Origin of the sequence: Streptomyces sp. NPDC005811 (genome assembly GCF_040630405.1) — a bacterium.
In the GTDB taxonomy this organism is placed as follows: Bacteria; Actinomycetota; Actinomycetes; order Streptomycetales; family Streptomycetaceae; genus Streptomyces.
This window is the reverse complement of record NZ_JBEXXK010000038.1, coordinates 1-57,671: the sequence shown is the minus strand read 5'-3', so window position 1 is coordinate 57,671 and position 57,671 is coordinate 1. Positions and strand designations below refer to the sequence as shown.

Annotated in this window: 45 protein-coding genes (1 of these 45 running past the window's edge); 13 read left to right on the top strand and 32 right to left on the bottom strand. The window is 73.3% G+C overall.

The window, feature by feature from the left end; translation table 11 throughout:
* The 3 genes in view from ABZ490_RS33885 to ABZ490_RS33875 are tightly spaced (at most 11 nt apart) and all read left to right on the top strand, a layout consistent with a single transcriptional unit that may run on beyond the window.
* Positions 1–1,280: the 3' portion of an aldehyde dehydrogenase gene (locus ABZ490_RS33885; RefSeq protein ID WP_358998836.1), read on the top strand. It extends 181 nt beyond the left edge of the window; the window shows 1,280 of its 1,461 coding nt (coding positions 182–1,461); its start codon lies off the left edge, out of view; it ends in the stop codon at positions 1,278–1,280.
* Complete coding sequence (locus ABZ490_RS33880) at positions 1,273–2,202, top strand: 3,4-dihydroxyphenylacetate 2,3-dioxygenase (protein ID WP_358998833.1); 930 nt, start codon at positions 1,273–1,275, stop codon at positions 2,200–2,202. The genes ABZ490_RS33885 and ABZ490_RS33880 overlap by 8 nt, the downstream gene beginning before the upstream one ends.
* 11 nt (positions 2,203–2,213) lie before the next feature.
* On the top strand, positions 2,214–3,059 hold the full coding sequence (locus ABZ490_RS33875) for a fumarylacetoacetate hydrolase family protein (protein ID WP_358998831.1): 846 nt from the start codon (positions 2,214–2,216) through the stop codon (positions 3,057–3,059).
* Positions 3,060–3,147: 88 nt separating this feature from the next.
* Here ABZ490_RS33875 and ABZ490_RS33870 read toward each other — a convergent pair whose 3' ends face one another.
* The 3 genes from ABZ490_RS33870 to ABZ490_RS33860 form a co-directional block, all read right to left on the bottom strand.
* Entirely contained in the window at positions 3,148–3,720 is a 573-nt protein-coding gene (locus tag ABZ490_RS33870; protein ID WP_358998828.1) for a MarR family transcriptional regulator, read from the bottom strand.
* Positions 3,721–3,805: 85 nt separating this feature from the next.
* A complete protein-coding gene (locus ABZ490_RS33865; protein WP_358998825.1) occupies positions 3,806–4,399 on the bottom strand; it encodes a helix-turn-helix domain-containing protein in 594 nt (197 codons plus the stop codon).
* Positions 4,400–4,983: 584 nt separating this feature from the next.
* Positions 4,984–5,172 carry a hypothetical protein gene (locus ABZ490_RS33860; RefSeq protein ID WP_358998823.1) on the bottom strand — a complete coding sequence of 63 codons (189 nt, stop codon included), beginning with the start codon at positions 5,170–5,172 and terminating at the stop codon, positions 4,984–4,986.
* A 146-nt stretch (positions 5,173–5,318) separates the two neighbouring features.
* Between ABZ490_RS33860 and ABZ490_RS33855 the strand changes: the two genes are divergently transcribed.
* Positions 5,319–6,095 carry a DUF1775 domain-containing protein gene (locus ABZ490_RS33855; RefSeq protein ID WP_358998820.1) on the top strand — a complete coding sequence of 259 codons (777 nt, stop codon included), beginning with the start codon at positions 5,319–5,321 and terminating at the stop codon, positions 6,093–6,095.
* A gap of 207 nt (positions 6,096–6,302) precedes the next feature.
* Positions 6,303–6,833, top strand: coding sequence for a DinB family protein (locus ABZ490_RS33850; protein WP_358998817.1), 531 nt, complete (start codon positions 6,303–6,305; stop codon positions 6,831–6,833).
* A 30-nt stretch (positions 6,834–6,863) separates the two neighbouring features.
* On the opposite strand, the gene ABZ490_RS33845 is transcribed toward ABZ490_RS33850, so the two are convergent.
* From ABZ490_RS33845 to ABZ490_RS33835, 3 genes are read right to left on the bottom strand one after another with little or no spacing between them, the layout of a single operon-like run.
* Positions 6,864–9,761, bottom strand: a complete 2,898-nt coding sequence (locus ABZ490_RS33845) for a CHAT domain-containing protein (RefSeq protein ID WP_358998814.1) — start codon at positions 9,759–9,761, stop codon at positions 6,864–6,866.
* Positions 9,762–9,764: 3 nt separating this feature from the next.
* Entirely contained in the window at positions 9,765–11,069 is a 1,305-nt protein-coding gene (locus tag ABZ490_RS33840; protein WP_358998811.1) for a hypothetical protein, read from the bottom strand.
* Positions 11,069–12,433, bottom strand: a complete 1,365-nt coding sequence (locus ABZ490_RS33835) for a hypothetical protein (protein ID WP_358998808.1) — start codon at positions 12,431–12,433, stop codon at positions 11,069–11,071. The genes ABZ490_RS33840 and ABZ490_RS33835 overlap by 1 nt, the downstream gene beginning before the upstream one ends.
* A 159-nt stretch (positions 12,434–12,592) precedes the next feature.
* On the opposite strand from ABZ490_RS33835, the gene ABZ490_RS33830 reads away from it, so the two are divergent.
* From ABZ490_RS33830 to ABZ490_RS33815, 4 genes are all read left to right on the top strand, one after another.
* Positions 12,593–12,874: a hypothetical protein gene (locus ABZ490_RS33830; RefSeq protein ID WP_358998805.1), complete on the top strand. Its 282-nt coding sequence runs from the start codon at positions 12,593–12,595 to the stop codon at positions 12,872–12,874.
* 1 nt (position 12,875) lies between these two features.
* Positions 12,876–13,337: a hypothetical protein gene (locus ABZ490_RS33825; protein WP_358998802.1), complete on the top strand. Its 462-nt coding sequence runs from the start codon at positions 12,876–12,878 to the stop codon at positions 13,335–13,337.
* Between the two features lie 54 nt (positions 13,338–13,391).
* A complete protein-coding gene (locus ABZ490_RS33820; RefSeq protein ID WP_358998799.1) occupies positions 13,392–14,786 on the top strand; it encodes a hypothetical protein in 1,395 nt (464 codons plus the stop codon).
* 201 nt (positions 14,787–14,987) lie between these two features.
* Positions 14,988–15,716: a phosphatase PAP2 family protein gene (locus tag ABZ490_RS33815; RefSeq protein WP_358998796.1), complete on the top strand. Its 729-nt coding sequence runs from the start codon at positions 14,988–14,990 to the stop codon at positions 15,714–15,716.
* Between the two features lie 7 nt (positions 15,717–15,723).
* On the opposite strand, the gene ABZ490_RS33810 is transcribed toward ABZ490_RS33815, so the two are convergent.
* The 22 genes from ABZ490_RS33810 to ABZ490_RS33705 form a co-directional block, all read right to left on the bottom strand.
* The gene (locus ABZ490_RS33810) at positions 15,724–17,058 is read right to left on the bottom strand and encodes a glutamate-1-semialdehyde 2,1-aminomutase (protein WP_358998793.1); all 1,335 of its coding nucleotides are present in this window, start codon (positions 17,056–17,058) and stop codon (positions 15,724–15,726) included.
* Positions 17,059–17,078: 20 nt separating this feature from the next.
* Positions 17,079–17,618, bottom strand: coding sequence for a dTDP-4-dehydrorhamnose 3,5-epimerase (gene rfbC, locus ABZ490_RS33805; RefSeq protein ID WP_358998790.1), 540 nt, complete (start codon positions 17,616–17,618; stop codon positions 17,079–17,081).
* Entirely contained in the window at positions 17,615–18,832 is a 1,218-nt protein-coding gene (locus ABZ490_RS33800; protein ID WP_358998787.1) for a polysaccharide pyruvyl transferase family protein, read from the bottom strand. Before ABZ490_RS33800 ends, rfbC begins: the two co-directional genes overlap by 4 nt.
* Positions 18,829–19,776: a glycosyltransferase family 2 protein gene (locus ABZ490_RS33795; RefSeq protein ID WP_358998784.1), complete on the bottom strand. Its 948-nt coding sequence runs from the start codon at positions 19,774–19,776 to the stop codon at positions 18,829–18,831. Before ABZ490_RS33795 ends, ABZ490_RS33800 begins: the two co-directional genes overlap by 4 nt.
* Positions 19,773–21,071 carry a hypothetical protein gene (locus ABZ490_RS33790; protein ID WP_358998781.1) on the bottom strand — a complete coding sequence of 433 codons (1,299 nt, stop codon included), beginning with the start codon at positions 21,069–21,071 and terminating at the stop codon, positions 19,773–19,775. Before ABZ490_RS33790 ends, ABZ490_RS33795 begins: the two co-directional genes overlap by 4 nt.
* Before the next feature lie 5 nt (positions 21,072–21,076).
* On the bottom strand, positions 21,077–22,360 hold the full coding sequence (locus ABZ490_RS33785) for a DUF4910 domain-containing protein (RefSeq protein WP_358998778.1): 1,284 nt from the start codon (positions 22,358–22,360) through the stop codon (positions 21,077–21,079).
* Positions 22,348–23,373, bottom strand: coding sequence for an NAD-dependent epimerase/dehydratase family protein (locus ABZ490_RS33780; RefSeq protein ID WP_358998775.1), 1,026 nt, complete (start codon positions 23,371–23,373; stop codon positions 22,348–22,350). The genes ABZ490_RS33785 and ABZ490_RS33780 overlap by 13 nt, the downstream gene beginning before the upstream one ends.
* 3 nt (positions 23,374–23,376) lie before the next feature.
* Positions 23,377–24,024, bottom strand: coding sequence for a PIG-L deacetylase family protein (locus ABZ490_RS33775; RefSeq protein WP_358998772.1), 648 nt, complete (start codon positions 24,022–24,024; stop codon positions 23,377–23,379).
* Positions 24,021–24,806, bottom strand: a complete 786-nt coding sequence (locus ABZ490_RS33770) for a glucose-1-phosphate cytidylyltransferase (protein ID WP_358998769.1) — start codon at positions 24,804–24,806, stop codon at positions 24,021–24,023. Before ABZ490_RS33770 ends, ABZ490_RS33775 begins: the two co-directional genes overlap by 4 nt.
* Complete coding sequence (locus ABZ490_RS33765) at positions 24,803–26,038, bottom strand: class I SAM-dependent methyltransferase (RefSeq protein ID WP_358998766.1); 1,236 nt, start codon at positions 26,036–26,038, stop codon at positions 24,803–24,805. Before ABZ490_RS33765 ends, ABZ490_RS33770 begins: the two co-directional genes overlap by 4 nt.
* Complete coding sequence (locus ABZ490_RS33760; RefSeq protein ID WP_358998763.1) at positions 26,035–27,243, bottom strand: glycosyltransferase; 1,209 nt, start codon at positions 27,241–27,243, stop codon at positions 26,035–26,037. The genes ABZ490_RS33765 and ABZ490_RS33760 overlap by 4 nt, the downstream gene beginning before the upstream one ends.
* Positions 27,244–27,245: 2 nt before the next feature.
* Positions 27,246–28,496: an O-antigen ligase domain-containing protein gene (locus tag ABZ490_RS33755; protein WP_358998761.1), complete on the bottom strand. Its 1,251-nt coding sequence runs from the start codon at positions 28,494–28,496 to the stop codon at positions 27,246–27,248.
* Between the two features lies 1 nt (position 28,497).
* Positions 28,498–29,997: a right-handed parallel beta-helix repeat-containing protein gene (locus ABZ490_RS33750; protein ID WP_358998947.1), complete on the bottom strand. Its 1,500-nt coding sequence runs from the start codon at positions 29,995–29,997 to the stop codon at positions 28,498–28,500.
* Positions 29,998–30,037: 40 nt separating this feature from the next.
* Entirely contained in the window at positions 30,038–31,969 is a 1,932-nt protein-coding gene (locus tag ABZ490_RS33745) for an alginate lyase family protein (RefSeq protein ID WP_358998758.1), read from the bottom strand.
* The gene (locus ABZ490_RS33740; protein WP_358998755.1) at positions 31,966–34,146 is read right to left on the bottom strand and encodes a bi-domain-containing oxidoreductase; all 2,181 of its coding nucleotides are present in this window, start codon (positions 34,144–34,146) and stop codon (positions 31,966–31,968) included. The genes ABZ490_RS33745 and ABZ490_RS33740 overlap by 4 nt, the downstream gene beginning before the upstream one ends.
* A 17-nt stretch (positions 34,147–34,163) precedes the next feature.
* A complete protein-coding gene (gene asnB, locus ABZ490_RS33735) occupies positions 34,164–36,098 on the bottom strand; it encodes an asparagine synthase (glutamine-hydrolyzing) (protein ID WP_358998752.1) in 1,935 nt (644 codons plus the stop codon).
* Positions 36,099–36,101: 3 nt separating this feature from the next.
* Positions 36,102–37,625 (bottom strand): Wzz/FepE/Etk N-terminal domain-containing protein, encoded by a 1,524-nt coding sequence (locus tag ABZ490_RS33730; protein WP_358998749.1) that lies wholly within the window; start codon positions 37,623–37,625, stop codon positions 36,102–36,104.
* Positions 37,622–38,995 carry a Wzz/FepE/Etk N-terminal domain-containing protein gene (locus tag ABZ490_RS33725; RefSeq protein WP_358998747.1) on the bottom strand — a complete coding sequence of 458 codons (1,374 nt, stop codon included), beginning with the start codon at positions 38,993–38,995 and terminating at the stop codon, positions 37,622–37,624. The genes ABZ490_RS33730 and ABZ490_RS33725 overlap by 4 nt, the downstream gene beginning before the upstream one ends.
* On the bottom strand, positions 38,985–40,289 hold the full coding sequence (locus ABZ490_RS33720) for a glycosyltransferase family 4 protein (RefSeq protein ID WP_358998744.1): 1,305 nt from the start codon (positions 40,287–40,289) through the stop codon (positions 38,985–38,987). The genes ABZ490_RS33725 and ABZ490_RS33720 overlap by 11 nt, the downstream gene beginning before the upstream one ends.
* The gene (locus ABZ490_RS33715; protein WP_358998741.1) at positions 40,246–41,562 is read right to left on the bottom strand and encodes a nucleotide sugar dehydrogenase; all 1,317 of its coding nucleotides are present in this window, start codon (positions 41,560–41,562) and stop codon (positions 40,246–40,248) included. The genes ABZ490_RS33720 and ABZ490_RS33715 overlap by 44 nt, the downstream gene beginning before the upstream one ends.
* 73 nt (positions 41,563–41,635) lie before the next feature.
* Entirely contained in the window at positions 41,636–43,114 is a 1,479-nt protein-coding gene (locus tag ABZ490_RS33710) for a sugar transferase (protein ID WP_358998738.1), read from the bottom strand.
* Positions 43,115–43,958: 844 nt separating this feature from the next.
* Complete coding sequence (locus ABZ490_RS33705; protein ID WP_358998735.1) at positions 43,959–45,098, bottom strand: magnesium and cobalt transport protein CorA; 1,140 nt, start codon at positions 45,096–45,098, stop codon at positions 43,959–43,961.
* A 169-nt stretch (positions 45,099–45,267) separates the two neighbouring features.
* Here ABZ490_RS33705 and ABZ490_RS33700 point away from each other — a divergent pair, with 169 nt between their 5' ends.
* Complete coding sequence (locus ABZ490_RS33700; RefSeq protein ID WP_358998733.1) at positions 45,268–46,377, top strand: winged helix DNA-binding domain-containing protein; 1,110 nt, start codon at positions 45,268–45,270, stop codon at positions 46,375–46,377.
* Positions 46,378–46,509: 132 nt separating this feature from the next.
* Here ABZ490_RS33700 and ABZ490_RS33695 read toward each other — a convergent pair whose 3' ends face one another.
* From ABZ490_RS33695 to ABZ490_RS33685, 3 genes are all read right to left on the bottom strand, one after another.
* Positions 46,510–47,301: a serine protease gene (locus ABZ490_RS33695; protein ID WP_358998730.1), complete on the bottom strand. Its 792-nt coding sequence runs from the start codon at positions 47,299–47,301 to the stop codon at positions 46,510–46,512.
* Positions 47,302–47,543: 242 nt separating this feature from the next.
* A complete protein-coding gene (locus ABZ490_RS33690) occupies positions 47,544–50,363 on the bottom strand; it encodes an AAA family ATPase (protein ID WP_358998728.1) in 2,820 nt (939 codons plus the stop codon).
* 268 nt (positions 50,364–50,631) lie between these two features.
* Positions 50,632–51,471: a helix-turn-helix transcriptional regulator gene (locus tag ABZ490_RS33685; RefSeq protein ID WP_358998725.1), complete on the bottom strand. Its 840-nt coding sequence runs from the start codon at positions 51,469–51,471 to the stop codon at positions 50,632–50,634.
* Positions 51,472–51,621: 150 nt separating this feature from the next.
* Here ABZ490_RS33685 and ABZ490_RS33680 point away from each other — a divergent pair, with 150 nt between their 5' ends.
* Together ABZ490_RS33680 and ABZ490_RS33675 are read left to right on the top strand one after the other, a co-directional pair.
* Complete coding sequence (locus tag ABZ490_RS33680; protein WP_358998722.1) at positions 51,622–53,292, top strand: AMP-binding protein; 1,671 nt, start codon at positions 51,622–51,624, stop codon at positions 53,290–53,292.
* Complete coding sequence (locus ABZ490_RS33675; protein WP_358998719.1) at positions 53,289–54,875, top strand: AMP-binding protein; 1,587 nt, start codon at positions 53,289–53,291, stop codon at positions 54,873–54,875. The genes ABZ490_RS33680 and ABZ490_RS33675 overlap by 4 nt, the downstream gene beginning before the upstream one ends.
* 18 nt (positions 54,876–54,893) lie before the next feature.
* Here the strand turns inward: ABZ490_RS33675 and ABZ490_RS33670 are convergent, their stop codons facing one another.
* Positions 54,894–55,607 (bottom strand): hypothetical protein, encoded by a 714-nt coding sequence (locus ABZ490_RS33670; RefSeq protein WP_358998716.1) that lies wholly within the window; start codon positions 55,605–55,607, stop codon positions 54,894–54,896.
* A 142-nt stretch (positions 55,608–55,749) separates the two neighbouring features.
* Here ABZ490_RS33670 and gcl point away from each other — a divergent pair, with 142 nt between their 5' ends.
* Positions 55,750–57,534: a glyoxylate carboligase gene (gcl, locus tag ABZ490_RS33665; RefSeq protein ID WP_358998712.1), complete on the top strand. Its 1,785-nt coding sequence runs from the start codon at positions 55,750–55,752 to the stop codon at positions 57,532–57,534.
* Positions 57,535–57,671 lie beyond the last annotated feature (137 nt).

The window sequence follows — 57,671 nt, the reverse complement described above, 5'->3', positions numbered from 1 at the left end:
CCTTTCCCGGCTGGGCCGCCACCCCGTGGGCCGAGCGGGCGCGGATCCTGCACGCCATCGCCGACGGGGTGGAGAAGCGGCTCGAAGAGCTCGCCATCGTCGAGACCACCGACAACGGGGCGCTGCTGCGGTCCCACCGGCGCGGTGTGATGCCGCGGGTGGCGCACAACTTCCGCTTCTTCGCCGACTGGCTGCTCACGCTCGGGCACGAGGACTTCGAGACCCGCGGGCACACCAACCACGTGTCCTGGGACCCGGCGGGCCCCTGTGTGCTGATCACCCCGTGGAACGCGCCGCTGATGCTGGCCACCTGGAAGGTCGCCCCGGCCCTCGCGGCCGGCGACACCGTGATCCTCAAGCCCGCCGAGTGGTCCCCGCTCACCGCCTCCCTGCTCGCGGACATCGCCGCCGAGGCGGGGCTGCCAGCCGGGGTGCTGAACGTCGTCCAGGGCTACGGCTCCGAGATCGGCGACGCGCTCACCTCGCACCCGGACGTGCGCCGGATCAGCTTCACCGGCTCGGTGCCCACGGCCAAGCGGATCTCGGAGTCGGCCGCGGCCCACCTCACCCCGCTGAGTCTCGAACTCGGCGGCAAGTCACCGCTGCTGGTGTTCGCCGACGCCGATCTCGACCTCGCCGTCGACCTCGCCGTCGAGCAGTACGACAACGCCGGGCAGGTCTGTCTGGCCGCGACCCGCTTCCTCGTCGAGGAGTCGGTGGCGGAGGAGTTCACCCGGCGGTTCGTGGAGAGGGCGGGCGCGCTCGTCCAGGGCGACCCCCGTGACGAGGCCACGGACATCGGGCCGAACATCCATCCGCGTCAGCTGGAGAAGATCGACGGATTCGTGCAGCGGGCCCTCGCCGGCGGGGCCAAGGCCGTGATCGGCGGGCGGCGGGGGGACGGCCAGTTCTACGCGCCGACCCTGCTCACCGACGTCCGCCAGGACAGCGAGATCGTCCAGGAGGAGGTCTTCGGGCCGGTCCTGACCCTCCAGACCTTCGCCGACGAGGAGGAGGCGGTCCGGCTCGCCAACGACACCCGGTTCGGGCTGGCCGCCACGCTCGCCACCGGTGACCGCGAGCGCGCCGAGCGCGTCGGCGCGCAGCTGGTCGCGGGCACCGTGTGGGTGAACTGCTTCTTCGTCCGCGATCTCCAGGCGCCCTTCGGCGGCTCCCGGCACTCCGGCGTCGGCCGGGAGGGCGGGACCTGGAGCTTCGACTTCTACTGCGACCTGAAGAACACCGTGACCGCGCCGAAGGGGTGGACCGACCGTGGGTGAGATCGTCGGGGCCGGGCTGCTCGCCCATGTGCCCACCATCGTGCTGCCGGAGGCGGACCGGCTGGAGCTCAACGAGGGCAAGGAGATCACCCTCGTCACCGGCCTGAACGAGCTGCGCCGGGAGGTCTTCGAGCGCGACGACTACGACACCGTCGTCGTCCTGGACTCCCACTGGGCGACCACCGTCGAGTTCGTCGTCACCGCCCAGCAGCGGCGGGCCGGACTGTTCACCTCCGAGGAACTGCCGCGGGGGATGTGCCGGATGCCGTACGACTTCCCCGGCGACCCCGAACTCGCCCGCAACGTGGAGAGGTTCGCCGACAAGCACGGCACCTGGATCACCGCGATCGACGACGACTACCTGCCGATCTACTACGCCACCACCAACCTCTGGAAGTTCCTGGGGGAGGGGCTGCCGGACAAGCGGTGGGTCACCATCGGCGTCTGCCAGACCGGTGACATGGAGGACCATCTGCGGCTCGGGCGGGCGCTCGCCGACGGGATCGCCGCCACGCCGGGGCGGCGCGTCCTGCTGATCGCCTCGGGTGCGCTCTCGCACACCTTCTGGCCACTGCGCGAACTGCGCGACCACGAGTCCAGCGACCCGGTCCACATCCGCACCCCCGAGGCCCGGGACGCGGACTACGAGCGCATCGCCTGGTTCAAGGAGGGCCGCCACGACAAGGTCCTCGACACCATGGACGCGTTCTGGAAGGTCAAGCCCGAGGCGAAGTTCTTCCACTACCTGATGATGGCCGGCGCCCTCGGCGAACAGGCCTGCACCGCGAAGGCCCGGCAGTACGGGGAGTACGAGAACTCCGTCGGCACGGGCCAGGTCCACCTGTGGTTCGACCGCCCCGCCGACGGCTGGACCGGCAGCGGAGTCCAGCAGACCCAGCGCACCCCTCACAGCCGTATCTAGGAGCCACCGTCATGCCCGAGTACCGCCGTATCCTCCTCGACGGCGCCGCCGTCCAGGTCACCGTCGACGGGGACGAGCTCGTCGCCGGGGACGGCCGCCGCGTCAAGACCGAGGAGGCGCAGCACCTGCCCCCGGTCGTCCCGTCCAAGGTGATCGCTGTCCACCTCAACCACCGCAGCCGCGTGGACGAGTTCGGTATCCAGCTGCCCGACACCCCCACCTACTTCCACAAGCCGACCTCCGCCCTCAACTCCCACCAGGGCGCGATCGTGCGCCCCGAGGGCTGCAAGTGGCTCAACTACGAGGGCGAGGTCGCCATCGTCATCGGCAGGACCGCGCGGAACATCTCCCCGGCCGAGGCGGGCGACCACATCGCCGGCTACACCGTCGCCAACGACTACGGGCTGCACGACTTCCGTGACACCGACGCCGGTTCCATGCTCCGGGTCAAGGGCTCGGACACGCTGTGCCCGCTCGGCCCGGGGCTGGTCACCGACTGGGACTTCCACGGCAAGTACCTGCGCACCTACGTCAACGGCGAGGTCGTCCAGGACGGCTCCACCGACGAGATGCAGTGGGACATGCACTACCTGGTCGCCGACATCGCCCGCACCATCACCCTGTACCCCGGCGACGTGCTGCTGTCCGGCACCCCGGCCAACTCCCGTCCCGTCCAGCCGGGCGACGTCGTCGAGGTCGAGGTCGAGGGCCTCGGCCGGCTCACCAACCACGTCGTCACCGGGCCCACCGCGATCCGCACCGACGTCGGCGCCCAGCCCACCGAGTCGGAGGAGGTCCTCTCCACGGCCCTCGGCGGCGACTGGGAGTTCCGCGGCATCCGCCCGCCGCGCCGCTGACCGCGCCCACGCGAAGGCGCCGCACCGCCACGACCCGCGAGGCCGGCGGCGCGGCGCCCCTATGCGTCGCTCAGTTCTTCCGCGTCGCTCAGCCCTTCGCCCGTCGGCCGCTGCGGCGCGGGGCGGGTTCGGCGCCGTCGAGGAGGGTCAGCCGGCGCTCCTCGCCGTGCTCCTCGACCTGCCGGACGACCTGGCGCAGCCCCTCGGCCACACCGCGGCACTCCTCGTCGCTGAGCCGGGAGGCGACGAACGCCTCCTCCTGGTTGAACTCCGGGAACAGACGGCGCATCAGCGTCTCGCCCTCCTCGGTGAGGCTCAGCAGCACCAGCCGGCCGTCCGAGGGGTGACCGGCCCGCCGGAGCAGCCCGCGCCCCTCCAGGGTCCGGGAGACCCCGGTGAGCGTGCCCTTGGAGATACCGGCCTCCTCCGCGACATGCCGGGTCTCGGACTCGCCCCAGACCCACACCACCCAGAGCACGACGAACGCCGTCCAGGTCAGATCGGCGCCGCGCAGCACGGAGTTCTCCAGGTGCTGGCGGACGGCCGACGCGGCGCGGTAGATGTTGGCGACCACCGCCATCTGCTCGCGATGGATCGGTATCCCGCCGAGCTTGGCCGCGGCCAGCTTCTCCGCTTCGGTGATGGACCGGTGCCCAGGCACTGGCACGCTCCCTTCGATGCGATCATCGGTCGATCGTTCGGAGTCAAATTATACGAGTGGGACACCCCGGCGCCGACCAGGGGCTTCAGGGGCGGGTCACCCGCCGTACCAGGTCCGCCCAGGCGGCCCGGAGACGGTCGGCCGGGATCCCGCAGGAGCCGCCCAGATAGTCCATCGTCTCGAAGTCGGTGAAGGCGAGCAGGGCCTGGGCGAGCATCTCGTGGTCACCCTCGACGCCCGCCTCGCGCAGGAGGTCCGCGACATGGGCGCGGAAGGCGAGGCCCGTCGCGGAGCCGCTGCGGTGCCGGGGCAGGAGCCGGCGTCCCAGGGCGGCGCCCAGGTCCGAGGTCGCCGCGACCCGGTCGATCAGCGCGCAGCCGAACGCCGCCAGCCGCTCCACCGGCGGTGCGCCCGGGCCCAGGGGCGGGGGACCCGAGGTGTACGCCGTCCGGAACCCGGCCTCGGCCTCGTCGATCAGGGCGAGCAGGAGACCGTCCCGGTCGCCGAACCGGCGGAACAGGGTGCCCTTGCCGACCCCGGCCTCCTCCGCGACCGCCTGCATGGTCACCTGCTCGACACCGCGCTCGCCGACCAGCCGCCGCGCGGCCTCCAGCAGCCGGGCACGATTGCGGACGGCATCGCTGCGCCCGGCCCCGGCGCCACCGCCCCGAGCCTCCATCGGCCCTCCCGTACTCCCGGTCCCGACCACGGCCGCGATCGACGGCCCAGGGTAGCGGCGTGCCCCGCCCCCGGGATGGGCCCACGGACGGACTCCGCCTCGGCGATCGGACCTAGGACGCGCCGCCGACCGGGCCTCTGAACACGGGTTTTCCTGAACGGCCCCGGTGTTTCCTCCGTATACGTCGAGGTGACCGCGAAGAAGCCGGACCGTGCCTCCGCGTGGGTGCGAGCCGGGCTGTTCGCGCTCGTCGGCAGTGTGCTCGCAGCCCTGGGGCATCACGCCGTCACCGAACAGGCGGTGCCGTGGCGGCTGGTGACCGTCTTCACGGTGGCTCAGTGCGCGCTGGCCAGGCCCTTCGTCCGGCGCTCTCTCTCCCTGCCGGTGGCCGTCGGCTGCACCCTCGTGGCGCAGACCGGGCTGCACCTCGCCCTGGCCCGGGCGGGTGGCGGGCACGGGGCGGGGATGGACCCCATGGGGCACACCGGCCGCACCGGTCATGTCGGTCATACCGGTCACGCCGTTCATGCCGCGCTGATGGACGGGCACGTCCCGCATCACGCGGGCACGGCCATGACGGTGGCTCACCTGCTGGCGGCGCTCGCCACGGCCTGGCTGCTCCACCGCGCCGACACCGCCGTGACGGTGGCCCTGGCGGCGGCCCGGACCGTGCGGTCGGCCGTGCGCGCCGTGCTGGCGCGGGTGCTGCCGCCGCTCGTCCGCGGAACGCTCCACGAGCCGTCGGCGGCCAGGGACCGGACCGGCCACTTCACCCCGCCCGTCGCGGCGGGGACACGCGATCTGGAACACGCGCTGGTGCGCAGGGGACCCCCGGGACGGTCGCACGTCCCGGTCCTTCCCTCACCCCGGCCGGCCGGCTTCGGCCCGCCGGGTCCCCGTACCAGCAAGGAGTCCTCCTGTGCGTCCGTTCCCCGCGTCCCCGTCCCCGTCCGTCCGCACCGCGCGGCGGGCCGGTGCCGTCGGCGTCCTCGCGCTGACCGCCGCCCTCGCCCTGGCCGGGCCCGCCTTCGCCCACGCGGAGGTCGAGGCCGACACCGCGCGGGCCCTGGCCGAGAACGTCACCCTCAGCTTCGTCTCCGAGGCGGAGTCCGCCGAGGCGGGCTTCACCGAGATGCGCGTCGTCCTTCCGGAGGGCATCGCACCGGGTGACGTCACGCTCGTCGAGGCCCCCAAGGGCTGGACGTTCAAGGCCACGGCCGACGGCTACACCCTCGGCGGTCCGAAGCTCGCCGTCGGCACCGACGCCGAGTACAAGGTCAAGGTCAGGCAGCTGCCGGACGCCGAGGAGATCGCCTTCAAGACCGTCGAGACGTACAGCGACGGCGAGATCTCCCGCTGGATCGAGCTGCCGGGCGGCGGGGCGGAGCCCGAACAGCCCGCGCCCGTGCTGAAGCTCAAGGCCGCCGCGGCGGGTGCCACACCGATCGGCCCCAGCCCCACGGCGACCGCCTCGCCCTCGGTGACCGCGACGGCGCCCGCCGCCGCCCCCTCGGCGTCGGCCGCCACGACCGCCGGGGAGAAGAAGGGCGAAGAGAAGAAGGACGAAGAGAAGAAGGGTGAGGACGGGGGCGGTTCGGCCGGGCTGATCGCCGGTGGTGCGATCGCGGCGCTCGCCGTGCTGGGCGGCGGCGCGTGGTGGCTGGTCCGGCGCCGCTCGACGGCGGCCGAGGACTGATCCGACGCCTCACCCGCGCGGCACGAAAGGTGCCCTCGCCCGGACCGGACGGGGGCACCTTCCCGTCTCCATAAGGGCTGCCTATGGCGCCATTTCCCATGATCCTCTACCGGAAAGGGCGCGGGACGTCCTACCGTGCGAGCGGAACCGGGCACTCCGGCGTCGGCCGAGGCGAGGACGCCCCCCGAGCACAGATGAGGCGACCGTATGCACGAGATAGCGGCACTGCTGCGCGAGTACGACCGTGCTCGCGCCTACACCGACGACCTCTGGAAGGACCTCACCCCCGACGAGGTGACCTGGCGCCCGCACGAGAACTCCAGCGCCATCGGCTGGCACCTGGGCCACCAGGCCCATGTCGCCCACTTCATGATCCGCAACCTCACCGCGGCCGAACCGAGCCCCGACCCGGAGCTGGACGCGCTGATGGACTCGGCGAACCCGGAGAGGTTCCGCGGCGCGCTGCCCACCGTCGAGCGGCTCACCGCCTTCCGCGACACCGTCGCCGAACGCGTCCACGCCCGGATGGGCGACATCGCCGCCGGCCGGGTCGGGGCGCCCGCCCAGCTCACCGTCGTCGCGACCCATCTGCTCACCACGCTCGTCAACCACGAGTACCAGCACGACCAGTGGATCGGCGAGGTCCGCGCCGACGCCCTCGGCCACGCACTCCCGCCGGACCCCGACGGCGGGAACACACGCCGTATCGACGGCTACCTCGTCCTCGACTGCCTCTAGCCCCGGACCGGTCGCCGGTTCCCCCGGGCCTCATACGACGATGCAGGTCAGCGCGGCCCAGAGGAGGGGCGCGTGCTCGATGCGGCCCTCCGCGCGCCAGCGGTCCAGGCACTCGCGCTGCCAGCGGCCGAGCCGTCGTACGGGGTCCTCGTCCTCGTGGGCGGCGTCGACGGCGACGATCGCGTCCGTCAAGGGGCGCACCCGCTCGGGCACTCCGGCCAGCCGGTGGAAGGCGAAACTGGTCGGCAGCGGCCAGCGGGTGGCGGTGACCAGGTCCGCGCCGTTGTGGAGCATCGCCGTGGCCAGGCCGAACGACTCGGCGAACCGCAGATCGCCGCCGCTCTCGCAGCCGATCAGGGCGACCCGCGGGGGCGCGGGCCAGATCCGCGCCCCGGGCTCGCCGTCGTCGCGCAGGGGCAGCGTGCCCAGCAGGAGGTCCTTGGCCGACAGCGGCCGATGGGTGCGGACCGGCTCCGTCAGGCCGGCGGTCCGCGGACCGCAGCACAGATGCAGGGCGCCGTCCTCGCTCTGCCCGCCCTCGACCGGCGCACCGCTGACATGACCGACGTACAGCAGTCTGCGGGCGCCCTTGCGCAGCACCTCGCCCAGCCAGTCCCGGTCGAGGTCGGTGCGGCGGAAGGCCTCCGCCGGGGTCGCCGCAGTGGGCTCCACGGCGCCCGTGCCGAGGTGGCGCGCGACCAGGGAGAGCAGGTCCGGGTCGGATCCGGGCGGCCCGAGGACCGAGCCGAGCGGGGAGTCGGCCCGGAAGCCGGGCACGCGGGGGTCGAGGAGGAGGACGACCGGGCCGTTGCCGGGCGCCGGACGCCCGGGGGTCCGCTGCCGCCGCAACGACGTCGGTGCCGTCGTCACCACGTCCGCCAGGTCGATGAGCCGGGTGTCTCCGTCGTCGACGGCGAGCAGTTCCCAGGGGACCTGGGCGACCCGGGGCGAGGGCTGGATGCGGACCAGTGGCCGGCCCGCGCGCTCCGCCACCTGCCGGAGCTGCGCCGTCAGCCTGTCCGGCCACAGCGCCTCGCCCAGCGTCCGCGCGAGCCGTCGCTCGGCGTCCCGGTCGGTCAGCGCACCGGACGCGAACGCGCGCCGCACCCCCGCCGCACCCTCGCCCGTCCCGGGCAGCGCCGCCATCAACTCCCTTACGGCGATGTCGACTTCAGCGGCCGGGCCGCGCCCGGTGCCGAACCCCCGGGCGCCCCCGGCCCAGGTCCAGGTCAGGAACAGGTCCCCCGCGTCCGCCAGCCGGACCTGGACCACCGGGCGGCTCGTCAGCTCCTCGGTGTTCCAGAACGGCACGTCCTCCTCGGCCACGATCGGCCGCCGGTAGCGGAACTCGGCCGCGGCGATGAACTCCTGGAGCGCGACCCGGCCGGACTCCGCCGACATCCGTACCTTCGGCGGCGGCGCGACCCGCAGTCCGGCGGACCCGGCGGCATCGGCGGCCACACCGCCGAGCGCCAGCGCCCCGCCCTCGCCGTCGCCGTACGTCTTCATGGCCGGGTCCGGGAAGACCGGCGTCCCGCCGTCCTCGGCGGCGCCCGGTGTGGCGTCCAGGGCCAGGCCCGCGCCCGCGCAGCGGTGTTCCACCAGCTCGAAGAGGAGCCCCTGGTCCCCGCGGCGTACGGCGAGCCGGAACACCAACCGCATGGCTTCGTCGGCCAGGTGCAGCCACTGACTGCGCGCGTGGGCGGTGACGAAGTCGTGGCGCGCCGCGGCCAGGGTCAGCGCGGCGGGGAGGGCCAGGGAGAGCGCGGTGTCGACGGAGGCCGTCCCGTGGCCGGGACGGCCGGCGTGGCCGGACCGGTCCAGGTCGTCCTCCAGGGTCCTCGCGAGCATGAGGTCGACCTGGGCGCACCGCTCATGGATCGCCCGCTCCTGGTAGACGTCACGGGCCTCCTGGGCGAGCCGCTTCATCTCCTCGATGTCGCCCCGCTCGTAGGCCTGTTGGGCGCCCAGCAGCATGGTGTCGGCGGCGGCGACCGTGGCGCCGAGCCGGGCGAAGCGCGCCAGGCTCGCCGTCATCAGGTCGTGCGCCCCCGTGGTGTCGCCGCGCAGACCGGCGAGATGACTGCGCGCCTGCTCGCAGGCCGCCAGATCCCCGAACTGCCGCCGGTGCTCGAAGACGGTGGACGCCTCGGCGAACATCCGCTCCGCCAGGTCGAGTTCACCCCGTTCCAGGGCGAGGAACGCCCGGTGCGCGAGCAGCGACTGCTCCTGACCGGTGTCGCCCAGCGCCCGGAAGCCGTCCTCCGCGCGGGCGAAGTGGTCCTCGGCCGCGTCGTACCGCCCGGTCGCGCAGCAGATCGAGCCGAGCGCGGTCAGCAGCCGCGGGAGGGTCTCCGCCGCGGTCGCCGGGGTCGTGGACAGCAGGAGCGTCGCGTGTTCCTCGGCGGTGCCCCACTCGCCCCGGTCGATCAGCAGGAGCACCCGGCCCAGGCCGAGTTCGGCGGCGCGCAGCCCGTCGGGGTCGTCGAACCCGGGCAGCAGGTCCGCCGCCTCGTCGAGACGGGCGAGGGCCTCGTCCGGGCGCCCCGTGCCGGCGAGTACGGCCGACCCGGCGACCAGCGTCCGCAGCAGGATCTCCCGCCACAGCTGACGGCCGCGCGGTCCCATCGGCGCCGACGCGATGCCGTCGAGCAGGGCGCGCGAGCGCCGGTTGGTGTCCTCGGCGCGGGGCAGGTCCGACGCGGAGAGGAGGACGCTGGTGAGGTCGGCCAGCAGATGCGCGCGCAGGAACCGGACGTCGGGGGAGTCCTCCAGGGACTCGGCCAGGCCGAGCAGTTCGTCGTAGGCGGCGCACGCGGCGCCGAACTCGGCGGCCAGGTGGTGCGCGTGGGCCCGCGCGTAGCCGCCGTCGAAGGGCTCCCCGTACAGCTGCGGCGGCGCGCCGCAGGCGTCTGTCGTGTCCGTCATCGGTCAGTGGTCCTCACGGGTGGCGGCGGCGAGGGTCTCGGCGAGGAACGGTTCCGGTACGCCCTCGTGGGCGCCGTACGCCGGGGGCCGGGCCGCGTCGGCCAGCCGCCGCCGGGCCAGGGCGCGGATCGCGTCACGGCGGGCGCGGGCCCCGGGACCGGCGCCCGGGTCGAAGCCGGGGAGCAGGACCTCGACGTCGATGCGCGGCGGCCCGGTGCCCGGGTCCAGCTCCGCCCGGCCGGTCCACACGTCGTCCCGCCGGGTGAGCGGCACCCGGCCGGGGCTGCCACCGCCGACCCGGACCTCCGCGACGAGGAGCACCCCGGTGGCGGGCGCCGCGACGTGCGCGAGGGCCTCGACCTCGATCTGCCGCCGCGCTCCGAGCGCACGCGCCGTCCAGGACACCGCGTCCTCGGCGGCGTCCACGAGCCCCGGCGGGTAGCGGCGCCAGTCGTTGGTCCCCCGGCCCCGGGCGATCACCCGGCCGCCGCCCCCGGTGGGCGGACCGTCCGCGGCGAGCGCGTAGCCGTCCTGCCGGGCGAACAGCGCGCCGAGGCCGGCCGTGGTGTCCGTGGTGTCCGAGGCGTCCGTACGTCCGTGGTCCCGTCCCCGGTCCAGGGCCGAGTGGAGCCGGCGCAACTCGGTCCCGTCGAGCCCGGCACCGTCCGCCGCGTCGTCGATCAGCCGCAGGACGTCGTCCACGTGGCGTGCGGTGTCCGCGGGTCGGGGCGCCGTCCGCCACCAGCGCAGCAGCGGGGCCAGGGCGGCCCGATGCTCCTCGATCAGTTCGGCCGCGCAGTCGTCGGGCTGGTCGTCGCCGTCGTCGAACAACTGCTGGCACCGGTGGGTGAGCGCGGCCGACTCCAGGCCGAGCACGTCCGGTTCGAGCGCCGGGACGCCGTCCGGGTAGGAGGCCGGCCACCACCGGGCCGCCCAGTGCGCGAGGCCGAGCCGGGCGGCGGCGCCCGCGAGGGCGGACGGCTCCGCCCCGACGGGCGTGCCCGCCGGGTCCCCCGCCCCCGCCCCCGCCTCGTGCACGGCGGCGGCGACGCGCTCGCCGTAGAGCGCCCACAGCCACTGCTGGGCCCGACCCGCGTCGTGGATCTCCGCCACCGGCAGGACCGGCTCCCCGAGGACGGGCCAGCACAGCACCGCCCCCGCGACGTCGAGCACGGACCGCGTGAAGTCCGCGCCGACGGCGCCCCTCTCGTCGTGGGCCCCCGTGGCCCCGGGGACGGGACCGGGCGTGACCCTGATCGTGCCGTCCTCGTCCCGGGCGACCCGGACGTCCGGTCCGGCCCCCGCCATCACGCGCTCCTCGGCTCGGCCGGTTCCGCGTCGGCCACCGGGCGGGTGCGCAGCGCCGACCGGACCTTGGCGCGGTGGTCCATCATCACCGAGCGGGCGACCCCGTCCAGCACCGCCCAGGCCGACGCGAGGTCCGCCAGCGGCGCCCCGTGCACGTCCCGCCCGTGCAGCCGTACCCAGAGCCGTCGCATGTAGGCCGCCCAGGGGGTGCGGAGGTCCCGGGCCAGGGCCTCCAGGGCGCCGCCGTCCGGGTCGGGGCGGGGGGAGACGGTCATCCGGCGGGCGCGCAGGACCGAAGCCTCCCTCCGCCAGCGGCCGTTGACGGCCCGGTGCGCCGCGGTGGGCTCCGGCCCGCTGCCGCCGGTGCCCAGCGGGTCGAGGCCGACGGCGAGCCGTCCGCCGAGGAGGACGGCGACGCGCAGGCTCTCGTCGTACAGGCCCAGCGGGGCACAGCTGCGGCCGGTCTCCCGCGCGACCAGCTCCGGGACCGCCGGCAGCTCCGCGCGCCGCGCGGACGACTGGAGCACCACGAAGAGCCGTTCGCAGAGGGTGCGGTCGAGCGGCGCGGGGAGCGTGGCGGTGGAGGCGCCGTGGCCGGCCGCCGGCCGGGGCGGCACCCGGTGCGCGGTCAGCCCCAGCGGGCCCGGCGGCCCCTCGGCGCCCCAGACCCCGCTCGCACGCGCCCACAGGGCCCGGCCGAACCGGGCGCCGTGCCCCGCCCCGACCAGGGCGACGTACGCCGGTGAGTCACCGGGCCCACCGCCGCACGCGTCCAGGGCCTCGGCGGCCAGCGCGAGCCCCGTGGCGACACCGCTCGACGGGACGGTCGTACGGCTCTCCCACGCGACGGCCAGTTCCGCGTCGATCCGGGCCCGCCGGCCGGCGTCCGCGAGGTGCTCCCGCAGCGCCTCGACGGTGCGTCCGCCGTCCGCGTCCGCCACCTCCCCGACCACCGCCCGGGCCACCGCGTCGGCACCGGCCGAGGGCGCCCCGTGCTCGGTGGCCAGCTCGAAGCAGCGCTGGAAGTACAGGTCCTGGGGGTTCCCGGCCACGACGCCCAGCGCCCGCCGGGCCTTCTTCAGCAGCGTGAACCAGCGGGCCGTCGCCGCCAGCCGCGCCCCGGACTCCCGGACCAGTGCCTCCAGTTGTGCGGCCTGCGCCGGGGCGAGGAAGTCCGCCGCGAGGCCGGGCCGCAGCGCGGGCCGGACGATCAGCGGCAGCACGATCAGCTTGACGGTCCGCGTCAACGGGGCACCGCCGGGGCCGCTCAGCGGCTCCAGGCCCGGCCCCAGACCCCGCCAGGCATGGTCGATGACCAGGGCACGGGGCCGGGACGCGGCGGCCGGCTGGCGCGGGGGCGGCATGGGGGGAGCGTACGTCGCCCCCGGACGGGCGGGCGAACCTGGGATCGGTAGACGCCCCGGTCCGCCTACCGTCCCCACCGTGCACCGCACCGGCCCACCACAAGGAGAGGCGGCCATGGGACAGATGAGGAAGGACCGCGCCGGGCCCGGGGTGACCCCGTGACGCCGGCCCCGCCGTACGAGGCACCGGCGAACGACCACGTCCTGCTCGCCTTCGACGGCCGGGTGCTGGAGGTGTTCGGCTACGTCGACGACGCCCGCTACCACGTCTGGGAAAGGCCCCGGCTGGAGTTCGGCACCGGCCGCAGGCGCCTCGCGCAGATCGTCACCCGGCACGGCAGACGGCACTCCATCCCGTACGACGCCCCGCTGCTCCCCGGCCTGCGGGCTCTGGCGGACCGGCTGGCGGAGAGCCTGCCGCCCCCGGCCCCGCGGCACTGACATGGGCGACGACACGGACGGGATCCGGTGGACGCAGGTGTCGCGGGTCGGCCCGTGGGACGCGGCCTCCCTGTACGGCAGCGCGGCGCTGACGGCCCTGTGCGGACCGGTGATGCTGGGCGCGCACTTCCTCGCGGGCGCGGACCTCCTCGGCATGGGCCTCGTCTTCACGGTGGTCTTCCTGCCGGTCGGCCTGGGGCTCTGGGCGCACACCGGCTTCGAGCGGGAGAGCAACCGGCGGCTCGACGCCGTCGGGGTACCGGCGACCGCGGAGATCACGGAGCTGACCGACTGGGACGACGGCGAGAGCGTCGGCGTCACGGTCGGACTGCGGGTCGTCGGGCCGGGGTTCACGACGTTCGAGACGGCCTGGCGGCGCTCGTCCCACGACGCCCTGCGCGTGGGACTGCGGCTCACGGCCGTCGTCGACCCGTCCCGCGGGGTCTTCCGCGTGGTCTTCTGAGCCGCCCCCGTGGCCGTACGCCGGCCGATCCGACCAGCAACGGAGGAAGAAGACGTGCGCGGTTTCGCCGGTACGTTCGTCGGTCATCTCGTGTTCGCCGCGGTCTGCTTCTCGGTGGCCCCGGCCTTTCTGGTCGTCGGGTACGCCGCCTGGCACGACGGCGCGCGCTGGGGCTGGGCGGTCTGCGCGCTGGGCGCGGCCGGCACCGCCCTGATCCCCGTCGTGGCCCTCACCAGCACACGGCAGGACTTCCCCCGGATCACGCGCGGGGACCTCGTGCGGGCCGGCGGCGGAGGGTACGGCGACGACACCTTCGTGGTGGGGGCGCCCCGGTCCGCACCGGGCCCGGCCGCCGCCCGGCTGGTGCGGGCGGACGTCGTGGAGGCGTCCCTCGTGAGCTACAGCCCCGAAGGGGGTGCGACGTTCACGACGTACGGGGGCGACTACGCTCCCGCGGAGTTCACCCCGGTGGTGAGGATGAGGCTGCGGGTGCATCCCGCCGAGGGGGCCGACGGGTTCGACGTCACGGACGAGTGGCGGGTGCCGTCCCTGTGCCTGTCGGCGATCACGGCGGGCCGGCTGGCCGTCCTCGTCCACCCGCCAGGTACCGGGGGCCCGGAGAAGGTCGACGTCCACTGGCCGCGCAGCCTCCTGCTGGCGGGCACGCGCACCTGCCGGGTCGTCGGCCTCGACGGCCGGACGGCCGACGTGACCCGGCAACCGCACCGCCAGCTCGCCCAGATGCGGATCTCACGGTCGGTCGGAGGGGTCGAGATGGTCGGCGACACGATCGACCTGCGCCGCCTCGACCCGGAGACGGCGGCCCGCTACGGCGCCGTCGCCGACCACGCCCGCGCCGTCCCCGAGGAGCGGGCGCCGGTGACCGAACCGGGGGAGGAGGCACGTCTGCCGGCCGACGGACTCCCGGGCGAGGAGGGCGGGTTCGGCACCGCCGGCCGGCGGTGGGCGCGGCACGGCGGACATCTCGTGCGGGCCAGGTTCCTGGAGATGCGCGGCAGGACCACCTTCCAGGACCACGGCCCCGTCCTGGACACGGTCCTGCGGATCCGGCCGGCGGACGGCACACCCCCGTTCGTCGCCGCCCGGCGGCTGACCGTGCCGATGAACTACCTCGCCGTCCTGCACCACACCCGGGAGGTGGTCCTCGTCGTCGGCCCGGGCGGCAGGTCGTACGACGTCGACTGGAGCCGCACCGTCCTCCTCGCGGGCGTCACCGCCGCCACGGTCGTCACCCCCGACGGCCGGGCCGTCCCGCTGCCCCGGCGCTCCGCCGCCCTCTGGCCCCTGATGAACCTGCTGGCGTCCCACGGTCTGTCGAACCCGGGCCCCGTCCTGGACCTCCGCGGGCACCGGACGAGCGCGGTGGCGGGGGCGGCTCTGGACGTCCTGCGGGCCGCGGGATCGACACCCACCGATCACCGGGCATAGCGTCACCCCATGGACTTCAAGGAGTGTTGACCCGCCCACAACCCGATCGCGGTGTGCCCCGAGGCCCGTGTTCGTTAGGGTGCCGGAGGGGGCCGGCGGCAGCCGGCGCCCGCAGACCGATTCCGAACCGGCCACGGGAGAAGTGCTGTTACGGATCCGGAACACCGTCCACCGGTCACGGCAGAGCCCCGCGGGCCGCGCGTGACCGGCCGGCCGGCGCCCGCGGTACTGCCCCCGTCGGTACGGGGGTGGCTCGGGCTGATGGCGTCCCTCGCCTCACTGCTGGTCGTCGTGCTCGGCGTCCGGTACGCCGACGACAGCCGCCCCGGCCCCGTCGACACACGGATCTCGGCGGTGGTGGACGGGGTGACACCGGCCTGGCGGCAGGTCGCCCTGGCCCTGGACTTCCTGGGGGAGCCGACGGGCGCCGTGACGGTGGTCGTCGCCACCGTCACGGGCTGTCTGCTGCTCCGCCGGCCCCGCGCGGCGGTGCTCGTCGTGGCCGGCGCAGGCGCCGCCGTGACCACGGCGACGCTGCTCAAGTCCCTCGTGGGACGCACCATCCACGACGGGAACCTGTCCTATCCGAGCGGGCACACCGCCTTCCTCACCTCGCTCGCCGTCGCCGTGGCCCTGCTCGCGGCGGACCGGCTCCGCCTCGGCAGGACGGCCGGCACCTCACTCGTCCTCGGCGCGGCGCTGGTGGCCGGTGCCGCCATGGGCTGGGCGCAGGTCGCCCTGGGCGCGCACTACCCGACCGACGTCCTCGGCGGCTGGTGCACCGCGCTGGCGCTGACACCGGCGACCGCGTGGCTGGTCGACCGGACGGCCGACCGGCTGACGGCCCGGCCCGACGATCGGACCGCTCAGGGGACCACCGAGCGGGCCACCGACCGGACGGTCGGGACCGGCCGACGGGAGCGACGCTGACATGAGGTCACGCCAGGCGCCGGAACACGGGCTTCACCGGCCGCCCGGCCAGCCACGGCGTGGGATCGGTGGCGTCCAGTGCCTTCCGGTACACCGCGCACGCCTGCGCCACCACCTCGACGGTGTGATCGATGTCGGCCTCGGTGAGCGCGCTGCTCACCACGAACGACGGGGCCAGCACCCCGCCCGCGAGGAGCCGGCGCAGGAACAGCGTGCGGTACCGCTGCGAGGGCTGCCCGTGCTCGTCGAGGGTGGCGAAGACCAGATTGCTGGCCCGCCCCCGGACGACGAGGTGGTCGCCGACGCCCAGGCCGGCCGCGACCTCCCGGACCCCGGCGGCCAGCCGCTCGCCGAGGGTGTGCAACCGTGCCGTGACGCCCTCCTCGACATAGGTGGCCTGCACGGCCATCGCCGCCGCCAGGGAGTGCGTCTCCGCGCCGTGCGTGGTGGACAGCAGGAACACCCGGTCGCCGGAGTGCCGCAGTCCGCCCAGTTCCATCAGATCGCGGCGCCCGGCCAGCGCGGAGACGGCGAACCCGTTGCCCAGCGCCTTGCCGAACGTGGAGAGGTCGGGGACCACGCCGTACAGGCCCTGGGCGCCCGCCTCGGACCAGCGGAAACCGGTGATCATCTCGTCGAAGATCAGGACGCAGCCGTGCCGGTCGGCCAGCGCGCGCAGACCGGCGAGGTACCCGGGCGGCGGCTCGGAGTGGGTGGCGGGTTCGAGGATCAGACACGCGACCTCGCCCTCGTACCGGGTGAGCAGTTCCTCGGTGGCGGCCAGGTCCCCGTACGGGAACGCCACGGTCAGCTCGTTGGTCGACGCCGGAATCCCGGCGGACATCGGCGTGGTGCCGATGAACCAGTCGTCGACGGAGAAGAACGGGTGGTCGGCGCAGAGCGCCACCCGCGGCCGCCCGGTGGCGGCGCGGGCGAGGCGCACCGCGGCGGTGGTGGCGTCGGAGCCGTTCTTGGCGAACTTCACCATCTCGGCGGTCGGCACGGTGGCCAGGAAGCGCTCCGCGGCCTCCACCTCCACGATGGAGGGCCGGACGAAGTTGCTGCCGCGGTCGAGTTCCCGCCGCACCGCCTCGATCACCCGGGGATGGGCGTGACCGAGGCTGACCGACCGCAGGCCGGAGCCGTACTCGACATAGCGGTTGCCGTCGACGTCCCACACATGGGCACCCTGGCCGTGGCTGATGACCGGGGCCAGGTTGTCGGGGTACTGGTCGTCGCCCTTGGCGTAGGTGTGCGCGCCCCCGGGGATCAGGGCGTGCAGCCGCTCGTTCGCCGTCCGCGACCGGGGCAGGGCGAGCACTTGGGTGTCTTCGGTGTCCACACCGACCTCAACTTTCTTTCTTACTTCAGGACCTCGGCGAGGCTCGGCGCCTCCCGGTCCCGCTGGGACATCGAGGTGACCGGCAGCGGCCAGGGAATGGCCAGCTCCGGGTCGTCGAAGGCGATCGTCACGTCCTCGGCCGGATCGTGCGGGCGGTCGATCCGGTACGAGGTGTCGGCGGTCTCGGTCAGCGCCTGGAAGCCGTGCGCGCACCCCGCCGGGATGTACAGGGTCACCTGCGTGTCGCCGGACAGCTCGAAGAACCCCCGGCCCAGGTAGGTCGGCGAGTCCGGCCGCAGGTCCACGACGACGTCGAAGATCCGCCCGTACGAGCACCGCACGAGCTTGGCCTCGCCGGCGCCGGAGCGCAGGTGCAGCCCGCGCAGCACGCCCCGGACCGAGCGGGAGAGGCTGTCCTGCACGAACGCGTCCGGGTCGAGGCCCACCGAGCGGACCACGTCGGCGTCGAAGGTGCGGCAGAAGAAGCCGCGTTCGTCGCTGTACGGCGTCGGCTCGAACAGGTACGCGCCGGCGATCTCGGGGACTTCGGTCGCTTTCATGAGGCCTTCCGTGGTGCGTGGGCGTGGTCGCGCGCCGGGAACAGGGTCGTGGTCAACGCGGCGAACTGCTCGGCGAGTTGCCGTACGGCGGTCCGGTTCCGCTCGGCGAGGGTCCGCCGTAGCTCCGCCGCGTGCTTCTCCAGGTCCCGGAACTGTTCGAGGAGCCGGTCGGCGTCGACCTCGCGGGCCGGGTGGCAGTACGCGCCGAGGCCCATCCGGTCCATGAGCGCGTCGCTCTTCGCCGCATAGCAGAGGGCGAGCACGGGGGTTCCGGTCTTCAGCGCGCAGATCAGGTTGTGGTAGCGGACGGCCACCACGGAGTCGGCGGCGGCCATCTCGTCCATCAGGTCGGCCAGGGAGGCCGGTCGGGCCGCGGTGACCAGCGGTGAGCGGACCGCGTCGAGGATCGCGGAAACCACCGCCTCGTCGCAGGTGTCGCCGGTGAGCAGCCGGACCGGCCTGCCCTCCTCGACCAGCGTACGGACGAACGTGATCGTCCCGTCGAGGTAGCGGCCGTAGATCTCGTCGGCCCGGGCGCGGTCGTCGTTGCCGCCGTGGAAGTCCATGACGCCGAGGCAGACGGTACCGGGCGTGCCGGTGGGCGCGCCGGACTCCGGTGCCGGCAGGGAGAACGCGAGGTCCGGGTAGACCTCGTCGCGCGCGGTGTCCACGCCCATCGCCCGCATCGCGTCGCGGGACTGTCCGTCACGGTACGAGCGGTACGCGGCGAGCCGTCCCGACCAGCGGACCAGGGCCCGGGTGGGGCGGCTCTTGATCTCGGCGGCGCCGACGCTGACCAGCGCGATCCGGGTGCGCGTCAGCCGGCCGCTCGCGCAGAGCAGGAACAGCGAGTACGGGAAGCCCCAGGGGCGCAGCGGCAGGGTGGCCTCCAGGACGCCCATGCCGGGCACGATCACCACGTCGTGCCGGCGCACCCAGGCGGCGGTGCGGAAGACGTCGACGAGTTTGCCGAGCCCCTTCGAGGCGACCGAGCCGACACGGGAGGCGGTCCGGTACTCCGCCCGGTTCCAGTGCAGCCGGGTCGCGGGGATCCCGAACCTGGCCGTCACCGCCTCGGGTCCGCCGCACAGCGCGTCCACCTCCGCGTCCGGGTGCTCGGTGCGGAGATAGCCGAGGAGGGCTTCCAGCGATCCGTCGTTGCCGAGGTTGCCGGAGCCGAGCAGGCCGAACAGGCCGACGCGGGCGGCGCTCACGGCCGCCTCCCCTCACGGCCGGCGACGAGGGCGTCGACGGAGACGGTCAGCTTGGCCGGGTCGACCGGGGCGCGGTCCTCGACCCGCTCACCGGCGCCCGGCCGGACCCGGCTGGTCATCCAGGCGGCCATGTGGCGGTAGCAGGCGCGCCGGTCGGCCGGGGAGAGCGGCGCCCGGTGGATCGCCGAGGCGAAGCCCCAGACGTACTCGGCGAGCAGCCGGGGCGTCGGGTGCAGCGGCCCGGCCCGGCGCGGGTCCAGGTTGACGCACCGGGAGCGCTTGGAGGGGTTCGCGCGTTCGGCGCGGGTGGGGTGGTCGCGGCGGAAGTACAGGAGTTCCGGCACCTGGTGGAAGCGGCCGTGCAGGGCGATCTCGGCGACGAAGGTGCGGTCGGCGTGGTGGTAGCTGTCCATCGGCTTCACCCGGCGCAACGCGTCGGCGCGGATCACCCCGTAGAAGTCGTCGCCGCCGGGCTCGAAGAGCATGCTGCGGAACCGCTCGGGGGCGTGCGGCGAGTCGGTCGCGAGGGTGTACTCGTAGGGGACCTTCACCTGCCCGTCGCCGTCGATGACCGCCTGGTCGGCGTGGGCGAGGATGACGTCCGGGCGCTCGTCCAGCGCCTCGATGCAGCGCCGCAGCAGATCGCGGGCGTAGAGGTCGTCGTGCGAGGCCCACTTGAACAGTTCACCGCGGCACTCGGCGAACACCCGGTTGTGGTTCGGGGTGGCGCCGATGTTCCTGGGCAGGCGGAGATACCGGATGCGTGCGTCCTGCGCGGCGTACTTGCGGCAGATGTCCTCGGTTCCGTCGGCGGAGGCGTTGTCGGAGATGACCAGCTCGAAGTCCGCGTAGGTCTGGCCGAGCAGGGCGTCGAGCGACTCGGCCAGGTACTCCTCGCCGTTGTAGACAGGCAGGCCGATGGTCAGCCTGGGTTGGGAGGTCATGAAGTCCTCACTTCGGGAACGGAGTTGGAGTGACGCTCACGCAGAGCGGACCGCAGGTGCAGCCACCACACGGCCGAGCTTCCGACGGTCGCGGCGGCGACGCCCCAGGCCGAGCCGACCGTGCCGGCGAGCGCCGCGCCGCCGAGGCCGCCGCCGACATAGCAGACGGAGGCGAACAGCTGGGAGCGCAGGCTGCGCCTGGCGGCGCCGAGCGCGCGCAGTCCGGCCGCCGCGCCGGTGCCGAGGCCGGCGCCCGCGACGCTGAAGGTGATCGCCACGATGAGCTGCGAGGCGGAGGGCCAGACGCTGCCGAGCGCCAGTTCGCCGAGCCGGTCCGGCAGCAGGAGCAGCGACCCGCCCCAGAGCAGCGCGGCGATGGCCTGTCCGCCGCCGAGGAGGAGACAGAACGTCCCGAGCCGCTGCGGGGCCTGCCGCAGCACCCGTGCCGCCTCCGGGACGGTGACCAGCGACAGTCCCATCAGTACGGCGAGGAAGGGGCCCATCAGGAGCTCGGCGCCGCGCACCGCGCCCACCGCGCCGATCCCGGCGATCGCGCCGAGCCCGTAGGCCCGCAGTTGGCTCGCGCCGCTGAGGCTGACGTTCTCGACCAGATACCGGTAGCCGAGATCGCGCTGCTCGCCCAGCCAGCCGCGCGCCTCGGTCAGCCGGGGCCGGATGCCGGACTGGAGGCAGCCGTACGCGGCGGCCACCGCGGCGGACGCGCCCCAGGCCAGCACGAAGGCGGCCACGGTGCCCGCGTGGGCCGCCGCCACCATGGCCGGGACGAGCGCCACACACCACACGACGTCGTTGACGAAGGCCTTGCGCCCGTTGCCCGCGGCGAAGAACGAGAACCGCCAGGCGTCCTGGAGCAGCAGCCCCGGCAACAGGACGCCCAGGCAGACGAACGCGGGCCCCAGCCGGCCGCCGAGCGCCAGTCCGACCACCAGGGACACCGCGCCGATGGCGGTACCGACGACGAGTGCCGTACCCGTCGACCTGGCCACGGCCGCGCGCCAGGACGCCTCCGGCACACCGCTGAAGCGCACCACGAGCGGGTCGGTGGCCAGCCCGCGGGAGACGTTGAGCACCACGCCGTAGGTCACCCAGGCCAGGCTGAACACCCCGAACGCGGTGACCCCCAGCGAGCGGGCCACGTAGATGCCCACCGCGAAGTTGGAGATGCTGGAGGCCGCCTGGTCGGCCAGTCCCCAGGACAGCCGGCCGACCAGGGCCCGCTTCGCGGATCCGGCCGGTGGCGCCGTGGGCTGCGGAGTCTCCTTCTCGGTGGTCATCGGCGTCACACCTTGATCAGTTCGGCGCCGCGCAGGGCGTCGGCCGCGGTGGCGACGGCGTCGAACGGCAGCCCGGACCGCTCGGCGACGTCGAGCAGACTGTGCTCGCCGTCGGAGAGACTGAGCACCCAGAGCATGGCCATCTGGGCCTGCTTGGTGTCGCTGCGGCCGCCGAGCGCGTCGTACAGCCCGCGCCGGCCCAGCTGGGGTTCGCCGTAGGGGCTGAGGTTGACGTACCGGCGGTTGCGGTCGAGGACGCCGAACGCCTCGCGGCAGACGGCCAGGGTGTCCTCCATGGCCTCAGGGGAGACGAAGTCCAGGTTGTCCGCCGAGGTGTGGTACTCGGGGTAGCCCGCGTACGGGGTCCGGGTGAGCGAGCCGACGCCGAGGTCGAAGCCGGGCGAGCAGTACTGCCGCTCGTCGTAGCCGTACGGGGTGAACTCGTTGATGCGGTGCGGGCGTTCGGAGACGGCCAGGACATGCCGCAGCACGCGGTCGATCTCCGCGTCGCCGCGCCTGCTCCGCTTGTACGTCAAGGAGCCCGGGTCGCCGGCGCAGGCCAGCACCAGCCCGTGCTTGACGCGCTCCACCCGCTCCGCGTTGCGGGCCAGCCAGGTGATCGCGCCGATGGTGCCGGGCGCGAAGATGAACCGGTAGGTGTAGTACGGGTTCTCCTCGGCCAGCGCCCGGGCCAGGAAGACCGCCACCGCGACGCCGGCCATGTTGTCGTTGGCCAGCGCCGGGTGGCAGACATGGCAGGAGACGATCACCTCGTCGGCGACCTGCCCCGGGACCACGTGCTCGGCGTAGGTGAGGTGGCCGTCGGCGAGCGTGGAGTCGATGCGGACCTCGTAGTCGCCGTCCGGCATGGCGTCCAGGGTGTCCTGGGCCAGGCAGAAGCCCCACTCCGGCTGGTAGTAGCTGGTGCGGTACGGCACCCAGGACGGCTGGTCCGGCAGGGTGTGCAGATGCGCGCGCAGCTCGGACAGCGGCAGGGTCGCCGACACCGGCACGCTGTAGCCGAGGACGTGCAGGCTGGACTCGGCGAGGTCGACGACCCGCCGGCCGGTGGAGTCGGCGATGTACGCGTCCCGGATGTTCCACTCCTGCGGCACCGTCCAGTCGAGCACCTGCGTCCCGGTCGGGACCTCGTGCACCTGGAGCGGGACGTACTCGCCGACGATGTCCAGGGTGGCGCGCACCCCGTCGCCGGTGATGCTCCGGCACAGCGGGTACAGCCGCGCCACCAGGGCGTGCATCTCCTCGCCGGCCGTCGTCATCGGCGCCACCGCAGGGTGTCGTCGACCGTGCCGGCCTCGGACGCCGCGCGCAGCACGGCGAGCCGGGTGAAACGCTGGTCGAAGGCCTCCCGGGTCAGGTCGAACTTTCGGTAGGCGTCGGCGAGTTCGAGCGCGCCCCGCTTCACCGTCCACTCGCAGTCGAAGCCGGGGATCGCGGCCCGGAACCGGGAGAAGTCCACCCGGTACGACCGCGGGTCGGCGCCGTTCTCCCCGGTGATGTTCACCCGCGAGCCGGGCACCGCCTCGGCGACCTGCTCGGCGATCTCGGCCACCGTGACGTTGTTGGTCTCGCTGCCGATGTTGAACGCCCGGTCGTGCACCGCTTCCCGGGGCGCGGTCAGCGCGGCCGTGAAGGCCCGGGCGATGTCGACGGCGTGCACCAGCGGGCGCCACGGGGTGCCGTCGGAGAGCACCAGCACCTCACCGGACAGCAGGGCGTGGCCCACCAGGTTGTTCAGCACGATGTCGGCGCGCAGCCGGGGCGAGTGGCCGAAGGCGGTGGCGTTGCGCATGAACACCGGGGTGAAGTCGCCGTCGGCCAGCTCGTGCAGGTCGTCCTCGACGCGCACCTTGGACTCCGCGTACGGCGTCACCGGCCGCAGCGGGGCGTCCTCGGCGACCAGCTCGTCGCCGCCGGCGGCGCCGTAGACCGAGCAGGTGGACGCGTACAGGAAGCGGCCCACTCCGGCGTCGCGGGCCAGCCGGGCCAGTCGTACGGACGCGTGGTGGTTGATGTCGTACGTGAGCTCCGGCGCCAGCGACCCCAGCGGGTCGTTGGAGAGCGCGGCCAGGTGGATCACCGCGTCGACCCCGGCCACCTGCTCGGCGGTGACGTCGCGCAGGTCCACGCGGTGCCCCTGCGGGTCCTCGGGCGCCGGGCCGAGGACGCAGTCGGCGAACAGGCCGGCGTCGAGACCGACGACCTCGTGCCCGGCGGCGGCGAGGACCGGGGCCATGACGGTTCCCAGATAGCCCTGGTGTCCGGTCAGCAGTACGCGCATGGTTCAACCCCCCAGGTTGAGCGTGAGTTTGGTGACGGCGAACGCTTCGGCGTATCGCTCGTGGCATTCGATGCCGCGGATCCGCGCGAGGCCGAGGAAGGCCTCCCGGTCGTACCAGGGCCGGTGGCGCTGCGAGGCGTAGTGCTCCTGGAGCAGCCGTACCTTCTCCTCGGCGAGCTCCGTCGACAGCGGCTGGTAGGCCGCCATGCGGCCGAGGTCGCCGTCCCACTTGACGATCTCGTAGCCGAGCACGAGGTGGTCGCGGAAGGCGGTGGGGATCAGCCGCGCCAGGCCGCGGTGGTCCTGGTGGGCGTCGTCGGTGCGCGGGGCCAGGATCAGATCCGGGTCGGTCCGCTCGCGCAGCTCCTCCACGGCGGCCTTGGCCTCGTCCCAGTGCACGGGCATCCGGCCGTCCGGCAGTTTGAGCACGGTCAGCCGCAGATCGGCGCCGGGGCAGAAGGCGGCGAGCGCGGCCCGCTCCTCCTGCTCGCGTTCGGTGCCGCCGCCGGAGAGCACCAGCGCGTCGACCCGGAGACCGGGCCGCGCCAGGCACAGGGCGAGCAGCGTGCCGCCGGCGCCGATCGCGATGTCGTCGCAGTGCGCGCCCACGGCGACGATCCGCTCCGGGGATCCGGCCCCGAGCCGGATCACGCGGGAACCCCCTGCTCCCACACGGCCCACGGGCGGTCGCCCCGCGCGTAGGCCTCGTCGAGCGCGGCCCGCTCCTTGACCGTGTCCGTCGGCTTCCAGAAGCCGCGGTGCTGGTGCGCCACCAGCCGGCCGCGCTTGGCCAGTTGGGCGCAGCCGTCGGCGACCAGGTCCCCGTTCTCCGGGATGTGGTCGAAGACCTCCTGGCGGAGCACGAAGTAGCCGCCGTTCTCCCACAGGGGCAGTTCGCTCACCGCTGTGATGCCGCCGACCAGGTTGTCCTCGCCCAACTCCACGCAGTGGAAGGAGGACTGGGGCGGTACGACCATCATCGACGCGCCGGCGTCGCGCCGGGAGAACTTCTCGATCATCTCCGGCAGCGGGGCGTCGGTGAGGACGTCGGCGTAGTTGGCGAGGAACATCTCGTCGCCGTCGAGGTGGTGGCGTACGCGGCGCAGCCGCTCGCCGATCGGGGACTCGATGCCGGTCTGCGCGAACGTGATGGTCCAGTCGGCGATGTCCGTGGACAGCAGCTCGGTCCGGCCCTTGCGCAGGACGAAGTCGTTGGACGTCGTCTCCTCGTAGTTGAGGAAGAAGTTCTTGATGTGGTCGGCCCCGTACCCGAGGCACAGGATGAACTCGGTGTGCCCGTAGTGCGCGTAGTAGCGCATGACGTGCCAGATCAGCGGCCGCGGGCCGACCATCGCCATCGGCTTGGGCACGTCGTCGGAGCTTCCGTTGCGCATCCGCATCCCGTAACCGCCGCAGAACAGGACGACCTTCATGACTTCACCTCGACGACGCTCAGTTCCGGGATGGGGAAGACCAGCCGGCCGCCCCACTCGTGCACGTAGGACAGCTGCTCGGTCAGCTCGGCCCGCAGGTTCCACGGGAGGACGAGCACGTAGTCGGGCTTGTCGACGGCGATCTGCTCGGGCGGCAGGATCGGGATACGGGTGCCCGGGGTGAACCTGCCGTGCTTGTAGGGGTTGCGGTCCACCGTGTACGCGAGCAGGTCGGGCCGGATGCCGCAGTGGTTGAGCAGGGTGTTGCCCTTGCCCGGCGCGCCGTAGCCGACGACCGTCTCGCCCCGCTCGGCCGCCTCGACGAGGAACCGCAGCAGGTCCCGGCGCACCTTGGCCACCCGGGCGGAGAACTCGGTGTACCCGGACAGCTCCTGGAGCCCGGCGGCCTTCTCCCGGTCCAGTACGTCGGTCACGCGCCCGCTCGGCTCGCCGGCCACCTCGGCCGGGCGGGCCCACAGCCGGATGGAACCGCCGTGCGTCGGCAGCAGCTCGACGTCCACCAGTGTGAGCCCGCCGCTCGCCAGCGCCCGGATCGCGGACGCGACCGTGTAGTACTGGAAGTGCTCGTGGTAGATCGTGTCGTACTGGTTCTCCTCGATCAGCGTCAGCAGGTGCTGCACCTCGATCGAGACCCAGCCGTCGTCGGCGACCAGGGCGCGCAGGCCCTGGGTGAACCCGACCACGTCCGGGATGTGCGCGTACACGTTGTTGGCCACGACCAGGTCGGCCGGGCCGTGCTCGGCGCGGACGGCCGCGCCGGTCTCCGGCGACAGGAACGCCGTGAGCGTGGGCACACCCGCCTCCCGCGCCGCGGCCCCCACGTTCACCGAGGGCTCGACGCCGAGGCAGCGGATCCCCCGGTCCACCACATGCCTCAGCAGATAGCCGTCGTTGCTCGCGACCTCGACCACGAACGCGTCGGGGCCGAGCCCCACCCGCTCCACGGCGCCGGCGACGAACGTGCGCGCGTGCTCCACCCAGGAGGTCGAGAAGGAGGAGAAGTACGCGTACTCGCTGAACGTCTCCTCCGGTGTGATCAGCGGGGGTATCTGCGCGAGCCAGCAGTCGGTGCAGACCCGCAGATGCAGCGGGTACGTCGGTTCCGGTCGGTCCAGTTGGTCGGCGGCGAGAAAACTCTCGCACGGTGGCGTCGCCCCGAGATCGACGACGCTCGCCAGCGTCGCCGAGCCGCAGAGTCGGCATCGTGTCATCTACTGCCCCCCATTGCTTCCGTCCGACCCGCGATCGCGGTGCGGTACTCCTCCACCAGGCGCTCCAGGCCGACGGCCGGGCTGAAGCCCTGCTCGTAACGGCTCCGGGCCGCCCGGCCCATCTCCTGGTTGCGGGCCCCGTCGCCCGCGATCCGGCGCAGACAGGACGCGAGCGAGGCGGCCTCGCCCGGCCGGTGCAGCAGCCCGGTCACCCCGTCCTCGACGAGCTCGACGAAGGCGCCGTGACCGGCGGCGACGGCCGGTACCCCGGCCGCCATCGCCTCCACGACCACCAGGCCGAACGCCTCCAGCCAGGTCGAGGGAGCCACCACGGCGACCGACCGCGCGATCGCCCGCCGGCACGCCGCCTGGTCGTACAGACCGACGTACCGGACGTCGTCCCGGCCCGCCGCCCAGGCGGTCACCTCCGGCTCCAGCGGACCCGAACCGGCGATCACCAGCGGCACGCCCACCCCGCCCCCGGCGGCGATCTCGTCCCAGGCGGCCATGAGCAGCCGGATGCCCTTGGCCTCCGCGAGCCGGCCGAGATAGAGCAGATGTTCCCCGGCGCCCTCTCTGCGGGCGCCGGGTTCGGGCACGAAGTTGTGCTTCACCGTGAGGCGCCCGGCCGGCAGACCGGCCCGCACCAGGACCTCGCGCTGCGCCGCGGAGATGCACAGGAACCGCTCCACGCCGGACCACCACCGCCGCCGGTTGACCGACAGGCTCACCGCGAGCGGCACCGTCGCCAGCCGGGAGCCCCGGTAGCAGCCGTGGCGCACGGCGGGCAGCGGCGTGGACCCGACGCACTCGGTGCACGGCCGGCCGTCCCGTTGCAGGGTGCCGGGCGGGCAGACCTGGGTGTAGTTGTGCAGCGTGGCGACGGCGGGCACCCCGGCGTCGGCGCAGGCGGCCAGCACCGCGGGCGACAGGAGCGGGAAGACGTTGTGGACGTGCACCACGTCCGGCCGTTCGGCGCGCAGCCGGGCGGCCAGCTCCGTGCGGACCGCCGGGTTCCACGGCACCAGCAGCGGTATGGCGACCTTGCCCGGCAGGGACCGGGCGGCGATGTCGTCACTGCGCCGCTCGAACACCTCGACCCGGTGGCCGGCCCCGCGCAGCAGCGCCACCTCCTGGTCGACGACCTTGTTCTCCCCACTGGGCTGCGCCGAGGCGTAGCGGTTGTGCACCACGAGAACGTGCATGCTCAGGTCACCTCCGATCTCTGGACCCCTCGCGGTACGCGTGGTCCGGGGACGCCGGGCTCCGCCCCGGGGGGAGCGGGCTCGACGGGGGCCGCCAGCAGCGAGGCGGCCAGGGCGAGATGCAGCAGATACGGCGAGGCGTCGCCCAGCCCGGCCTCGGTGTACGACGCGATCGCGCAGTAGCTGATCAGGAAGATCGCGCAGGCCCTCGACAGCGACGGCGGCCGCAGCAGCGCGACACCGCCCAGCACGACGATGATCGCCGCCACCAGGGCGATGCCGGTCACGCCCTGCTCGTTGTAGACGGCCAGCCAGCTGTTGTCGATCGGGAGCCCGCCGAACGACTTGTCGCCCAGGCCCGTGCCGAACAGGTACTGCGTGGTCGTCCGGGGCGCCGCCAGCAGGGCGTGCCAGACCTTGGCCCGGCCGGTCAGGCTGGCGAAGTTCTCCTGGCTCTGCCCGCGCAGGAACCACGCCTGGAGCGCGGAGCTGAACCCCACCGCGGCCACCGCGGCGCACACGACCGTCCAGGTGAAGAACCGGCGGGCGGCCGCGCTGGTCAGCACGAGCGAGCCGATCGCCAGCACCAGCCCGATGATCAGGCCGAGCGTCGCCGTCCGGGTGTGGGTCAGCGCGAGCAGGACGAGGGACGGCACGATCACCACCGCCGCACCGGTCCGGTCGGTCCGCCGGCCCAGCAGGAGCAGCACGGTCAGTCCGATGATCACCGCGGCGTACTGTCCGATCTGCGGCGGGGTGAGCGGCCACAACGCGCCGACCAGCCGCCCGCCGTAGAGATCGGGCAGGGCGGCGCCCGGGGAGACGACCAGGCCGGCGGCCACCGTCGTGAGCACCGCGAAGTACATCCGGATGTGGTGCCGGACGAACGTCGTGCCGCCGTCCCACCAGCGGCTGAGCAGCCACAGCGTGCCGATGAAGAGCGCCAGCCGGGTGCAGCGGAACAGCGCGCCGAACCCGGCCCCCTGGCTCACGCTGGAGATCAGGCTCGGCACCAGCAGCAGGGTGAGCAGGAGGACGTAGGCGCTGGCCCGGACCCGCACCCGGGGGTTGACCAGGAGCGCCAGCGCGAACGCGGCGACCAGCGAGCCCATGGTGACCATCTGGATGAGCGAGCGGGGCAGCGGGACGATGGTCCGCGCCCCGGCGGAGCCCAGGGTGTTGAGGACGAGCAGCCCCCAGACCGCCCCGACGATCTTCGGCGTGTGATCCGTGCCGGTGTCCGGCGCCCTCATCTCACTCACCGTCCCCTGCGCGCAGGGTGCTGCCCGCGTCCTGCCGGTACGGCGCGCCCCGCCACTGCTTGAAGCCGACCGTCCGGCTCGCGTCGTGGACGACGAAGGTCCACGGGCCGACGTAGACGTTGTCGTGCCAGCGGTTGTCCTGCTGTTCGGTGATCGCCTCGGCCACCCGCTCGCCCTGGTACGGCGACCAGTCCGGATAGGTGCCGTAGTTGGACAGCACCGCCATCCGGTCGCACTTCACCGTGCAGTCGAGGACGGACTTGTCCAGCACGAAGCGGTTGTCGTGGATGTCCACCCGCTGGGTCTTCCACCGGCAGTCGGAGTAGAGCGGCGCCCTGGCGATCGCCGGCTGCACACAGCGGCCGGTGTTCTTCACCAGCAGCGTGCAGTCACCGGAGGAGGTGTTGGCGGGGCTGTTGCAGAACCGGTCGGCGTTCTCCCACAGGGTGATCCCGGACCAGTTGTCCTCCAGCACGTTCCGATAGATCTCGATCTTGTCCGTGCGGGCCCGGACCCGCGGTTCACCGCCGGACTCGGACACATAGACGGTCGCGAACGGGAAGGTGTCGCCGGCGGCGGCGTAGGCGCGGCCCTCCACCCAGTTGTTCCGCCGGATCGTGTTGTTCCGGACGACCGCGTTGTAGCTGATCTCGTAGATGAGCGCGGCACCGTCGTTGTTCTCGATCAGGTTGTTCTCGATCAGGAAGTCGTTGTTGTTGGTGTCCGCCCAGAGCCCGGTCCCGCGGTTGTCGTGCACCCAGTTGCCGCGTACGTCCGCGCCGTCGACGGCCCAGAACTTGACGCCTCCGGTGCAGCCGCAGTCCGGCCGCCGCTGCTCCCAGTCGTCCGTGTTGTTGCCCACGATCTCGTTGCCCTCGACCACCAGATCACGCAGGGCGCCGCCGCCCTTGTACGCGTTCATGCCGTACTGGCCGTTGTCGCGCAGACAACTGGCGCGGACCCGCTGGCCGGCACCCGCCATCAGCCCGGCGCCGGAGTTCTTCTGGATCCTCGTGTGCTCGATCACCCAGCCGTCGGCCGAGTCGTGGTTGACCACGCCCTCGTCCCGGGGCGCGGCGAACCCCTGCACCGTCAGATAGCGGATCGTGACGTCGGAGGCGTCGCCGCCGAACGCGTACTGGTTGCTCCTGCGGCCGTCGAGCACCGCGCCCGGCGCGCCGAGATAGACGTCCCCCTCCTTGGGGGTCACCTGGTCGTAGCGGTCCGACATCAGCGTGTGCTTGCCCGGCCGGAGCCAGAAGGTGGTGCGCGGGGGACTGCTCTCGGTCTTCGCGGCCAGGTCGCCGGGCACCGCCGGGTCGACCGTCACCGCGCCCGCCGGCGCCTTCGCCGGTCCGGCCGGGGCCTTGGCGCACACCCGGGCCACCGATCCGGAGGGCGCGGAGGTCGGCTTCGGCGCCGCGTCCGTCGTACCGCTGTCACAGCCGGTCGCCGCCAGCAGCGCCAGCACCAGCGGTGCGGCCGGCCACATCCGGTGCCGCCACGTGATCCCCACGCGTCCTCCCCCCTGCCTAACCGTGGAACCCGAGTACGGTGGTGAACCCCTGCGTGCCGGTCGTGACGCCGGTGCCGACCAGCGCGGTGGCGGGTTCCCTGCGTCCGAAGCCGGCGGAGTACCAGCCCAGCGGCGGCTCGCTCTCACCGCGGTGGGCCCGCCAGTCCAGCCCCTCGGGCAGGTCGAGCACCGCGGAGCGGTCCTCGCCGTCCCGGGTCCAGGTGAGCCGCGCCCGGTTCCCCGTCAGGTCCGCGGTGACCGCCGGGCCGAGGTGGAACGCCAGCCGCACGGCCCGGCGCGGGCCGCGCACCTCGTCGACGATCCTCAGCTCCCCGGTCTCGGACGTCAGTTCCACCTGGCGGCGGTGCACGGACGGCTCGTAGCCGTCGTGCTCGGCGCACCAGCGGGCCGGGTCCGCGACCAGGACACGGGTGCGGGCCTGCCGGGTCCACAGGAACGGGCCGCCGGAGACGGACTGGTCGGCGCCGTCCAGTTGCAGGGTGTTGTGGCCGAGCGTCGACCGGAAGTACCGCCGCCACTCGGGCTGCCCGTGGTAGCAGTACGTCCCCGGGTCGGCGAGCACGTCGACCCCGTCGTGCCGGACCTCCACGGACAGCGCGTCCGCGTGGGCGTGCGCGGCGATGGACAGGAAGCCGTGCGGACCGCCGTCGCAGCGGCACCAGATCCCGCCCGGGCCGCGCAGGATCGTCAGGCCCGCGTCGGCGAAGTGGGCCGGCCGGTCCGCCGGACGGGTCACCGACAGTTCCGTGGGTTTGATCAGCGAGGCCAGCAGCGGGGTGCGCACATCGGTGCCGGGCACCTCCGGCCACCAGGCGAGCCGGCCGAACACCGCGTCCCCGGTGGCCAGCAGCGAGCCCCAGCGGTCGGTGCCCGCGCCGTCCACGACCAGACCGTGCCCGTCGTCCGCGTCCCCCTGGCGCGGCGGCCGCAGCCGGCTGTCCACTACGGCCGCGAGCGCGTCGGTCATCCGCAGCAGCACCAGCCGGACCGTCGCGGGGACCGGCACACCGGCGGCGTCCGCCTCGGCCAGCGCGGCCAGGCCCAGCTCCAGCACCAGTCCGTGGTACTCGGTGGCCAGCTCGCGGTTGAGACCGGAGAGGAAGGTGTTGGCGCGCAGCTGCCGTTCCAGCGACCGCAGCGCGTCGGCCCGCCAGCGCGCCGAGGTGGGGAACCAGCCGAACGCGCAGGCCGCGGCGAACTGCCCCGCGTCCTCGGCGATGACGTGGTTGTTCGCCGAGGACCCCCGGCTGGGGAAGGCGGCCAGCCAGCGCTGGTGGTGCCAGATCTGGTCCAGCGCCACCGGGTTGTCCTCGAACAGGGCGGCCGCGCCCGGCCAGCCGTCGAGCAGCCGGCGGATCCACACCCAGGACAGCAGCCGGATCCCCAGCTCGATGCCGCTGGTCCAGTGCACCCCGTGCAGCGGCGGGTTGGCCGCCCACCACGACCGCAGGTGCGCGGCCACCCGCTCGGCGTACCGCTCGTCCCCGGTGACCGCGTAGGCGGCGGCGAGCCGGGTCAGGTACTGGTGCCGGGAGGGCTCCCAGATCTGCTTGATGTCCCCGACCGTGTCCTCGTCGCGGTACGGCACGTCGAAGGCGTACCCCGCCGGCGCCCGTCGCCCGGTCTTCGGGTCGTACCACCAGTCCGGGTCGGCCAGGTCGTCGCGGTCCACCCCGAAGAACCCGCCGTGCCCCTCCATCAGCCGGTCCGCCTCGGCGACGAGGCGTTTCGCGGCGTCCGGCGGCACCGCGGCGATCGCCCCCGCGGGCAGGACGGAGGTGAACAGGGCGTCGCCGGTCACGCCCGGGCCGGCCGGCGGCGCCGACCGCCACCGCCGCCTGCGCACCGCGTCGGTCACCCGGCCGCCGACCTCGCGCGGCCCCATCCGGGACAGCCGCCGCAGGTACCAGCCCGCGCTCATGGTCATCGCGCCCCCGCCAGCGTCACCGGCACACCGGCGGCCAGAGCGGCCTGCACGGCGAGGGTGGCCGCCGTGGTGGCGACCAGCGACTCCAGCGGCACCGGCATCGGCCCGCCGGTCCGCACGGCCCTGACGAACGCGGCCAGTTCGGCGGACTGGCCCTTGTCCCGGGCCTTGGGCAGCCGCGAACTCACCCACCGCTTGCGGCTGTGGACCGAGGCACGGACGAAGTCGTCGAGCCGCAGCACCTTGCCGTCCGCCACGAGGTCCAGCGTCTCCTTGGGGAACCCGGGCGCGCCGGTGCTGACGTAGCTGACGGTGGCGGTGGACCCGTCCGGGTAGCGCAGCAGCACCTGGAGGTCCTCGGTGCCGGGCGTGGCGACCGCGTACACCGAGACCGGGTCGGCCTCCAGCAGCCAGCTCGCCGTGTCGATGAAGTGGCCGCCCTCGCCGGCGAACCGCGAGCCCTCGGTACCCTGCTGCAGATACCAGCTGCCGTGCTCCAGCCGTCCCGCGTTGACCAGGTACCGCAGGCTCGCCGGCCCGGACCGGGCGCCGAACTGCTCCCTGGCCTCCGTCAGGAGCGGCGCGAACCGGCGGTTGAAGCCCACCTGGAGCCGGTCGTTGCCGGACTCCTCCACCGCCGCGAGCACCCCGGCCAGCTCGTCCTCGGTCAGCGCCAGGGGCTTCTCCACGAAGACGGTCTTGCCCGCCAGCAGCGCCTTGCGGGTCAGGTCGGCGTGCGAGCTGTGCCGGGTGACCACGAACACCGCGTCGATCGACGGGTCGCCGAGGACGGCGTCGAGATCGGTGGTCGCGCCGGCGAAGCCGAACTTGCGCTGTGCGTTGGCCGCGGACAGCGCCGTCGTGGTGACCACCGTCGACAGCTCGACACCCTCGCGCCCCGCCAGGTGCGGCAGCAGCATCGACGTCGCGTAGTTCCCCGCGCCGACGAACGCGAGCCGCACCGGCTTCCCGGCGGCCCGGACCGGTGCCGGCTTCCCGGCCACCGCGGGCACGGCGGGCAGGGTCACCGCCGGGGCCTCGGCCTCGACCGTGTGCCCGGGGTACCGGAACAGCACGGCCACGGCCTTCAGTTCGCCCTCCTTCAGCCGCCCGTACGTCTCGACGGCGTCGTCGAAGTCGGCGACGTGGGAGATCAGGGGCTCCACGTCGACGCGGCCGAGGGCGAGGAGATCGAGGAAGCACGCCAGGTTGCGCCGCTCGGTCCAGCGCACATAGCCGATCGGGTAGTCCCGCCCCTCGAGTTCGTACGACGGGTCGTAGCGCCCGGGGCCGTACGAGCGGGAGAAGCGGACGTCGAGCTCCTTCTCGTAGTACGCGTTCCACGGCAGGTCCAGCCGGCACTTGCCGATGTCGACGACCCGGCCGCGGTCCCGGCTCAGCCGGGCGGCCAGCTCGACGGGCTGGTTGCTGCCGCCGCCGGCGGCCAGATAGACCTGGTCGACGCCGTGACCGCCGGTGAGTTCGGCGACGGCGTTCTCCACGGCCGAGGACGCGGGATCGCCGCAGGCCGCCGCGCCGAGGCGCTCGGCCAGCTCACAGCGCACCGGGTCGGGGTCGGCCCCGACGACGCGGACCCCCGAGGCGGACAGCAGCTGCACCACCAGCTGTCCGATCAGCCCGAGACCGATGACCAGCGCCACCTCGCCGAGCCGTGACTCGCCCTGGCGGACGCCCTGGAGCGCGATCGACCCGACGGTGCCGAAGGCCGCGTGCCGCGGATCGAGGCCGTCCGGCACCCGCGTGTAGAGGTTCTTCGGCACCCAGTTCAGCTCGGCGTGCAGCGCGTGCTCGTTGCCGGCGCAGGCCACCAGGTCGCCGACCTTCACCTCGTCGATCCCGGCGCCGACCTCCTCGACCACCCCGCACAGCGAGTAGCCCAGCGGCGTGTAGGAGTCCAGCTTGCCCATCACCTTGCGGTAGGTGGCGGGCACCCCGTTGGTGGCCACGCTCTGCACGACCTTGGCCACCTGGTCCGGCCGGGACCGGGCCTTGCCCAGCATCGACATGCCGGCCTCGGACACCTTCATCAGCTCGGTCCCGGTGGAGATCAGCGAGTAGGCGCTGCGGACCAGCACCCCGCCCGGCTTGCACCCCGGCACCGGCACGTCGAGCAGGGCCAGCTCGCCGCTCTTGTAGTTCTGTACGACCTGTTTCACCCGAAGTCCTCTTGTCTCTACGCCGTCACGGGAGAGTGCTGGCCGGCTCCGGAGGTCGCGCCGCGATACCAGTACTCGAGGGTCAGCACATGCCACAGATGTTTGGAGAAGTCCCGCTGCCCGGCGGCGTCCTCGGCGACCATGCGCGCCAGCGCCTCGCGGCGCAGCAGCCCGGACCGGACCAGCTCGCCGTCGTTGACCACCTCGCGCACCAGCGGGGCCAGATCCCGGCTCATCCAGGCCCGCAGCGGGGCGCTGAACAGGCCCTTGGGCCGGTACACGATCTCCCGCGGCAGGATCGAGCAGGCCGCCTCCTTCAGGACCGCCTTGCCCTGCCGTCCGACGATCTTGCGGTCGCCGGGCACGGCGAACGCCGCCCTGACCACCTCGACGTCCACGTACGGCACCCGCACCTCGGTCGACGCGGCCATGCTCGACCGGTCCGTGTAGGCGAGGTTCAGGCCCGGCAGGAACATCCGGGCGTCGCCCAGGCACATGCGGTTGACGAAGTCGTCGAGGTCGTTGTCCTCGTAGACGTCCGCGTGCTCGGTCAGGACGTCGTCGACCGTCCCGGCCAGGTCCGGATCGATCAGGGCGAGCAGCTCCTCCTGGTCGTACAGCGTGTAGCTGCGCCGGAACGCGGTCTCCTCCGGCAGATCGGCGAAGGAGAGGAACCGCTTGGCGAAGCGCACCGACCGGTACCCCCGGCGCGCCGAGGCCACCGGCAGCCGGTCCACGGCCGAGGACAGACCGCGCCGCAGGGGACGCGGGACCCGCTGGTAGCGCAGCGCGATCTTGTTGGCCAGGTGCTTGCGGTACCCGGCGAACAGCTCGTCGGCGCCCATCCCGGAGAGCATCACCTTCACCCCGGCCTCCCGGGCGGCCGAGCAGATCAGGAACGTGTTGATCGCGGCGGGGTCGCCGATCGGCTCGTCCAGGTAATGGGTCATCCGCGGCAGCAGATCGAGCACGTCCGGAGCGATCTCGATCTCGTGCAGGTCGACGCCGAACCGCTCGGCCACCTGCCGGGCGTAGCGCAGGTCGTCCGGCATCGCCTCGAACCGGGCGTCCTCGGCGCGGAACCCGATCGTGTAGGCGGAGATCCCGGGCCGGTCCCGGGCCGCCAGCGCGGTCAGATAGCTGGAGTCGAGACCGCCGGAGAGGAAGGTCGCCACGGGGACGTCGGAGAGCAGATGGCGCCGGGTCGACTCCTCGACGACGGCGGCGATGTCCGGCAGGTCACCGCTGCGGGCCCGCTCCCGGCCCTCGGCGGCGACGTCCCGGAGGTTCCAGTACCGGCCGCGCTCCACCCGGCCGTCGGGCCGCAGCCGCAGCCAGCTCCCCGGCGGCAGCTTCTCCGCCTCGCGGAACGCGCACCGCGAGTCCGGCACCCAGTAGTAGAGCAGCGACGCCACCAGCGCCGCCGGGTCCACCTGCAACGAGCCGCCCGTCACGGCGGCCAGCGCCTTCAGCTCGGAGGCGAACAGCAGACCGTCGCCCCGCCGGAGCAGGAACAGCGGCTTGATGCCGAGCTGGTCGCGGGCGAGCACCAGCTCACCGGTGCGCTCGTCGAAGACCCCGAACGCGAACATGCCGCGCAGCCGGGGCAGACAGTCCGTGCCCCAGCGCCGCCAGGCCTCCAGCAGCACCTCGGTGTCGGAGGTCCCGCGGAAGCGCACCCCGGTGCCCTCCAGCTCGGCCCGCAGCTCGGGCGCGTTGTACAGCTCGCCGTTGTACGTCAGGACGAGGCCGCCCGAGGCCATCGGCTGGGCGCCGGTCTCCGACAGGTCGATGATGGACAGCCGGCGGTGCCCGAGGTGCACCTCGCCGTCACCGACGGGGTGGCTGTAGCGGCCCGCCCCGTCCGGACCGCGGTGGGCGAGGGTGTCGGTGAGCCGGTCGGTCACCGCCTTCCCGTCCGGCCATCGGTAAGCTCCTGCGATGCCACACATGTCCTACTGAGCCTCCTGGTCGCTGTCCGGGACCCGCGCCGCCCACAGGGGCAGCCGTTCCGCCCGCCGGGGGAGCGTCCCCTTCGGCCGGGCCGGCCGCTCGCTCTGGCCGCGCAACGCGGTGTGCAGTCCGTCCCACAGCGTGCCGTCGGTCCGGTCACGCGGATCGGGGTCGATCAGCACCACACCGATCACCGGGATGCGCTGGTCCGCGAGCTGCCGCGCCACGGTGTGCAGCCATGCGGCGCTGCCGTGTCCGGCCCGCACGACGAGCACGGTCCGGGTGCCGAGGTACTGCAGGTCGGTCCACGCCGTGCCGGGCGCCACCGAGCCGACGCCGAGCCGGCGTTCCTGGGGCGACACGGCCTCGGCGCGCTCGCCGCCCACCACGGTGGGGTCGCCCGGCTTCGGGCGGCGGCGCGAGAGCTGCGGTCCGGGCAGACCGTCGACGACGACCACCGGCCGCCCGTCCGCCGCCAGCGCCCTCGCGAGGTCCAGGGCGATCACACAGGCGTTGCGCGCGCAGCCCAGCTCCAGCAGCGACACGGGTTCCGCGGCGCCGCGCACGGCACGGGCCAGTGAGGTGGTGAGCCGCTCGCGGGCCGCCCGGACCCGGCGGCGCTGCCACCGCCCCGCCGGCCGGTGGGGCAGTTCGGCGATGACCGAGGCGCCGAGGTTCCCGGCGATCTCCCGGCGCAGCACGGGACGGTCCGCCACCACCGCGCCGACCGCGGCCACCGCGAGCCCGAGGAAGAGCCCGAGGAAGAGCCCGATCCCGGCGTCGGTGGCCGCCGTCTTCGGCAGGGACTGCCGCACCAGCTGCGGGGAGTCCACGATCTGCGTGCCGGCGACGAGCCGCGGTGTGCCGATGCTCGCCTCCGCGGCACGCTGGCCGAAGTCGGTGATCTGCGAGGTGAGTTCGGCCCGGCGGGCGTAGAGCGACTCCAGGTCCGCCGAGGACTCCGGCCCGCTCTCCCCGCTGCCGTCCCCGATCGCCTTGTTGACCTGGGTCAGTTGGGCCTTGAGCTGGTCACGCTGGTCGAGCAGGGCCTTGGCCTCGGCGTGCGCGGACGCCTGGATCCGCCGTACATGGTCCGCCACGAACGCGTCGGCCAGCGCCTTGGCGCGGGCCACCGCCTGTGCGTCGCTGTCCCCGGTGACGGTGATCTGCAGGACGTTGTTGGTCAGTCCGAGACCGCTGTAGTCCTTCATGAAGTCCTCGGCCTTCTCCTGCGACCCGAGGGACTTCAGGGCCGTGCCCGCGATCCGCGTGGTCTGCAGCAGCGCGACATCGGTGCGGATCAGCGTTCCGGGGTCGTTCGGCTGGTCCTCCTCGTGCGCCACCAGCACCTTGGTCACCGCGGTCGGCGGCTGCGGCAGCAGGAACGCCACCGCCGCGCCGGCGAGCAGCCCCAGCAGCGCGAGGGAGCACCACAGACGGCGCCTTCTGCGCACCGCGGCCACCAGGACCTGCAGATCGATCAGCGGAGCGGCGGCCGACGACTCCGCGGCCGTACTCGTCGTCACCCTGTGACCCCCGTCGCTTCGTCCAGCTCACCGTCGAACTCCGCGAGCGCCGGTACCGCGGCCCGCCGGGGCCGGTCGGACGGCCGCGTCGCACGGACCGGACCGGCCAGGACGACGCCGACGACCGCGTGCTTGGCGTCGGCGCACGCCTCCGCGAGGCCGGCGAGCTCCCCCGCGGTCCAGCTGCCGGCGCTGACCACGACCAGGGCACCGGACTCGTGCTCGCGGTCCGGCACCATCGGCCGGGACACCGGGACCGCCACCGCGCGCAGCAGCGGATCGCCCCCGGCCTCGACGACGAGCTGCCCGGCGGCCCGGCGGGCGGTCTCGTCCCCCTCGGGGAACACGACCAGCAGCCGCCGCGGAGCCGGCTGCTGGTCCCGCAGCCGGGAGCACACCCGCCGGTAGCGGATCCGCCTGCTCGCCTCGTCGCCGGAGGACTGCGGTGCCGGGAGGTCCCACCGGACGTCGAGGCCCAGCAGCCGGCGGAGCCAGCGCGGACCCCGGCCGTCCGGCCGGTGCCCGGGCCGTTCGACGGGGACGTCGACCGTGCCCACCAGCGCCGAGCCCAGCGCGGCGGTGATCTCCGCCTCGCCGCGCAGCCGGCGGCTCATCCGCGCGGCGGTGAGATGCCCGATGACCGCGCACAGCAGGAACAGCAGCGTTCCGCCCGCGATCAGCTGCGTCCGCGTCGGCGGTGCCTCGCCGGTCGGCCGGGCCGCCGACCCCATGACGACCATGTTCTTCGCCTCGTCCTCGGCCGGGTCGGCCTGCTCCAGCGTGTTGATGGCCTCCCGCAGCGCGGTGCGCAGCTTCTCCAGCTCGGTGCGGGTCTGCACGCTCTCCACGGTCTGCCCCGGATCGGCCGCGTCGGCCAGCTGACTGATCCGGCGGCTGGTGGCCTCCACCGACTTCTGCAGCGCGGCGAGCTCCTGCGCCGCCTCGGGGTCGGCGCTCTCGCTCGCGATCCGGGTGGCGTAGGAGACGAACTCCTTGGCCACCTGGTCGGAGAGCCGCTGGGCGCGCTCCGGTGTCTCGGCCGTGCCCGTGATCTTGATGATGTTGCCGTCGGTGGCCTTGGCGCTGACCTGCTCCCGCAGGTCGTTGCCGCTCACCCCGGGCCAGCCGAGGGTGGCGGCCACGCGGTCGACCACGACCGAACTGGTCGCCACCTCCGTCTGCGTCAACAGCTCGCGCTCCTCCCACGTCCCCGGCAGCAGCACCGACGCCGAGGTCGTGTAGCGCGGCGGGAACAGCACGGAGGCGCCGTAGCCGACGAGCGCACCCACCAGGGCGAGGAGGGTGAGCAGCCGCCAGCGCCGACGGACGATCCGCCCGATCGTGACCAGGCGTATGGTGTCATCGCTCAAAGGTGCGGCCTTCCCCTGCCGGATCCGGGTCGCGTGCCGTCACCGGGGTCCGGTCCCGGCACGCGGCGGCGTAGGCGGCGAGCAGTGAGCGCTGGGAGTTGCGCCAGGACAGCGGTCCGCTGATCCGCTCCTGGCCGATCTTGCCCATCAGGGCCCGCTTCTCCGGATCGTCCAGCAGCCGCGCGATGAGCCCGGCGAACTCGCTCTCGTCGTTGGCGGGCGCGTAGACGGCGGCGTCACCGGCGGAGACCCGCGCCTCCCGGAGGTCGAAGGAGACGAGCGGCCGGCCCATCACCATGTACTCCAGGACCTTGTTCATGGTCGACACGTCGTTGAGCGGATTGTGCGGGTCGGGGGAGAGGCACACGTCCGCCGTGGACAGGTAGCGCACCAGGTCGGCGTCCGGGATGCGCCCGGTGAACTGCACCTGTTCCGCGAGCCCGAGCCGCCGGGACAGCTCCACCATCGCCTCGAAGGTGTCCCCGGCCCCGACGAACACCGCGTGCCAGTCGGTCCGCCCCTGCTCGTCGCGGAGCTTCGCCAGGGCCCGCAACGCGTAGTCGACGCCGTCCTGCGGGCCCATGACGCCGAGGTAGCACAGCAGATGGGGCTTGCCGCGCTTCAGTTCCGGCTCGGGCGGCACGGGGTGGAACCGGTCGATGTCGGGTGCGCTGCGCACCACGAAGACGTCCTCCGGCCGGCGTCCGCCGCGGCGCACCGCGACGTCCCGGTAGCTCTCGTTGGTGGCGAGCACGACGTCGGCGGCCCGGTAGGTCATCCGTTCCAGCGCGCACACCCCGCGGTAGAGCAGGTCCTGGCCGCGGTCGAACCGGGAGAGGTACAGCTCGGGCACCAGGTCGTGCTGGTCGAAGACGAACCGCGCGCCGCGCCGCTTCAGCCACAGGGCGGGCAGGAACAGCAGGTCGGGCGGGTTGCAGGCGTGCACCACGTCGACCGGGCCGACCTTGCGGGCCAGCCGGACGGTGTGCCACAACGCCGTGCCGTACTCCCGCAGATACCCGGCAGGCCCTCCGGTGGCGGCGCGCAACGGGTAGCGGTGGATCCGCACCCCGTCGATCTCCGCCTCCGCCTCGGTGTCCCGTTTCGTGCCCTGCGGGCAGATGACGTCCACCGTCCAGCCCGCGTCGCGCAGCGTCGTGCACTCCTGCCACACCCGCCGGTCGAAGGGCACCGACAGGTTCTCCACCAGGATCAGCGCGCGCCGGCCCGGCCGCCCGCCCCGGTTCGTGTCACCAAGCAAGGCCCATGTACCCCGGTTCGGCCCGGCGCACATCGGCGTCGGGGAGGCGGATGAGGTCGACGATCACCGGGCCGTCGCCGTGCGGCAGCGCCGACAGCACCTCCGGGTCCCTGGTGCCGACCAGGCACACCTCGGCGTGGTCGAGCACCTCCTCGACGGAGTCCGCGAGGAGCTGCGCCAGGTGCGGCAGCCGGGTCTCGATGTACTCGCGGTTCGCGCCGAGCAGCCGGGAGAGGCTCACGTTGGCGTCGTAGATCTTCAGGTCGTACCCCTTGCCGAAGAGCCGTTCCGCCAGCTCCACGAGCGGGCTCTCCCGCAGGTCGTCGGTGCCGGGTTTGAAGGACAGCCCGAACAGGCCCGCCCGGCGTTTGCCGGTGCGCTCGACCAGCTCCACCGCGCGTTGCAGATGGTCGGAGTTGGAGGGCAGCACATGGGACAGGATCGGCACCGAGACGTCGGCCCGCTGGGCCGCGTGGACCAGGCTGCGCAGGTCCTTGGGCAGGCAGGAGCCGCCGAAGGCGAAGCCGGGCCGCAGATAGGCGGGGCTGATGTTCAGCTTGCGGTCGGCCAGGAACACGTCCATCACCTGGTGCGAGTCGACCCCGAGCGCCTGGCACACCGCGCCCAGCTCGTTCGCGAACCCGATCTTGAGGCCGTGGAAGGCGTTGTCCGCGTACTTGATCGCCTCGGCCGTCGGGATCGGCACCCGGAACCGCTCGCCGGGCAGGCCGTCGTACAGCGCCAGCACCGTGTCGCCGCTGGCCGCGTCGAGTTCGCCGACGACGGTCTTGGGCGGGTCGAAGAAGTCCTTGACGCTGGTGCCCTCGCGCAGGAACTCCGGGTTGACCGCGACCCCGATGTCCACGCCGGCGGTGCCGCCGACGTATTTCTCCAGGATCGGCACCAGCAGGTTCAGACAGGTGCCCGGGAGCATGGTGCTGCGGAACACGACGGTGTGCCGTCCACCGCGCTCGGCCAGCGCCGCGCCGATCTCCTCGGTGACCCGCTCCAAGTACGTGGTGCACAGGCTGCCGTTGGGCTCCGACGGGGTGCCCACGCAGACCAGCGACACCTCGCTGTCCATGACCGCCTCGCGGACGTCGCGGGTGGCGCGCAGCGCGCCGGTCCGCACGACGTCGGCGATGAGTTCGCCGATCCGCTCCTCGACCACCGGGGCCTTGCCGTCGTTGACCAGGTCGACCTTCACCTGGTTGACGTCGACCCCGACGACCTCGTGCCCCATGCTGGCCAGGCACGCGGCCGACACGCAGCCCACGTAGCCGAGCCCGAAAACGCTGACCTTCATGACTCGTTCCTCCCCCAGGGCAGGCACTTCCGGCCTGCCGCCGGCCTGTCGGCCGGACGACGATTCGCGCGCATCAGTAGGCCCCCTGCCCGTAGAGCACCGCACGCAGCGTCTTCCACAAGATCACTGTGTCCAGGGCGAGCGACCAGTCCTCCACGTAGCGGAGGTCCAGCCGGACCGCCTCCTCCCACGACAGATCGCTGCGTCCGCTGATCTGCCACAGGCCGGTGAGTCCGGGCTTGACCAGCAGCCGCCGCCGGATGTCCGGGCCGTACGCGGCGGACTCCTCCGGCAGCGGGGGCCGCGGACCGACGAGCGACATCGATCCGGTGAGGACGTTGAACAGCTGCGGGAGCTCGTCGATCGAGTACCGGCGCAGCACCGCCCCCACCCGGGTCACCCGTGGGTCCCGGCGCAGCTTGAACAGCGGGCCGGCGCCCTCGTTGCGGTCGGCGAGCTGGGCGCGGGCCCCGTCGGCCCCGGCCACCATGGTGCGGAACTTGAGGATGGTGAACTCGCGGCCGTCCTTGCCGACCCGGCGCTGGCGGTAGAACGCCCCGCCCCGGCTGTCCAGCAGAACGAGCAGCCCGACGCACACCATCAGCGGCGCGAACAGCAGCAGCAGGATCGCCGCGCCCAGCCGGTCGACGACCATCTTGACGGCCCGGCGGCCCCCGGTGAACGTCGGCATGCTGACCCGCAGCAGCGGTATCCCGAGGACCGCGTCGACGTGCAGCCGCGGTCCGGCCACCTCCATCAGCACGGGGGCCACGACCATCTCGGTGTCGGTGCCCTCGAGGTTCCACGCCAGCCGCTGGAGCCGCTCCGGTGACCAGTGCGGGTCCGGGGTGACCGCGACGACACGGTAGCCGTCGCCGTGGACGTGCTTGGCGACGTCCCCCAACTGGCCGACCACCGGCACTCCGTCGATCAGGTCACCGTCGACCCCGGGCCCGTCCGTCGTGCACACCGCGTCCACCCGCCAGCCGAGGTGGGGGAACTTGCGGGTCCGGGTGATCAGGTCGTGCACGGTGTCCGGGCTCCCGGCGGCGAGCACCGGTCGCAGACACTGGCCGTCCTTGCGCTGTTTGTGCAGGGACAGCCGCAGCAGGTACCGCACGGTCATGGTGACGAGCGCGATCGCGGGGATCGCGACGAAGATCCAGAGTTTGATGTTGCGTGAGGTGAGAGCGATCCCGCCGAGCGCCAGGACGACGGTCGCCGCGAACAGCGAGCGTCCGAGCCGGCGGAACTCCTCGGCGCCCTGGCCGAGCACGGCCGGCGCCCACGAGCGGCTCACGGCGAGCGACCCCAGCACCAGAAGCTCGGTGCCGAAGGCGAGAATCCCCCATTTCTCATGCCAGTTGGCCGCGTCACGGGCCCCGAAGAAGTTGCCGATCCCCGCCACCACACAGGCGGTGGCCACGGTGTCGCTGGTGATCACGGTACGGCGGTACCGCTGCTCCCAGTCGGTCGCCGGCTGGCTGATTGTCCCGTTCGCCAGACGTCCGCGCGCAGACGTGAACGGGCTGACAAGTCCCCCTTGCCGCACAGAACCCCCCAGGTCCCCAGTGGTTCGACGTGTTCGTCCAACACTGTTGCTCCCGTTGCTCCCCCCGGGAGGCCCCCGCCTCCCGCACCGATCTCCCCTCCGGGGCCCCCGCCCCCCGCGCCGTGCCGTTGCTCCCCGCGAGAGGCCCCCGCCTCCCGCGCATGGCATCGCGGCTGTCTCAGAGCTGCTTGAACTCACCCCGGTGGCAGTGGACTCGCAGGTCCCGCCGAACGCTCGGGGTGTACCGGACCCGTCGGAACCCCGGATGCTCCCCGCATCCCAAGTCCCTTGCCGGGCTCACGAATTGATCATCCCCACGCCTGACGCCGGGGACGCGACTGCTGGTTTTCCGTAGCGCAGGACCTATAGATCATTCATGGTCGCCTCGTCTCCGAACAGCTGAAGCACGGTCAATCTAGACCATCAAGGCCGGTATGAAGAGAGGATGTGTGTATTTTGTGCTCAACCTTTGAGACTTGATCGCTTTACCGTTGCCAGGGCATGGTCGAGCGCTCCGGCGCCGGTCACCGGGGGTGGCGGTGGGTTTTGGGATGATCACTCAGAGTTGATCAAGGTGCCCGAAGATCATGTACAAACAGGCGCAAAACCACCCTGCCAGGGCTATGGTGAAGCGATGGTCGAATCTGCGATGCGGTTCCGACATATGGCCGAAGTCCGTCCCCCGCCTGACGGAGCGTCGGTCCCGGTGCCGTGATCAGCGGGTGATCGGTGACGTCGAGCGCGGTCAGGGTGATCACCCTCTGTGGGTGGGGGAGCACCCGGAGTCGGGTGCTCCTGGCTCGGCCCCCCGCCGTCGCCACCCGCCCCGACCCCCCCGCGCCGCTCAGAGCCAGTCCTTGCCCTTGAAAATGAAGTACAGGCTGGTGCAGACGACCGCCATCAGCACGAGCGCGAAGGGGTAGCCGAGGGCCCAGTGCAGCTCCGGCATCTCCCGGAAGTTCATGCCGTAGATCGTGCCGACCAGGGTGGGGGCGAACAGGATGGCCGCCCAGGACGAGATCTTCTTGATCTCCTCGTTCTGTTCGAACCCCGCCTCCGCCAACGCCCGCATCTCCGCGTTCTGCTGCTGGGTGACCAGCGTGGCGTTGACGGTGAGGATCTCGGTGAGGGCCTGGCGGAATCCGTCGACGCGTTCGCTGGTGTGGGTGACGTGGTCGGCGACGTCCCGGAGGTAGCGCTGGAGTTCGTCGTCGGTACCGTATTTGGAGAAGCCGGCCATCAGGCCGTGCAGCATGCCGACCAATGGGCGGGTCGCGCGCTGGAACTCGACCATCTCGCGGGAGAGTTCGTAGATCCGGCGGGAGACCTCCGGGTCGCCCCGGAAGACCTCCGTCTCGATCTCGTCGATGTCGTTCTGGACGCCCGACACGACCGGCGCGTAGCCGTCGACGACCGCGTCGAGTATGGCGTACAGGACCGCCTCGGGCCCGAGCTTCAGCAGGTCCGGGCTGTCCTCCATACGCCGGCGGACCGCCGAGAGGTCCGGCGCCGCGCCGTGCCGGACCGTGATGACGAAGTCGGGGCCGATGAAGATGTGCAGCTCGGCGAAGTCGATCTCCTCGGGCGCGTCCAGGTAGCGGGCGGCCCGCAGCACGACGAACAGGGTCTCGCCGTAGCGCTCCAGCTTCGGCCGCTGGTGCGCCTCCTTGGCGTCCTCCACCGCCAGCGGGTGGAGGCCGAACTCGGCGGCCAGCGAGTGCAGTTCGGCCTCGGTGGGGCGGGCCAGGCCGATCCACGCCATACCGGCCGGCCGTTCGCGCAGCGCCCGGTAGGTCTCCGCCAGTCCGGCCGGGGCGTACACCCGCACGCCGTCGCGGTACAGCACCGCCTGGACCACACTGGCGACCTCGCCGTTCTCCGGCTGCTGCGGCGGCGCGGGGGCCGGCGGGCCGGGGCGGGGCGGCTCGGGCGGCGGCGGGGTGCGGCGCCACACGGACCTGCGGGTACGGGGGCGCTCGGGCATCGCGGCTGCCTCTCGGTCGCGGGGGGTCGAGCCTACGTCCGCGTGATCACAGCGCAGGATATACCGGGCATACGACGTCCGGGGCGGCGGCCCCCGGGACGCGGGCCCGGTGCACCCGGGCGGCGGTCGAGGACAGGATCTGTCCTCGTTCCCGGCTACCTTGCCCTCCATGACGAACAAGACGTCCGCGTCCGGGCCCGTGCTCACGGCCCGCGCCCTCAACCGCGCGACCCTCGACCGGCAGCTCCTCCTGCGGCCCGCCGCGCTGCCGGTGGAGGCGGCCGTCGAGCACCTGCTGGGTCTCCAGGCGCAGAACGTCAAGCCGCCGTACCACGCCCTCGCCGCCCGGCTGGAGGGCTTCGCCCCCGAGCGGCTGTCGGCGCCGATGGCGGACCGGGAGATGGTCCGGATCGTCACCCTGCGGTCGACCATCCACACCCACACGGCCGCCGACTGCCTCACCCTGCGGCCGTTCGTGCAGCCCGCCCGGGACCGCGAGCTGACCCACTTCCGCACCGGACTCGCCGGCGTCGACCTCGACCGGCTCGCCGTGCTCGCCCGTGAGCTCGTCGAGGCCGAGCCGCGCACCATGGGACAGCTGCGCGAGGCCCTCTCCGCGGAGTGGCCGGACGCCGACCCGCAGTCCCTGGCCGTCGCCGCCCGCTGCCGGCTGCCCCTCGTCCAGGTCACCCCGCGCGGGCTGTGGGGCAGGAGCGGACAGGTCGCCCTCACCACCGCCGAGCACTGGCTCGGCCGGCCCGCGCAGGCGGCGCCCGACCCGGAGACCGTCGTCCGGCGCTATCTCGCCGCCTTCGGCCCCGCCTCCGTCAAGGACATGCAGACCTGGGCCGGACTCACCCGGCTGCGCCCGGCCTTCGAACGCCTGCGGCCCGCGCTCCTCACCTTCCGGGACGAGCACGGCACCGAACTCTTCGACCTTCCGGACGCCCCGCGCCCCGACCCGGACACCCCGGCCCCGCCCCGCTTCCTCCCGGAGTTCGACAACCTGCTGCTCTCGCACGCCGACCGCACCCGGGTGGTCCCGCCCGCCCTGCACGGCCGCGCCTGGCAGGGCAACCAGGCCTTTCGCACGCTCCTCGTCGACGGCTTCCTGGCCGGCCTGTGGAAACAGGAGGAGGACGCCCTCGTCGTCGAGCCGTTCGGCCGGCTCACCCGGGAGCAGCGGGCGGCGGTGACCGGGGAGGCGGAGCGGATGCTGCGGGTGCTGCACCCGGGGACGCCGTACGACATCCGGTTCGGGACCGTCGTACCCCGGTAGCCCCGGCGAACGGGGCCGGGGCATGGAGAGGGGGCGCTGCGGGCCGCTCGTGGAGGCTCGCAGCGCCCCCTGGTCGTTCACCTGAGGGGTGCTCAGGAATTCGTGCGGGTCACTCGTCCGCCGGCTCGGCGCCTACGAGTTGACCTGCGCGGTGACGAGGCTGGAGAAGGTGGTCAGCCGGGTGTACACACCCGGGTAACCGGCCTCCGCGCAGCCCTCGCCCCATGAAGTGATCCCTGCCAGGACGCCCCCGATGAGCAGGGGACCGCCGCTGTCGCCCTGGCAGGTGTCTACGCCACCGGATGTGTATCCGGCGCAAACCATGTCGGTCGCGACGAAGTCGGAACCGTAGGAGGAGCGGCAGCTGGAGTCGGACACGATCGGGACGGTCGCGGTCCGCAGCTGGTTGGAGGAGCTGCCGTTCTCCGAGGTGGTGCCCCAGCCGAGGATGCGGGCCGTGGTGCCGGCCGCGTACACGCTGGTCTGGGACGAGGAGACGTACGACGCCGGGGTGTACGACATCGAGGTCGCCAGGGTCAGGACGGCCACGTCGTCCCCGTTGGTGGCGTCCGTGTAGTCCGGGTTGATCCAGATCTTGCTCACCCGGCTGACCGTGCCGTTGGTGCCGTTCAGGTAGGTGCGGCCGCCGACGACCCGCACACTGCTCGTGGTCTCGCCGACCATACAGTGGGCCGCCGTGACCACCTTGGTCGCCGAGACCAGGGTGCCGCCGCAGAACTGGTTCTGCGAGGCGTCCGTGATCTGCATCATGAACGGGTACGACGTCGTCGTGGTGGTCGTGCCGCCGACGATCGGCTGCGGCGCTGCGACAGCGGTGGGGGCGCTGAGCAGAGCCGTCGCCGCCGCGGCGGCGGTGGCCGCGACGAGCGCCGCGGCCTTCTTGGCACGGTTGAGCGCGAACATGCGTCTCCTCGTGGGGGATTTGCCGGTGGGGGATCGCGCGGGTGTCGTGTGGGGGGTAGTGCACGGGGGTCGCGGGACCGACCCCCGTGTGCCCGGGCGAGCGGCACATCCCGAACGCTAGGGGCCGCAGCGGCCTCCTCCCAATGAGGGAACCCCCTAGGGGCGTCGGGGCAGGGAAAACCCTCGGTCGGTCCGCGGGCGCCCCTCGTCAACCCGCGTACGGCAGTTAACCCCCGTGTGGCTCACTTCGCGTGACGCCCCGCCGCCAGTCGGACGATGTCCACCCGGGAGCGGATCCCGAGCTTGCGGTAGACCCGGGTGAGGGTCGCCTCGACCGTTTTGACGCTGATGAACAGCCGTGCCGCGATCTCCCGGTTCGTCGCGCCCTCCATGACCAGCGCGGCCACCTGACGCTCCATCGAGGCCAGGCCCTCCAGGGCGTCGGCGGCGGGCGGTCCCTGCGGGGCGGCCGGCACCGGCTCGCCGGCGGCGGCCGCCACCGCCGCCTCGACCTGCCGCAGCCAGGGCAGCGCCCGGCACCGCCGGAACAGCCGGGCCGCCTCGTCGTACGACGTCGGACCGGGTCGTGGGGCGCGCAGCCGGGCCAGGGCGAACGCGGCCCGCGCCTCCTCCAGGCCGTACCCCAGCTTGGCCAGCCGGTCCTGAACGGACGTCAGCCGGGCCAGCGCCCCCTCGTGGTCGCCGTGCGCGGCCCGGACGAGGGCCTCCGCCCGGTCGAGGACCGCGAGGACGCTCTCCCGGCCGAGCCGCAGCGCCTGTTCGCGGGCGACGTCGATGACGTCCTGCGCCTCGCCCGGCTCGCCGACGCGGACCAGGGCCTCGGCGAGGTCGCCGTGCCAGCGGCCGCGCGCCGGGTCGGTGATGCGCAGTCCCGCCTCCAGCTCCCGCACCCGGCGCAGCGAGCCGACCGCGGCCGCCGCGTCGCCGGCCACGAGCTGGGCGTGGCCCAGCGCGGCCAGCGCGCGCGAGAGGTACATCTGGTCGCCGTCCTCCTCGGCGCGGTCGGCGGCCTCCCGGGCGAGGGCCAGCGCCCGGTCCAGATCGCCGCCGGAGGCCTCGGCGAGCGAGGCGAGCATCGCGGAGGCGCCGAGGCCGATGCCGGAGTCGCGGGCCAGCCTGAGGCTCTCGCGGGACAGGTCGAGGGCGCGTCCGCAGTGCCCGGAGCGCAGTTCGGTCTCGGCGAGGAAGCGCTGGAAGTGCACCTCGCTCTCCACCATGCCGCGCCGGCGCACCTCGCGCAGCAGGGTGGTGATGGTGGCCCGGGCCTCGGGCAGCTGGTCGCTCATCAGCAGCCAGCGGAACCGGGCGGCGCCGACGCCGTTGTGATGGCACGCCACATACGGGTCCTGAGGCTCCCTCAGCGCCCGTTTGATGGTGGCGGGCGCGTTCGGATGGCCCATCAGGGTCTCGGTGTGGGCCTGGAAGGACAGCGACATCAGCTCGGTGCGCCGGTCGCCGCCGCGCGCGGCCAGCTCCGCCGCGTGCGCGGCCTCCTGGCGGGCCTCGGAGAAGTCGCCCTCGACGATCAGCTTGCGCCAGGCCAGGTGGTAGTGGACCAGCGCCAGCAGCCGGGGGTCGTCGCCGGCGTCGGCGAGGGCCTGCGGGAAGACGGCGTCGACGTCGCCGAGGGCCTGTCCGGCGGACTCGATGACCACTTCCCAGGCGCGGATGCGGTCGGCGGGCACGGTGGCCCGGGTCAGCACCTCGCGGGCGATGTCCCGCGCCAGGTCCACCTCGCCGGCGGTGATCGCGTCCTCGGCGGCCTTCAGCCGGTGCTCGTCCGGGGGCGGGGTGCCGTCCGGCGGGGTGTGCCGGGCGGCGAGCAGCCCGAGGGAGGCGGCGACGGAGGGGGCGCCGCGGTCACGGGCGAGGGCCGCGGCCTCGGCGAGCCGGGCGGCCACCTCCGGGTCGGTGCCGGTGGTGGCGAGGGCGAGGTTGCGGGCCCGCTCGATCGGGTCGGAGGCGGCGGTGGACAGCGCGGCGTGCGCGGCCCGGCGCTCCTGCACGGGCGCCTCCGCGTAGAGCGCCGCCGAGATCAGCGGATGCGCGAACCGTACGGCGGGACCCTCGGGCTCGGTCGCCAGCAGGCCGAGCTCGGCGGCCTGGGCGGTCTCGGCCTCGGCGTTCTCCCGGCCGGCCGCGTGCAGCAGGGCCAGGGTGGGGCGGGCGCCGGCGCTGGCCACCAGCAGGGTGCGGCGGGCCTCGTCGGAGAGCATGTCGAGGCGGCTGAGCACCAGGGCGCGCAGCGAGGTCGGCACCGGCAGCGGCTCGCCGGGGCGCGGCGGGGTCGGGTTCTCGCCGAGCGCCCGGCCGAGTTCCAGCGCGAACAGGGGGTTGCCGCCGCTGGTGCGGTGGATCTCGCGGACCGTGGAGCGGGGCAGATCGGTGTAGCCGCGGTGGTCGAGCAGGGCGGAGACCTGGGCGCGGGAGAGCGGGTTGAGGCGGACGGCGAGGGTGTCCGGCGGGGACGCGCGTAGATGGCGGTCGTACTCCTGGCCCTCGGTGCGGACCGCGCAGAGCAGCTGGACGGGGGTGTCGCCGAGGCGGCGGGCGGCGAAGCCGAGGAGTTCGGCGCTGGCCGAGTCCAGCCACTGGAGGTCGTCGGCGACGAGCAGGACGGGGCCGGAGGCCGCGAGGGCGCGCAGGGCGGAGAGCACGGCGAGCCGCAGGGCGAGTCCGTCGCGTTGCAGGGTGGACTCGCCGCGGCCGGTCAGGGCCGATTCCAGTGCGGTGCGCTGCGCGGTCGGCAGCTTGTCCGAGATCTCGTCGAGGACCAGGCCGAACAGGTCGGCCAGGGCCAGGAACGGGAGGTGGGATTCGGACTCGGTCGCCGAGCAGCGCAACACGGTGTGCGCGGCGTCGCCGTAATCCGCGGCCAATGCCCGCAGCACGGTCGACTTTCCTATTCCGGCGGGTCCGTGGAGCAGCACACTGCCGCCGCGCGCGAGCTGGTCACGGGCCGAGGTGTACAGCTCGTCCCTGCCTATGACCAGGTCGGGGCGGCACCTGGCAGGCTCCTTGAAGTCCCGTCGCACGGTCACCGCTCCCTTCCGAGTGTCGTGTCCGGGCCAAATTCTAGGCAACGTCTCTTTGAAATTCGGAGGGACGGCCGGGTGAGGGAGATAACAACGTTACGCATAAGTAAATTCACTGCGGCGGCGGATGAATGAGTGATCGTCGTGGCAGCCCCTCCCTGGCTTGAACCGAACGGTCCGCACCCCCCGCGCTCCGGGTGCCGCGACAGGTGTGGGAGCACTCTTCCATGCCCTTGTTACCGACGGGAACCACCCGTCTCGGGCAAGAAACGACCTAGGGCAGCAGCCCCGACCGGCGGGCCGCGGACACCGCCTCGCCGCGGGTGTGGGCGCCCAGCCGGCGCATCGCCGAGCGCAGGTAGGCCTTCACCGTCTCCGGGCGCAGGCCGAGCCGCTCCGCCGCGGACGCGTTCGTCGCGCCCGCCGCCACACACGCGAGGACGTCCAGCTCGCGCGGGGCGAGCACGACCCGCTCACCGGCCTCGCCCGGGGTCAGCAGACCGCACGCGTCGAGCAGCTCCGCGCGCAGCGCCGGGTCACCGATCCGCGGGGCCAGCGCCCGCAGCGCGGCATGCGCCTCGCGCACCTGCTCCCAGCCGGGCCCCGGCCGGGACGCGGGGCCGGGAGCGGGCCCCGGCAGGGCCTCGGCCAGCAGCCCGCGCGCCTCGTCCTCCACCACCAGCGCCTGCTCCACGTCCCGCGCCACGTCCACGGCCGCGCTGAGCGTGCGGTCGCCCAGCGGCTGGGCGGTGCGCAGCGCGCCGTACAGCACCCCGCGCACCCGGCGCCGCACCACCACCGGGATCGCCAGCACCGAGCGCAGCCCCTCCTCGGCGACCGCCGCGTCGTACTCGTGGCTGATCTGCTGGGAGACCGAGTAGTCGGTCACCGCGCACGGACGGGCCCGCGCGACCGCCTTGCCGCCGAGGCCGTTGCCCGAGATCACATGGAGGCCGCTGAGCGCGAGCGTGGTCGCGCCGCTGAACTCGCTGATCCGCATCCGGGCACGCCCCGGCTCCACCAGGCCGCCGAAGGCGACCGGCAGCCCCGTCCTGCGCCGCAGGCGCGCCAGCGCGCCGCGGATCTCCGCCGTACCGGCTGGGTCTGCTGCCACGTCCTCGCCCTTTCCGCGTGGCTGGGGATGATCCCACATGTCACCCCCGCGCGCCGCACTCCCCCCGTTCGGGGGTAGTGAGACCTGCATCACGGATTACACGATGGCAGAGAGCCGCCCGGCAATGGCCCGGCACCTAGGAGGACACCGATGACGACGGCCACCGAGCAGTTCCGCAGGGCCAGGGACTTCCTGCTGGAACACCGTGAGGACTACACCGCCGCCTGCGAGGGCTTCACCTGGCCCCGCCCCGAGCACTTCAACTGGGCCCTCGACTGGTTCGACGTCATCGCGCGCGGCAACGACCGCACCGCCCTGCACATCGTCGAGGAGGACGGCACCGAGACCCGGCTGACCTTCGCCGAGCTGTCCGACCGCTCCGACCGGGTGGCGAACTGGCTGCGCGGGCGCGGGGTCGCCGCCGAGGACCGGATCCTCGTCATGCTCGGCAACCAGGCCGAACTCTGGGAGACCGCGCTCGCCGCGATGAAGCTGCGCGCCGTCGTCATCCCCGCCACCCCGCTGCTCGGCCCCGCCGACCTGCGCGACCGCGTGGAGCGCGGCCGGGTCGCACACGTCCTCGTGCGCGCCGAGGACGCCGGCAAGTTCGACGAGGTGCCCGGCGGCTACACCCGGATCGCGGTCGGCGGCGCGCCCGGCGGCTGGCAGGCGTACGAGGACGCGTACGCCGCGCCCGACGGCTTCACCCCCGACGGCCCCACCCTCGCCGACGACCCCCTGATGCTGTACTTCACCTCCGGCACGACCGCCCGCCCCAAGCTGGTCGAGCACACCCACACCTCGTACCCCGTCGGGCACCTGGCGACCATGTACTGGATCGGGCTCAAGCCCGGTGACGTGCATCTCAACATCTCCTCGCCCGGCTGGGCCAAGCACGCCTGGTCGAACCTCTTCGCGCCCTGGAACGCGGAGGCGACCGTCTTCATCCACAACTACACGCGCTTCGACCCGGCCCGCCTGATGGCGGAGATGGACCGGGCCGGCGTCACCACCTTCTGCGCCCCGCCCACCGTGTGGCGGATGCTCATCCAGGCCGACCTGACCCAGCTCGCGACCCCGCCGCGGGAGGTGGTGGCGGCCGGCGAGCCGCTCAACCCCGAGGTGATCGAGCAGGTGCGGCGGGCGTGGCGGGTGACCATCCGGGACGGCTTCGGGCAGACGGAGACGGCCGTACAGGTCGCCAACAGCCCCGGGCAGGAGCTGAAGACCGGCTCGATGGGCCGGCCGAGCCCCGGCTACCGGGTGGAACTGCTGGACCCGGTCTCGGGCGCCCCGGGCGCCACCGAGGGCGAGATCGCGCTCGATCTCGCGGCCCGCCCGGTCGGTCTGATGACCGGCTACCACGGCGACCCGGACCGTACGGCGGAGGCGATGGCCGGCGGCTACTACCGCACCGGCGACATCGGCTCCCGCGACGCCGACGGCTACATCACCTACGTGGGCCGAGCCGACGACGTGTTCAAGGCCTCCGACTACAAGATCAGCCCGTTCGAGCTGGAGAGCGCGCTGCTGGAGCACGAGGCGGTCGCCGAGGCGGCCGTCGTGCCCGCGCCGGACGAACTGCGCCTCGCCGTGCCCAAGGCGTACGTGGTCCTCGCGGAGGGCTGGCAGCCGGGTCCGGACACGGCGAAGGTCCTGTTCGAGCACTCCCGCGAGGTCCTCGCCCCGTACAAGCGCATCCGCCGCCTGGAGTTCGCCCCGCTGCCCAAGACCGTCTCCGGCAAGATCCGCCGGATCGAGCTCCGCGAGGCGACGGCGGCGGGCTCGGCGGGGGAGTACCGCGAGGAGGACTTCCGGTGACGGGCACGTCGTACACGCACGGGACGAGCGGGACGGCCCTGCTCGGCGACACGATCGGCGCGAACCTGGACCGGGCGGTGGCCGCCTGGCCGGACCGTGAGGCGCTCGTCGACATGGACTCGGGGCGGCGCTGGACCTACGCCCGGTTCGCCGCCGACGTCGACGAGCTGGCGTACGCCCTGCTCGCGAGCGGGATCGCCCAGGGCGACCGGGTCGGCATCTGGGCGGTCAACTGCCCGGAGTGGGTCCTGGTCCAGTACGCCACCGCCCGCATCGGGGCGATCATGGTGAACATCAACCCGGCCTACCGCACCCACGAGGTGGAGTACGTCCTCCGGCAGGCGGGGGTCTCGCTGCTCTTCGCGTCGCTGCGGCACAGGAGCAGCGACTACCGGGCGATGGTCGAGCAGGTGCGGGGCAACTGCCCGGAGCTGCGGGAGACCGTCTTCATCGGGGATCCGAGCTGGGCGGCCCTGACCGCCCGGGCCACGCCGGTGCCCTTCGCGGCCCTGTCCTGCGACGACCCCGTCAACATCCAGTACACCTCGGGGACCACGGGCTTCCCCAAGGGGGCCACCCTCTCCCACCACAACATCCTCAACAACGGTTACTTCGTGGGCGAGATGATCGCCTACACCGAGCAGGACCGGATCTGCGTGCCGGTGCCCTTCTACCACTGCTTCGGCATGGTCATGGGCAACCTCGCGGCCACCTCGCACGGCGCCTGCGTGGTGATCCCGGCCCCCTCCTTCGACCCGCGGGCCACTCTGGAGGCCGTCCAGCAGGAGCGCTGCACCTCGCTGTACGGGGTGCCGACCATGTTCATCGCGGAGCTCAACCTCCCCGACTTCGGGTCGTACGACCTCTCCAGCCTGCGCACCGGCATCATGGCGGGCTCGCCCTGCCCGGTGGAGGTGATGAAGCGGGTCGTCTCGGAGATGAACATGGCCGAGGTGTCGATCTGTTACGGCATGACCGAGACCTCGCCCGTCTCCACCCAGACCCGCCGCGACGACGACCTGGGCCATCGCACCGGCACGGTCGGCCGGGTGCTCCCGCACATCGAGGTGAAGGTCGTCGACCCCGCGACCGGGGTCACCCAGCCGCGCGGCACGGCGGGCGAGCTGTGCACCCGCGGCTACAGCGTGATGCTCGGCTACTGGGACGAGCCGGGGAAGACCGCCGAGGCGATCGACGCGGGCCGCTGGATGCACACCGGGGATCTGGCGGTGATGCGCGCGGACGGGTACGTGGAGATCGTCGGCCGGATCAAGGACATGATCATCCGGGGCGGCGAGAACATCTACCCGCGCGAGATCGAGGAGTTCCTCCACGGCCATCCGAAGATCCAGGACGTCCAGGTGGTCGGCGTCCCGCACGAGCGGTACGGCGAGGAGGTCCTCGTCTGTGTCATCCCGGCCGACCCGGCCGACCCACCGACCCTGGAGGAGCTGCGCGCCCACTGCGAGGGGCGGCTCGCGCACTACAAGGTGCCCAGCAGGCTCCAGGTGCTGGAGGCGTTCCCGATGACCGTGTCCGGCAAGGTCCGCAAGATCGAACTGCGGGAGACGTACGGCGCCTGAGCCCCGGCGGCCGTCGCCTCAGGCGCCCCGGGCGTCGAGGGCGGCGGCCGCCGCGTTCACGGGCTGCGGGGTGCCCGTCAGGTCCAGCAGGAACAGCGGGACGCACAGCCGGTCGGCACCCGCCCGGGCCTCGTCGGCGTACCCGGCGAGGGAGAAGTACACACAGTCCGCGGACTCGGTCATCGCCGTCAGCCACAGACACTCCACGTCCCGCAGCGCGGCCGGGCGCACACTCGGGTCGACCTGGGCCAGCAGTCCGGGGGCGGCCAGACCGATCCCCGAGGTGGGCCGCTGATCGGCCCGCCGGACCTCGCCGTGGCCCAGCCAGCGCAGATAGAGGGCGGCCGCGGTGACCGCGTCGAGGGCGGTCCGGATGGCGACGGACCGGAAGACGGGCCGGTGCGGCCCGGCCGCCTCCGGCTCCGGTGCCTCGGATTCCGGTGCCTCGGATTCCGCGCGCCGGGGCCGGGTCCCGCCGGTGACCGGCAGCCGCAGCGCCGTGCCGCACGGGCAGCCCAGTTCCGGATGCGGCCACTGGCCGTCGCGGCCGCAGGAGCCGCAGTGCAGGGTGACCCAGTCCTCGTCCCAGGCGCGGTGCGCGACCGCCGTCGGAGCCGCCCCCGGATCGAGCGCCGGGGCGACGGGGGCACCGCACGCGCACAGATAGGACGGCACGGTGTAGAGGCGCTCGCGCCGGCAGGCCGGGCAGCGCACCGGCACGCTCTCGGACATGGCCCCATCGTCCTCCTCCTGTCCCCTCCTGTCCGTGTCTTGACCACCTTCGGGCCCCCCTTTACATTGCTTCCAGATAGCAGAAAATCTTTTCCGTATTGTGGAAGTGACAGGGAAGTCGGAGAGAACGGAGGAGCACGGGATGGCTCGTATGACCGCTGCCCGCGCGGCAGTCGAGATCCTCAGGCGCGAGGGCGTCACCGCCGCGTTCGGCGTGCCCGGCGCGGCGATCAACCCGTTCTACGCGGCGCTCAGGGCCTGCGGCGGCATCGACCACACCCTCGCCCGCCATGTCGAGGGCGCCTCGCACATGGCCGAGGGCTACACCCGCACCCACCCCGGCAACATCGGCGTCTGCGTCGGCACCTCCGGACCGGCCGGCACCGACATGATCACCGGGCTCTACTCCGCGACCGGCGACTCGATCCCGATCCTGTGCATCACGGGCCAGGCCCCGGTCGCCGTGATCCACAAGGAGGACTTCCAGGCCGTCGACATCGCCTCGATCGCCCGCCCGGTGACCAAGATGGCGGTCACCGTCCTGGAGGCCGCCCAGGTCCCCGGTGTGTTCCAGCAGGCCTTCCACGTGATGCGCTCCGGCCGGCCCGGTCCGGTCCTGATCGACCTGCCGGTCGACGTCCAGCTGACCGAGATCGAGTTCGACCCGGACACCTACGCACCGCTGCCGGTCCACCGGCCGGCCGCCACCCGCGCCCAGATCGACAAGGCGCTCGGCATGCTGAACGCCGCCGAGCGCCCGTTGATCGTCGCGGGCGGCGGGGTCATCGGCGCCGACGCCTGCGCCCTCCTCGTGGAGTTCGCCGAGCTGACCGGCACGCCTGTCGTGCCGACCCTGATGGGCTGGGGCGCGATCCCCGACGACCATGAGCTGAACGCGGGCATGGTGGGCCTGCAGACCTCGCACCGCTACGGCAACGCGACCTTCCTGGAGTCCGACTTCGTCCTCGGCATCGGCAACCGCTGGGCCAACCGGCACACCGGCAGCCTCGACGTCTACACCCGGGGCCGCACCTTCGTCCACGTCGACATCGACCCCACCCAGATCGGCCGGATCTTCGCCCCCGACTACGGCATCCCCTCCGACGCCGGGGCCGCCCTCGCCCTGTTCGTCGAGGCGGCGAAGGAACTGAAGGCCGCGGGCGGACTGCCCGACCGGTCCGCCTGGGCGGCGGCCGCGCAGCACCGGCGGGCCACGCTCCAGCGCCGTACGCACTTCGACGACGTCCCGATGAAACCCCAGCGCGTCTACGAGGAGATGAACAAGGCCTTCGGTCCCGAGACCCGGTACGTCACCACCATCGGCCTCTCCCAGATCGCCGGCGCCCAGCTGCTCCACGTCCACCGGCCCCGCCACTGGATCAACTGCGGCCAGGCGGGCCCGCTCGGCTGGACGATCCCGGCGGCGCTCGGCGTCGCCAAGGCCGACCCGGACGCCCAGGTCGTCGCCCTCTCCGGCGACTACGACTTCCAGTTCATGATCGAGGAGCTGGCCGTCGGCGCCCAGCACCGGATCCCGTACGTCCATGTCCTGGTGAACAACGCCTACCTGGGGCTGATCCGCCAGGCGCAGCGGGCCTTCGACATGGACTTCCAGGTCAGCCTGGAGTTCGAGAACCTCAACACTCCCGAGCTGGGCGTCTACGGCGTCGACCATGTGAAGGTCGCCGAGGGCCTCGGCTGCAAGGCGATCCGGGTGACGGACCCGGACGAGCTGGGGGCGGCCTTCGAGCGGGCCCGCAAGCTGGCCGCCGAGTTCCGGGTGCCGGTCGTCGTCGAGGCGATCCTGGAGCGGGTCACGAACATCGCCATGAGTGTCACCAACGACATCGGCGCGGTCGTGGAGTTCGAGGAGGTCGCCACCGAACCGGGGCATGCCCCGACCTCGATCAGACCGCTGGCGCTCTGACGGGTGTGGGGGGGGGGGCCCCCGGGGGGGGGGCCCCCCCCCCCGCCCCCCCCCCCGGGACCCCCCCCCCCCCCGGCCCCCCGGCCCCCGGTGCCCCGCCCGCGGGGGGCGCGGTGAAACCCGCGGCCCGCCCCACA

What these genes read in the sequence shown, in the direction of transcription:
- ABZ490_RS33875 (WP_358998831.1), top strand. Translation starts at nt 2,214, where the DNA reads ATGCCCGAGTACCGCCGTATCCTCCTCGACGGCGCCGCCGTCCAGGTC.
- ABZ490_RS33865 (WP_358998825.1), bottom strand. Translation starts at nt 4,399, where the DNA reads ATGGAGGCTCGGGGCGGTGGCGCCGGGGCCGGGCGCAGCGATGCCGTC.
- ABZ490_RS33850 (WP_358998817.1), top strand. Translation starts at nt 6,303, where the DNA reads ATGCACGAGATAGCGGCACTGCTGCGCGAGTACGACCGTGCTCGCGCC.
- ABZ490_RS33845 (WP_358998814.1), bottom strand. Translation starts at nt 9,761, where the DNA reads ATGACGGACACGACAGACGCCTGCGGCGCGCCGCCGCAGCTGTACGGG.
- ABZ490_RS33840 (WP_358998811.1), bottom strand. Translation starts at nt 11,069, where the DNA reads ATGGCGGGGGCCGGACCGGACGTCCGGGTCGCCCGGGACGAGGACGGC.
- ABZ490_RS33835 (WP_358998808.1), bottom strand. Translation starts at nt 12,433, where the DNA reads ATGCCGCCCCCGCGCCAGCCGGCCGCCGCGTCCCGGCCCCGTGCCCTG.
- ABZ490_RS33825 (WP_358998802.1), top strand. Translation starts at nt 12,876, where the DNA reads ATGGGCGACGACACGGACGGGATCCGGTGGACGCAGGTGTCGCGGGTC.
- rfbC (WP_358998790.1), bottom strand. Translation starts at nt 17,618, where the DNA reads ATGAAAGCGACCGAAGTCCCCGAGATCGCCGGCGCGTACCTGTTCGAG.
- ABZ490_RS33795 (WP_358998784.1), bottom strand. Translation starts at nt 19,776, where the DNA reads ATGACCTCCCAACCCAGGCTGACCATCGGCCTGCCTGTCTACAACGGC.
- ABZ490_RS33790 (WP_358998781.1), bottom strand. Translation starts at nt 21,071, where the DNA reads ATGACCACCGAGAAGGAGACTCCGCAGCCCACGGCGCCACCGGCCGGA.
- ABZ490_RS33780 (WP_358998775.1), bottom strand. Translation starts at nt 23,373, where the DNA reads ATGCGCGTACTGCTGACCGGACACCAGGGCTATCTGGGAACCGTCATG.
- ABZ490_RS33770 (WP_358998769.1), bottom strand. Translation starts at nt 24,806, where the DNA reads ATGAAGGTCGTCCTGTTCTGCGGCGGTTACGGGATGCGGATGCGCAAC.
- ABZ490_RS33765 (WP_358998766.1), bottom strand. Translation starts at nt 26,038, where the DNA reads ATGACACGATGCCGACTCTGCGGCTCGGCGACGCTGGCGAGCGTCGTC.
- ABZ490_RS33760 (WP_358998763.1), bottom strand. Translation starts at nt 27,243, where the DNA reads ATGCACGTTCTCGTGGTGCACAACCGCTACGCCTCGGCGCAGCCCAGT.
- ABZ490_RS33755 (WP_358998761.1), bottom strand. Translation starts at nt 28,496, where the DNA reads ATGAGGGCGCCGGACACCGGCACGGATCACACGCCGAAGATCGTCGGG.
- ABZ490_RS33750 (WP_358998947.1), bottom strand. Translation starts at nt 29,997, where the DNA reads ATGTGGCCGGCCGCACCGCTGGTGCTGGCGCTGCTGGCGGCGACCGGC.
- ABZ490_RS33745 (WP_358998758.1), bottom strand. Translation starts at nt 31,969, where the DNA reads ATGACCATGAGCGCGGGCTGGTACCTGCGGCGGCTGTCCCGGATGGGG.
- asnB (WP_358998752.1), bottom strand. Translation starts at nt 36,098, where the DNA reads ATGTGTGGCATCGCAGGAGCTTACCGATGGCCGGACGGGAAGGCGGTG.
- ABZ490_RS33720 (WP_358998744.1), bottom strand. Translation starts at nt 40,289, where the DNA reads ATGTGCGCCGGGCCGAACCGGGGTACATGGGCCTTGCTTGGTGACACG.
- ABZ490_RS33715 (WP_358998741.1), bottom strand. Translation starts at nt 41,562, where the DNA reads ATGAAGGTCAGCGTTTTCGGGCTCGGCTACGTGGGCTGCGTGTCGGCC.
- ABZ490_RS33705 (WP_358998735.1), bottom strand. Translation starts at nt 45,098, where the DNA reads ATGCCCGAGCGCCCCCGTACCCGCAGGTCCGTGTGGCGCCGCACCCCG.
- ABZ490_RS33700 (WP_358998733.1), top strand. Translation starts at nt 45,268, where the DNA reads ATGACGAACAAGACGTCCGCGTCCGGGCCCGTGCTCACGGCCCGCGCC.
- ABZ490_RS33695 (WP_358998730.1), bottom strand. Translation starts at nt 47,301, where the DNA reads ATGTTCGCGCTCAACCGTGCCAAGAAGGCCGCGGCGCTCGTCGCGGCC.
- ABZ490_RS33680 (WP_358998722.1), top strand. Translation starts at nt 51,622, where the DNA reads ATGACGACGGCCACCGAGCAGTTCCGCAGGGCCAGGGACTTCCTGCTG.
- ABZ490_RS33670 (WP_358998716.1), bottom strand. Translation starts at nt 55,607, where the DNA reads ATGTCCGAGAGCGTGCCGGTGCGCTGCCCGGCCTGCCGGCGCGAGCGC.
- gcl (WP_358998712.1), top strand. Translation starts at nt 55,750, where the DNA reads ATGGCTCGTATGACCGCTGCCCGCGCGGCAGTCGAGATCCTCAGGCGC.